Source organism: Salinivibrio sp. VGrn1, from assembly GCF_009377995.1.
Lineage (GTDB): Bacteria > Pseudomonadota > Gammaproteobacteria > Enterobacterales > Vibrionaceae > Salinivibrio > Salinivibrio siamensis.
Map to the genome: position 1 here is coordinate 286,880 of NZ_SATA01000001.1, position 57,671 is coordinate 344,550.

41 protein-coding genes (2 of these 41 running past the window's edge) are annotated in these 57,671 nt (G+C 49.8%); 18 read left to right on the forward strand and 23 right to left on the reverse strand.

Features of this window, described 5'->3' with window-relative positions:
- Window positions 1-291, forward strand: the 3' portion of a protein-coding gene (fabA, locus tag EHW56_RS01330) for a bifunctional 3-hydroxydecanoyl-ACP dehydratase/trans-2-decenoyl-ACP isomerase (protein WP_046073221.1). The gene continues 225 nt to the left of window position 1, outside the view; only the last 291 of its 516 coding nucleotides appear in the window; the start codon falls outside the window, past its left edge; the stop codon is at window positions 289-291.
- Between the two features lie 231 nt (window positions 292-522).
- Here fabA and rmf read toward each other — a convergent pair whose 3' ends face one another.
- The 9 genes from rmf to pepN all read right to left on the reverse strand — a co-directional run bounded on the left by rmf (window position 523) and on the right by pepN (window position 15,558).
- The gene (rmf, locus tag EHW56_RS01335; RefSeq protein WP_077458712.1) at window positions 523-693 is read right to left on the reverse strand and encodes a ribosome modulation factor; all 171 of its coding nucleotides are present in this window, start codon (window positions 691-693) and stop codon (window positions 523-525) included.
- Window positions 694-883: 190 nt separating this feature from the next.
- The gene (locus EHW56_RS01340; RefSeq protein WP_152795158.1) at window positions 884-2,794 is read right to left on the reverse strand and encodes an ABC transporter ATP-binding protein; all 1,911 of its coding nucleotides are present in this window, start codon (window positions 2,792-2,794) and stop codon (window positions 884-886) included.
- Complete coding sequence (locus tag EHW56_RS01345) at window positions 2,781-3,035, reverse strand: glutaredoxin family protein (RefSeq protein WP_077606192.1); 255 nt, start codon at window positions 3,033-3,035, stop codon at window positions 2,781-2,783. The genes EHW56_RS01340 and EHW56_RS01345 overlap by 14 nt, the downstream gene beginning before the upstream one ends.
- Window positions 3,032-5,161 (reverse strand): bifunctional 23S rRNA (guanine(2069)-N(7))-methyltransferase RlmK/23S rRNA (guanine(2445)-N(2))-methyltransferase RlmL, encoded by a 2,130-nt coding sequence (gene rlmKL / locus EHW56_RS01350; protein ID WP_152795156.1) that lies wholly within the window; start codon window positions 5,159-5,161, stop codon window positions 3,032-3,034. The genes EHW56_RS01345 and rlmKL overlap by 4 nt, the downstream gene beginning before the upstream one ends.
- Before the next feature lie 647 nt (window positions 5,162-5,808).
- Window positions 5,809-6,363, reverse strand: coding sequence for a cell division protein ZapC (locus tag EHW56_RS01355; RefSeq protein ID WP_046073217.1), 555 nt, complete (start codon window positions 6,361-6,363; stop codon window positions 5,809-5,811).
- 139 nt (window positions 6,364-6,502) lie between these two features.
- Window positions 6,503-7,516 (reverse strand): quinone-dependent dihydroorotate dehydrogenase, encoded by a 1,014-nt coding sequence (gene pyrD, locus EHW56_RS01360; protein ID WP_046073216.1) that lies wholly within the window; start codon window positions 7,514-7,516, stop codon window positions 6,503-6,505.
- 65 nt (window positions 7,517-7,581) lie between these two features.
- Complete coding sequence (locus EHW56_RS01365; protein ID WP_152798964.1) at window positions 7,582-12,402, reverse strand: NAD-glutamate dehydrogenase; 4,821 nt, start codon at window positions 12,400-12,402, stop codon at window positions 7,582-7,584.
- A gap of 203 nt (window positions 12,403-12,605) precedes the next feature.
- The gene (locus EHW56_RS01370; RefSeq protein WP_046073214.1) at window positions 12,606-12,824 is read right to left on the reverse strand and encodes a DUF2835 domain-containing protein; all 219 of its coding nucleotides are present in this window, start codon (window positions 12,822-12,824) and stop codon (window positions 12,606-12,608) included.
- Between the two features lie 124 nt (window positions 12,825-12,948).
- On the reverse strand, window positions 12,949-15,558 hold the full coding sequence (pepN, locus tag EHW56_RS01375; RefSeq protein ID WP_152798966.1) for an aminopeptidase N: 2,610 nt from the start codon (window positions 15,556-15,558) through the stop codon (window positions 12,949-12,951).
- A 278-nt stretch (window positions 15,559-15,836) separates the two neighbouring features.
- On the opposite strand from pepN, the gene pncB reads away from it, so the two are divergent.
- Entirely contained in the window at window positions 15,837-17,009 is a 1,173-nt protein-coding gene (gene pncB, locus EHW56_RS01380) for a nicotinate phosphoribosyltransferase (RefSeq protein ID WP_077577805.1), read from the forward strand.
- 97 nt (window positions 17,010-17,106) lie between these two features.
- Here pncB and EHW56_RS01385 read toward each other — a convergent pair whose 3' ends face one another.
- The 4 genes from EHW56_RS01385 to EHW56_RS01400 form a co-directional block, all read right to left on the reverse strand.
- On the reverse strand, window positions 17,107-17,757 hold the full coding sequence (locus EHW56_RS01385; protein WP_046073211.1) for a hypothetical protein: 651 nt from the start codon (window positions 17,755-17,757) through the stop codon (window positions 17,107-17,109).
- A 202-nt stretch (window positions 17,758-17,959) separates the two neighbouring features.
- Window positions 17,960-19,969 (reverse strand): carboxy terminal-processing peptidase, encoded by a 2,010-nt coding sequence (gene prc, locus EHW56_RS01390; protein ID WP_152795147.1) that lies wholly within the window; start codon window positions 19,967-19,969, stop codon window positions 17,960-17,962.
- A 17-nt stretch (window positions 19,970-19,986) separates the two neighbouring features.
- On the reverse strand, window positions 19,987-20,643 hold the full coding sequence (gene proQ / locus EHW56_RS01395; protein WP_046073209.1) for an RNA chaperone ProQ: 657 nt from the start codon (window positions 20,641-20,643) through the stop codon (window positions 19,987-19,989).
- A gap of 114 nt (window positions 20,644-20,757) precedes the next feature.
- Complete coding sequence (locus tag EHW56_RS01400; RefSeq protein WP_046073208.1) at window positions 20,758-21,216, reverse strand: GAF domain-containing protein; 459 nt, start codon at window positions 21,214-21,216, stop codon at window positions 20,758-20,760.
- Window positions 21,217-21,292: 76 nt separating this feature from the next.
- On the opposite strand from EHW56_RS01400, the gene EHW56_RS01405 reads away from it, so the two are divergent.
- The 3 genes from EHW56_RS01405 to EHW56_RS01415 are packed head-to-tail and all read left to right on the forward strand — an operon-like array spanning window position 21,293 to window position 26,948.
- The gene (locus EHW56_RS01405; RefSeq protein ID WP_152798968.1) at window positions 21,293-23,092 is read left to right on the forward strand and encodes an ABC transporter ATP-binding protein; all 1,800 of its coding nucleotides are present in this window, start codon (window positions 21,293-21,295) and stop codon (window positions 23,090-23,092) included.
- Window positions 23,093-23,095: 3 nt separating this feature from the next.
- Window positions 23,096-24,349 carry a paraquat-inducible protein A gene (locus EHW56_RS01410; protein ID WP_152798969.1) on the forward strand — a complete coding sequence of 418 codons (1,254 nt, stop codon included), beginning with the start codon at window positions 23,096-23,098 and terminating at the stop codon, window positions 24,347-24,349.
- Complete coding sequence (locus EHW56_RS01415; protein WP_152798972.1) at window positions 24,312-26,948, forward strand: PqiB family protein; 2,637 nt, start codon at window positions 24,312-24,314, stop codon at window positions 26,946-26,948. Before EHW56_RS01410 ends, EHW56_RS01415 begins: the two co-directional genes overlap by 38 nt.
- Window positions 26,949-27,189: 241 nt before the next feature.
- Here EHW56_RS01415 and EHW56_RS01420 read toward each other — a convergent pair whose 3' ends face one another.
- Both EHW56_RS01420 and EHW56_RS01425 read right to left on the reverse strand, forming a co-directional pair.
- A complete protein-coding gene (locus EHW56_RS01420; RefSeq protein WP_152798975.1) occupies window positions 27,190-28,023 on the reverse strand; it encodes a S1 RNA-binding domain-containing protein in 834 nt (277 codons plus the stop codon).
- Between the two features lie 109 nt (window positions 28,024-28,132).
- Window positions 28,133-28,762 (reverse strand): TetR/AcrR family transcriptional regulator, encoded by a 630-nt coding sequence (locus EHW56_RS01425; protein WP_152798978.1) that lies wholly within the window; start codon window positions 28,760-28,762, stop codon window positions 28,133-28,135.
- A 177-nt stretch (window positions 28,763-28,939) separates the two neighbouring features.
- Between EHW56_RS01425 and EHW56_RS01430 the strand changes: the two genes are divergently transcribed.
- The 5 genes from EHW56_RS01430 to EHW56_RS01450 all read left to right on the forward strand — a co-directional run bounded on the left by EHW56_RS01430 (window position 28,940) and on the right by EHW56_RS01450 (window position 36,514).
- Window positions 28,940-30,070, forward strand: coding sequence for an efflux RND transporter periplasmic adaptor subunit (locus EHW56_RS01430; RefSeq protein ID WP_172969943.1), 1,131 nt, complete (start codon window positions 28,940-28,942; stop codon window positions 30,068-30,070).
- 10 nt (window positions 30,071-30,080) lie between these two features.
- A complete protein-coding gene (locus tag EHW56_RS01435) occupies window positions 30,081-33,173 on the forward strand; it encodes an efflux RND transporter permease subunit (protein WP_152798984.1) in 3,093 nt (1,030 codons plus the stop codon).
- Between the two features lie 95 nt (window positions 33,174-33,268).
- Window positions 33,269-34,738 carry a YdiU family protein gene (locus tag EHW56_RS01440; RefSeq protein WP_152795137.1) on the forward strand — a complete coding sequence of 490 codons (1,470 nt, stop codon included), beginning with the start codon at window positions 33,269-33,271 and terminating at the stop codon, window positions 34,736-34,738.
- A 185-nt stretch (window positions 34,739-34,923) separates the two neighbouring features.
- Window positions 34,924-35,979 (forward strand): 3-deoxy-7-phosphoheptulonate synthase, encoded by a 1,056-nt coding sequence (locus EHW56_RS01445; RefSeq protein WP_152798987.1) that lies wholly within the window; start codon window positions 34,924-34,926, stop codon window positions 35,977-35,979.
- A gap of 52 nt (window positions 35,980-36,031) precedes the next feature.
- Window positions 36,032-36,514 (forward strand): YajQ family cyclic di-GMP-binding protein, encoded by a 483-nt coding sequence (locus tag EHW56_RS01450; RefSeq protein WP_046073201.1) that lies wholly within the window; start codon window positions 36,032-36,034, stop codon window positions 36,512-36,514.
- 115 nt (window positions 36,515-36,629) lie between these two features.
- Here EHW56_RS01450 and EHW56_RS01455 read toward each other — a convergent pair whose 3' ends face one another.
- Window positions 36,630-37,367, reverse strand: coding sequence for an ABC transporter substrate-binding protein (locus tag EHW56_RS01455; protein ID WP_077577797.1), 738 nt, complete (start codon window positions 37,365-37,367; stop codon window positions 36,630-36,632).
- Window positions 37,368-37,847: 480 nt separating this feature from the next.
- Here EHW56_RS01455 and EHW56_RS01460 point away from each other — a divergent pair, with 480 nt between their 5' ends.
- The 4 genes from EHW56_RS01460 to EHW56_RS01475 all read left to right on the forward strand — a co-directional run bounded on the left by EHW56_RS01460 (window position 37,848) and on the right by EHW56_RS01475 (window position 43,136).
- Window positions 37,848-39,539: an NAD-dependent malic enzyme gene (locus EHW56_RS01460; protein WP_152798990.1), complete on the forward strand. Its 1,692-nt coding sequence runs from the start codon at window positions 37,848-37,850 to the stop codon at window positions 39,537-39,539.
- Window positions 39,540-39,658: 119 nt separating this feature from the next.
- On the forward strand, window positions 39,659-40,330 hold the full coding sequence (locus tag EHW56_RS01465; RefSeq protein WP_077606177.1) for a vancomycin high temperature exclusion protein: 672 nt from the start codon (window positions 39,659-39,661) through the stop codon (window positions 40,328-40,330).
- A 229-nt stretch (window positions 40,331-40,559) separates the two neighbouring features.
- Window positions 40,560-41,930: a DASS family sodium-coupled anion symporter gene (locus tag EHW56_RS01470; protein ID WP_152798993.1), complete on the forward strand. Its 1,371-nt coding sequence runs from the start codon at window positions 40,560-40,562 to the stop codon at window positions 41,928-41,930.
- A gap of 117 nt (window positions 41,931-42,047) precedes the next feature.
- On the forward strand, window positions 42,048-43,136 hold the full coding sequence (locus EHW56_RS01475; protein ID WP_172969973.1) for a ketoacyl-ACP synthase III: 1,089 nt from the start codon (window positions 42,048-42,050) through the stop codon (window positions 43,134-43,136).
- Between the two features lie 45 nt (window positions 43,137-43,181).
- Here EHW56_RS01475 and nagK read toward each other — a convergent pair whose 3' ends face one another.
- From nagK to EHW56_RS01490, 3 genes are all read right to left on the reverse strand, one after another.
- Window positions 43,182-44,084 (reverse strand): N-acetylglucosamine kinase, encoded by a 903-nt coding sequence (nagK, locus tag EHW56_RS01480; protein WP_046073198.1) that lies wholly within the window; start codon window positions 44,082-44,084, stop codon window positions 43,182-43,184.
- A 107-nt stretch (window positions 44,085-44,191) separates the two neighbouring features.
- On the reverse strand, window positions 44,192-44,941 hold the full coding sequence (locus tag EHW56_RS01485) for a tRNA-uridine aminocarboxypropyltransferase (protein ID WP_152798996.1): 750 nt from the start codon (window positions 44,939-44,941) through the stop codon (window positions 44,192-44,194).
- 127 nt (window positions 44,942-45,068) lie between these two features.
- The gene (locus EHW56_RS01490; protein ID WP_046073196.1) at window positions 45,069-45,413 is read right to left on the reverse strand and encodes a DUF3802 family protein; all 345 of its coding nucleotides are present in this window, start codon (window positions 45,411-45,413) and stop codon (window positions 45,069-45,071) included.
- Window positions 45,414-45,762: 349 nt separating this feature from the next.
- On the opposite strand from EHW56_RS01490, the gene EHW56_RS01495 reads away from it, so the two are divergent.
- From EHW56_RS01495 to EHW56_RS01505, 3 genes are all read left to right on the forward strand, one after another.
- Window positions 45,763-48,906, forward strand: a complete 3,144-nt coding sequence (locus tag EHW56_RS01495; protein ID WP_172969944.1) for an ATP-binding protein — start codon at window positions 45,763-45,765, stop codon at window positions 48,904-48,906.
- A gap of 128 nt (window positions 48,907-49,034) precedes the next feature.
- Complete coding sequence (locus tag EHW56_RS01500; RefSeq protein WP_077458734.1) at window positions 49,035-49,721, forward strand: DUF3334 family protein; 687 nt, start codon at window positions 49,035-49,037, stop codon at window positions 49,719-49,721.
- A gap of 403 nt (window positions 49,722-50,124) precedes the next feature.
- Complete coding sequence (locus EHW56_RS01505; protein ID WP_046073194.1) at window positions 50,125-51,573, forward strand: glyceraldehyde-3-phosphate dehydrogenase; 1,449 nt, start codon at window positions 50,125-50,127, stop codon at window positions 51,571-51,573.
- 69 nt (window positions 51,574-51,642) lie between these two features.
- On the opposite strand, the gene fruA is transcribed toward EHW56_RS01505, so the two are convergent.
- From fruA to fruB, 3 genes are read right to left on the reverse strand one after another with little or no spacing between them, the layout of a single operon-like run.
- Complete coding sequence (gene fruA, locus EHW56_RS01510; protein WP_152799002.1) at window positions 51,643-53,370, reverse strand: PTS fructose transporter subunit IIBC; 1,728 nt, start codon at window positions 53,368-53,370, stop codon at window positions 51,643-51,645.
- A 30-nt stretch (window positions 53,371-53,400) separates the two neighbouring features.
- The gene (gene pfkB / locus EHW56_RS01515; protein WP_152799005.1) at window positions 53,401-54,354 is read right to left on the reverse strand and encodes a 1-phosphofructokinase; all 954 of its coding nucleotides are present in this window, start codon (window positions 54,352-54,354) and stop codon (window positions 53,401-53,403) included.
- Window positions 54,351-55,520: a fused PTS fructose transporter subunit IIA/HPr protein gene (gene fruB / locus EHW56_RS01520; protein ID WP_152795119.1), complete on the reverse strand. Its 1,170-nt coding sequence runs from the start codon at window positions 55,518-55,520 to the stop codon at window positions 54,351-54,353. Before fruB ends, pfkB begins: the two co-directional genes overlap by 4 nt.
- A 428-nt stretch (window positions 55,521-55,948) precedes the next feature.
- On the opposite strand from fruB, the gene cra reads away from it, so the two are divergent.
- Window positions 55,949-56,962 (forward strand): catabolite repressor/activator, encoded by a 1,014-nt coding sequence (cra, locus tag EHW56_RS01525; protein ID WP_046073190.1) that lies wholly within the window; start codon window positions 55,949-55,951, stop codon window positions 56,960-56,962.
- Here cra and EHW56_RS01530 read toward each other — a convergent pair.
- On the reverse strand, window positions 56,959-57,671 hold the 3' portion of the coding sequence (locus tag EHW56_RS01530) for a lipocalin-like domain-containing protein (RefSeq protein ID WP_152795117.1). Its footprint extends 376 nt past the window's final position; the window shows 713 of its 1,089 coding nt (coding positions 377-1,089); its start codon lies beyond the right edge, outside the window — the gene reads right to left on this strand; it ends in the stop codon at window positions 56,959-56,961. The genes cra and EHW56_RS01530 overlap by 4 nt on opposite strands.

The following is a 57,671-nucleotide window of genomic DNA, read 5'->3' on the forward strand; positions in this document are numbered from 1 at the left end:
GTGATGCCAGGTTGCCTTGGCTTAGATGCTATGTGGCAGCTAGTTGGCTTTTTCCTCGGCTGGGTTGGCGGCGAAGGCAAAGGCCGTGCCCTGGGTGTTGGTGAAGTGAAGTTTACCGGACAAGTATTGCCAACGGCTAAGCGTGTTCGTTATGAAATTCACATGAAACGCGTGATTAACCGTAAACTCGTTATGGGTGTCGGTGATGGCCGCGTCTACGTTGATGATAAAGAGATTTACGTCGCTAAAGATCTGAAAGTGGGTCTTTTCCAAGACACATCCGCGTTCTAATCCTCTCTGTCGAGCCGGTGAGATGACCATCGCCGGCTTCTATTACCCCTCCCTTCCTACTTATCAAGTACTTCTCCGCTTTTGGACAACTAAGAAGGAAATTGTTAGTGATTGGATAAATTGATTGCTGTACTTATGTCTATTTAGTGGCAAATAGACAAAGTTATAGTGCATTACGATGTATTTAAAAAGGCCTTACCAAAACGATAAGGCCGTAAATATAAAAAGAGGTTACTTCATCATTTCCGATTTACTGGTTCTGCCTTCGCGCCATCCGCCAAGCCAGCTACTTCTCGCATCCGTTTGTTGGTAAGGACATAGTTCAGACGATCGACCGTTTATCCCAGCTTGAAAGCCCTTTGACTGTGCGCGTTCCAAACGATCTCGCTTCTGTCTTTTCATAGGGTCGCCCTCTTTATTCCATTTTGTTCAATGCTGCTTGCCATTTGCAAGGATACTTCCGTCTATGACGTTTTTATGAAGCATCCTCTACAGCTTCGATCATGATTATTTTTTAAGCAAGCACTATCGAGCAACGACTAAACAAAATGTGAGTCATATCCCTCTATATGTGACAACGTCACTAACACAATTATTGCATAGCCTCTAATTCTTCCCAGCGTTCAAAGGCTTGCTCTAAAGCTTGTTCAGCCTCAGCTAATCGAGTCAGTTTAGGTTGAGTAATGTCCTGACTTTTCGAGAAAAAATCAGGATCGTTCATTTCTGATTGTAACGCTTCAATCTCTTCTTCTAACGCCTCAAGCCGCGCCGGCAGGGCTTCTAGCTCACGTTGCAGTTTATAAGATAGCTTGCGTGGCTTACTCTTAGGTTTTGCCGTCTTTTGTTCCGTATCACCCTCACCACTCATTGAATGGTTACGGCTATTGGGTGTGATGGCTTTGAGATACTGCTCACGCTGTTGTTGGGCATCGTGATACCCCCCAACAAATTTATTAATGGTGCCGTCGCCTTCAAATATCCAGCTGTGCGTCACTGTGTTGTCGACAAACTGACGGTCGTGGCTGACCAATAACAAGGTTCCCTGGAACTGTGAAAGTAAGTCTTCCAACAACTCGAGCGTTTCGATATCAAGATCGTTGGTCGGCTCGTCAAGTACCAGTAAGTTGGCAGGCTTGAGGAAAAGCTTGGCCAGCAATAGGCGGTTTTTCTCTCCTCCTGATAGCGCTTTCACCGGGGTTTGCGCACGGCGTGGATGAAACAAGAAGTCTTGCAAATAACCCATGACATGACGTTTTCGGCCACCTACTTCAACTTCTGTTTTGCCCCCTGCCAGGTTGTCGATCACCGTTTTTTCTGGATCCAGTTTCTCACGATATTGGTCAAAATAGGCCACGTCGAGCTTGGTCCCCACGTGCAAGTGCCCGCTGTCTGGGGTAAGTTTTTCAAGCATCAGCTTCAACAGCGTACTCTTACCGCATCCGTTGGGGCCAATTAGTGCAATGCGATCGCCGCGCATCACCGTAAAGCTAAATGGCTTAATCAGTGGCTGATCTTGATAGGTAAAGGCAACGTTTTCGGCTTCAAACACAATTTTCCCCGAGCGGTTGGCGTCATCGAGCTGCAGGTTTGCGTTACCCTGTAACTCAACACGACTCGCACGCTCTTGCCGTAACGCTTTCAATGCGCGTACACGTCCTTCATTGCGGGTGCGACGCGCTTTGATACCTTGACGAATCCAGGCCTCTTCTTGGGCAAGTTTTTTATCAAACTCGGCATTTTGCTCGGCTTCTACACGCAGAGCTTCTTCTTTACCGTCCAGATAGGTTTGATAATCACCTGGCCATGAGGTCAACTTGCCGCGGTCAAGATCCACGATACGCGTGGCCATTGCCCCGATAAACGAACGGTCATGCGAGATAAAGACGATCGCGCCTTTAAAGTCTTTCAAGAACTGCTCCAACCACAGAATCGTCGAAACATCCAGATGGTTAGTTGGCTCATCAAGAAGCAACACATCCGGCTCGCAGACAAGTGCGCGCGCTAAGGCGGCTTTGCGTTGCCAGCCACCCGATAGGGCTTTAAGCGCGGTGTTACCTTCCAGTCCTAATGCCCCTAATACCACCATTATTTGATTGTCAAAGCGCCAAGCGTCAGCATGGTCCAGTGCTTCTTGCACTTTGGCCAACTCGGCTATGTTGCGATCGCTAGGATCTGTTTCGATCTTCGCGATCAGTTGGTGATACTGCTTTAGCTTGTCCCCTGCCTCAGCGAGACCTTCGGCCACATAGTCAAACACAGTGCCTTGACTATCTCGTGGTGGATCTTGCTCAAGCCGAGAGACTTTAAGTTCAGATTGGCTTTGAATACTGCCATCATCGAGCTGTACCTGACCATCAAGGACTTTCATCAGCGTCGACTTGCCCGCACCATTGCGTCCAACAAGACACACGCGCTCACCTGGCTGAAGAATAAAGTCTGTTTTGTCCAGTAATGGGTTGTCGCCATACGCCAACTGGGCGGAGGTTATTTTAATCAATGCCATGTTGCGTTAACCAAGCTTGTAATTGTGTGTGATCAAACGGCCATCCTAATTCAGCCCTCACCTTTCCAGACTGATCGCGGATTGCAATCACAGGGATTGTGACGCCGTAACGCTCAAAGAGCGCATCGTCAAAGGCAATGTCTTGACTGTTGAGTGGCGTTTGATAACCGAGAGATTGATAGAGTGCCCACGCTTGTTCACAAAGGTGGCACCCTTCCGTGCTAAACAATACGAGTGTCATGCTGATACTGCCTGATGACGGATTATCCAGCAATTATGGATATGTGGGTTGCGGGCAAAATCTTCAGGAATCGAACGCTTGCTAATATTCTCCGCACGTAAGCCGGCCGCGGCTAACCCCTCACTATCCATCTTAAAGTGCCGTTTGTTGTTGGAAAAAATAATTTCCCCATCGGGACGCAAACGGTCCTTCAGTGCTAAAAGCACATCAAGGTGATCACGTTGAACATCAAAAGTACTCTGCATTCTTTTCGAGTTGGAGAATGTCGGCGGATCGATAAAGATCAAATCAAATTGCTGGTTAGACTGGCGAATCCATTGTAGACAGTCTGCCTGCTCAAAACGGTGCTGACGCCCGACAATGCCATTGAGCGCCATATTGCGTTCAGCCCACGCTATATAGGTTTTTGACATGTCGACAGTCGTTGTAGACCGTGCACCACCTGCCGCAGCATGAACGGACGCGCTGCCCGTGTAGGCAAAGAGATTAAGGAAATCTTTCCCTTGTGCTTTCTCACCAATTAGACGACGGGTATAGCGATGGTCGAGAAATAACCCTGTATCCAGGTAATCATAGAGATTAACTTCAAGCGCCACGCCATATTCATCGACCGTCATCGTTCTAGATGCGCCGGCGAGTTTTTGATATTGGTTATTGCCCTTTTGCTTTTCGCGCGTTTTTAGCACCACTTTATTGGCATCCACACCGGTCACCGCGATGGCTGCGCGCACCATATCCAGCAAGCGACGACGTGCTTTTTCTGGCTCAATGGTTTTCGGTGCCGCATATTCTTGGATGACCAAAAAGTCGCGATACCGATCAATCGCGGCTTTATAGTCCGGTAAGTCAGCATCATAGAGTCGATAACACTCTAGCCCTTGTTTCTTTGCCCATTTATCCAGTTTGGTCATGTTCTTGCGCAAGCGATTAGCAAAATCTGGGGCGACGTCCGCCTTTGCCGCCTCACTCTCCGATTTTTCACCACGCGCGGTGACCGCATAGGTTTTCATCACACAATCTAACGCACCATTGCGTAGATTAAATTTGTCATCCGCACGCATCCGCAAGCAACTAAGCAACTCTTCCGAACCTGAATACAAAGAAACCGTGTTCCCCGCAAATGCCTCTTTAAGGTGATCACCGAGCTGCGTGTAGAGGGCTATCAAGCCAGGCGTGGTTCCCAAGCGCTCCCCATACGGCGGATTAGAAAGAATATGTCCCCCTGAGAATCCCTCAGGCGGCGTCACTTGCGTGGCATCACCCGTTTCAAAGTCAATCAATTCACCAACGCCAGCACGTCGTGCATTCGCACGTGCTGTCTCAATGATACGGGCATCGTTATCAGTGCCATAAAAACGTGTCTGGCACTGACTTACACCTCGTTTCGCCTTGACACTCGCTTCAGCTTTGATCGCTTTAAAGGCTTCATCATCAAAGCCCAACAATGATTCAAAGCCCCAACGCTTGCGCTTTAATCCAGGCGCAATTTTCGCTGCCATCATCGCCGCTTCTATCAGCAAGGTGCCCGAGCCACACATGATGTCCATCAAAGGCTGATCGGGCTTCCAGCCACTCCTTGCCACCAAAGCCGCGGCATGGGTTTCTCGTAATGGTGCCGCGCCAGCCTGGGTGCGATAGCCACGCTGATGTAGGCCGCTCCCCACCATATCAATCCCAAGCAGGCCTTGATCTTTCGATAACCGCATATGGATACGTAAATCAGGCTGCTCGCGGTCGACGCTTGGACGGGGCAAATTCGACTTTTCAAATTTGTCTACAATCGCATCTTTGACTTTCAACGCCCCGTACTGGCTGTTACGTATCTCGCGATTGGTACCATTAAAGTCCACCGCAATCCGCTGACTGGCGTGAAAATAATCTGGCCAGTTAATGGCCGTTGCACCGAGGTAGAGATCCATATCATCGCGCACCGCAAACTCGCCCAGCACCAAGACGAACCGTGACGCAATCCGACTCCATAAACAGCATTGATACAGTGTTGAATCGTCGGCTTTAAATTTAACCCCTGCATGGACTTGTTTGAGGCTAGATACGCCAAGTTGTTCAAGCTCTTGAGCTAGCATGTGCTCGAGACCTCGAGCGGTTATTGCGAGATAGTGTTTCATTCAGTCTCTACACCCTTTGGGCGTCGTTGTCATCATGGCGGCGATTATACATCAATCTTACGCCTATCGTTGACCCAAGCGGCGACAATCTCATTGAGTGATGAATAAATCGCCGGATTGTTGTTTCCACTAAGAAACAGATATCTAGGCACCCTTGTTTCCAGTGGGAATCAATCACCCTAACTTGATGCGCATACCTGTTTCCCTCAGGAAACCACTTTGCTTTGTCACTCATCTCACCTCGCCAAATCCGTTTTGAGCTGAACGCGTGTAAGCATTTACTGTGACTATTACGCACATTATGTCTGATACTATTAAAACGAAAATGGCTTATCTTTCCCTTTGGGAATGAATCGCAAATTGCGTAAACTGGACTATACCAGGATGGATTTATTCAAGCATTTTAACGGCAAAAATAGGAAGAAAGGCGTCATTCATTGGCCTTATAAGGGTGAAAACATCCCCAAATCAATGAAAAAATGCGCAGGCATGTGCACACTTTTCGCTCACAAAATGAACTGATATCACATTTTTTATGCACATTTGTTTGGTATAAGAAACGTCAAGATACAGCTATAGCGCTGTAGTCTGTACAAGAAACAAGAAAAGTGAGGGAAGAAAGGAGGCGTGGGCTGAGTGAAAACCACTCAGCCCACTAACGCAAAGCGACCTTTTTGGCTATTTGTTTGAAGTATTGGTTGCGATAGCCGGTCGTTCATTACTTTAATCGCACCACAAAACGCCATTGTTTTATTCGCGCTCAGTTCAAAATCAGCCTCACGTGCGAGCATGCAGAGCGAGGCAGAACCGGCGTTCTCTATGATAATAAACGGCGCCCTATCCCCTGTTTGGCTGGTGAGCTCGACTATTTGCCCCCACTCAGGGGTGGCGATAGTGTCTTGTTGTGGCTCGAAAAACCAGCTTTTAGGTAAGACAGGTTTGTGGAAGCGATAGGCTGCCACTGCGTTCAAAGCGAGTTCGGCCTGACGAGGGCCGGAAAGAGAGAGGTTTGACAGGGGATCGGTCAAACGTTGAAAGAGTGATGCATCCTCAACAGAAAATGGGGATGATGAGAACGCATCGGGGATGAGATGTTTGGCGTTGACCGCCACGCGAAAAACCATGTCGTCGCCTAAATCCAGCATTAGTGAATTCGACGTATTATCGAAATACCATCTCCATGCATTGTTAGGTTTTAACATACTTCAGCTCCCGCGATGACTCACTAACTGGGTGTCTGGCGATACCAAAACTGCCATTGCCTGAAGTGTAATGGGCTGAAGCGAAAAAAAAAGGGGAAGAAAACGCCCCCTTTTATACCTTAAGACTTTATTTCCTAACTTAAATATGACGCACGATTTGTTTTATGAGCCCAGGGCCTTGGTAAATCAACCCAGAGTAGACTTGCACCAAATCCGCCCCTGCCTCCAACTTTTCACGCGCCGCCGTGACTGAGTCAATTCCCCCCACACCGATGATGGGCATCGCCCCATCGAGCGCACGATGTAGTTGACGAATAACCTCGGTGCTTTTTAGTTGAACAGGACGGCCACTTAGCCCACCCGCTTCACGATAATGAGGCATACCATCTACCAATGAGCGCTCAAGCGTGGTGTTGGTCGCAATCACACCATCGATCTGGTGACGAATCAGTGCTTGCGCCACTTGTTGAATTTCTTCTTCACTCAAATCTGGGGCAATCTTAACCGTCAGAGGCACGTATTTATCGTGAGTGTCTGCCAACTGTGCCTGTTCGGCTTTCAGTGTGCTCAGGAGTTCGTCGAACATCTCGCCATATTGCAACGTCCGTAATCCTGGCGTATTGGGCGACGAGATATTAACCGCGATATAGTCGGCATATGGGTACACTTTTCGCATACAGACGACATAGTCATCGGTGCCCTGCTCGATGGGTGTATCTTTGTTCTTGCCAATATTAATACCCAACACACCATCGAAGTTTTTCGCACGCTTGACGTTTTCTACCAACGCATCAACCCCCAGGTTATTGAACCCCATACGGTTGATGATCCCCTCGGCGGCTTTAATACGAAAAAGTCGAGGTTTGTCGTTTCCCGGTTGTGGCCGGGGTGTCACTGTCCCCACTTCCACAAAACCAAAACCCATCGCACCAAAGGCTTCTATGCACTCGCCGTTTTTGTCCAATCCTGCCGCTAGACCAACGGGATTATTAAAGTTGAGTCCCATTACGGTAACTGGACGAGGAGGAAGCTGTTGGGAATAGAGAAAACGAAGCGGGGTGTGATGGAATCGAGAAAGGGTGTTGATGGTTAGATCATGTGCTTTTTCTGGATCTAACTGAAAGATAGCCGGTCTGGCGAGGCGGTAAAGCATTATCCCTCCTAATAAAAAAGCCCCGTATAAACGGGGCTAGATTATTGCGTTATTGGCGCTTTAATTCAATTTAAATTTAACAGCGACAATTCGCGTAACGCGACGGAGAACTTGGCAAACTCATGTACTGAGCCCACTTTGAACTCATCAACAATGCTCTGCCAACGCCCGAGAATGACTACGTGCTCATCCATCCACTGGGCTAATCCCGTCTCAGCATCTTGATCGGTTGCCATTTCGGACACGATACGGGCGGTGAGTAATCGTTGCTGCCAATCCAGATCTTCGCGGAAAGACGCACGCGCCAACGCTTGCCAGTGGTTATCCACCGGTTGGTTGTTGATTTGTTTCAAGAACCAGTGCAGTGACAAGCTATCCCCTAGCACATAGTACAAGCGTGCCACCAGCTCGAACGGTTTATTCAGCTGCTCTGACACCTGTGCTAAGTCCAATCCAGAGAACACGCTGGTTAGACGACAGACTCTATTCGCCAGTGCATCCGGCACCCCAGCTTGTCGTAGCGTCTCCGCTTGTTGATCATGCTCTTTGATTTCACTCTCAACCAGATAGTCATCCAAGTGCTCGACCAAGTTTTGCAGCGCCGGACGATAAAAGGCCACTTGTGCCTCGATACTTTCCCCTTTGCGTTTGTTACGTAGCATCCATCGGGTTGCTCGGCGTAGCATCCGGCGACAACGGAACAAGATATCGTATTGCACCTTGGCGCTGACCTGATTATCTAGCGCTCGCACATCGTCAAACAGTTGTTCAAAACCAAACACATCACGGGCAATCGCATACGATTTGGCAATATCACTGACACTTGCTCCCGTTTCATCTTGCATACGCGTAATGAAATTGAAGCCCATGTCGTTCGACATCTGGTTCGCCAAGGCGGTAGCAATGATCTCGCCTCTCAATGGATGGGATTCCATTTCTTTGCGATAGTGACGCTGTAACTCTTTCGGGAAATAACTGGGGAGTAGCTGGCCAAAGTGTGCATCTTGCGTCACTTCATCAACCACCAGTTGCTCTTTGAGCACCATCTTCCCGTACGCCACCAGCACAGCAATTTCTGGGCGAGTTAGGCCCGTGCCACGTAAGTTACGCTCAGACAAGGTCTCATCATCCGGCAAATATTCAAGTGCACGATCCAGCTTGCCCTCTTTTTCAAGATAATGAATAAAGCGGATCTGCTCTTTTAATAACGCCGCTTGCTGATTGTGGGTTACGGAAATTGACTCGCTCTGACTGTACGCATCTTCAAGCACGATATCAGACACTTCATCTTCCATCCGCTCCAAAAGCTCGTTGCGTTTTTTCATGGTCAAGTCACCGGCAGCGACCAGCCCATTGAGCAAGATCTTGATATTAACTTCGTTATCTGAGCAATCTACCCCGCCGACATTGTCAATGAAGTCGGTATTGACGCGGCCACCTTTGAGCGCATACTCAATACGCCCCAGTTGTGTCATCCCTAAGTTACCGCCTTCACCGATAATGCGCGCACCGACTTCATTGCCGTTAACACGTAACCCATCATTGGCGCGATCGCCAACAGAGGTATGGGTTTCATCGGACGATTTAACATAGGTGCCAATCCCACCATTCCATAGCAGATCGACTTTGGCTTTTAAGATCTGTTTGATCAGATCGTTCGGCGCCATGGATTGCTTGCGTGTACCAAGCAGTTTTTGTATTTCTGGCGTTAAGTTAATCGACTTCGCTCGACGAGAGAATATCCCCCCGCCTTTGGAAATCAACTCGCTGTCATAATCTTCCCAGCTTGAGCGCGGCAGGTTGAAAAGGCGTTGGCGCTCTTTCCAGCTTTTCGCGGCATCAGGTTCAGGGTCAATGAAGATATGCATGTGGTTAAAGGCTGCCACTAAGCGAATATGTTTAGAGAGCAACATGCCATTACCAAACACGTCGCCTCCCATATCGCCAATCCCCACACAGGTAAAGTCTGTGGTTTGACAATTGATATCCACTTCGCGGAAATGACGCTTCACCGATTCCCAAGCACCCGCTGCGGTGATCCCCATTTTTTTGTGGTCATAACCGTTGGAGCCACCAGACGCGAAAGCATCGCCCAGCCAGAAGTTATATTGCGCTGAGACACTGTTAGCAAGGTCGGAGAAGGTCGCGGTACCTTTATCTGCAGCTACCACGAGATAGGCATCATCTTCGTCATGACGCACAACGTGTTGCGGCGGTGTCAGGGTGCCTTCAACGATATTATCGGTAATATCGAGCAACCCTTGGATGAAGATCCGATAGCAGCGCTTCCCTTCTGCAAAAATTGCATCTCGGCCCGAGAGCTGGTGCTGTCGCTTGCATACAAACCCACCTTTGGCTCCGACGGGCACAATCACCGTGTTTTTCACTTGCTGCGCTTTAACCAACCCCAGCACTTCGGTGCGGAAGTCTTCTTGCCGATCGGACCACCGTAAGCCACCACGTGCGACTTTGCCGCCGCGTAAATGCACCCCTTCTACATCCGGTGAATACACGAAGATCTCGAATGCAGGAACAGGTTTAGGCATATCCGGGATCTCAGAGGCCTCGAGTTTTAACGACAAGTAAGGCTTGTCTTGGCCATTGTCCGGATCTTTTTGGAAAAAGTTCGTTCGCGTGGTCGCCAACATGATTTCCATGTAGCGGCGAATAATACGGTCATCATCAAGACTCTCGACATTATCGAGGGCTTCTTCAATATCATTGATGATGATGTCTTGTGCCCGCTTCGTTTGTTTACCAACCGGGTCAAAACGCGTATTGAATAGTTTTACCAAGAAACTGGCAAGTTGAGAGTGTGACGCTAGCGTCTCTTCAATATAGGCCTGGCTAAATGGAAAGCCAATTTGACGCATATAACGCGCATACGCACGTAAAATCGTCACTTCGCGCCCCGACAAACCGGCATTAAGCACCAGGCGGTTGAAGCCATCGTTATCCAGACGGCCATGCCAGATATCCGCAAAGGCATGCTGAAAACGATCCCGGGCATTACCAAGATCAAACGCCGATCCAGCACTGTGCAACATCGAAAAGTCGAGGATCCAGTATACATCCCCTTGACTGGTTTCTACTTCATAAGGTGATTCACCAATCACGCGTAAGCCAAGGTTTTCTAGCATTGGCATCACATCAGACAAGTGAATAGGTTCGCCTTTTTGGAAGAGTTTCAGGCTGATCGCGTTCGATTGATGGCTTACCTCTTGGGGGCGATAAAGCAGCATATCGAGCTTGTTATCATCACTGAGTCCCTCAAGGCGCTCAATATCCGCCACCGCTGATCCAGGCAGCATGGCCTCTTTGTACGAACGTGGGAACGCCCGCAGGTAACGCTTGGCGATCGGTGTGCCTCGGTTTTCACCAAAGTTTGCGATCACAGCCTCTTGCAGACGATCGTCCCAAGACGAAGCCGCTTCTGTTAGATTGTGTTCGATCTTCTTCACATCAATATCGAAATTGTTGTTTTCTACTCGGACGATATAGTGCGTCCGCGCCAAGGGGCTTTCCGAGAAGAAAGTGGTAAATTCTACCGTCTGATCAGAGCCAAAGTACTGCTGAAGAATACGTTGGGTTTGACGACGGAACTCGGTGTTGTAGCGCTCACGGGTGATATACACCATGCACGAGAAAAACCGCCCGAATGGATCGCGACGAACAAACACGCGCAGCATGTCACGATCTTGCATTTGCACTACGCCCATCCCAACGTCGCGCATTTCTTCTTCGGTCGCCTGAAAAAGCTCATCACGGGGATAGTTTTCCAAAATATTCGCCAGTGCTTTCCACGAGTGTGATTCACGATAAAAGCCACTGTTATCAAGAATGCGACGCACTTTGTTACGCAAGACGGGAATACTGGCGGTGGATTGGTTATACGCTGAAGATGCATAAAGACCGGTGAAACGGTGCTCACCAATCACATTGCCATATTGATCAAATTTTTTGATCCCGATGTAATCCACATAAGCCGGACGATGGACACGAGATTTGGCATTGCTTTTCGTCAACACCAGTAATTCTTTTTTAAGCGCCTCGGCGCGCGCTGACTCTGGCATGTCTGATAGGCTAAGGACGGCGGGCGATTTATGCTTTTTGGCTAAGCCGAGTGCATTGCAATCTGCGCTAGCACGAAGCTCGTAATCCCCTTCCACCGCGACTAAGTCAAAACACTTATACCCCATAAAGGTAAAGTTGTTGTCGGTAATCCAGCTCAAAAACTCGATCGCTTCTTGGCGACGTTCATCATCAATGGGTAACGGTGTATCTTTCAGCTCCGATACCAGCGCAAGCATTTGCTCACGCATCGGCTTCCAGTCGTTTACCACCATCACCACATCCATCAAGGTTTCAGACAATTCCGCCTCTAATGCAGCCATCTCTGACTCATCGGACATTTTGTCGATTTCGATGTGGAACGTACTTTGGAACTGCCCGTTGTCACCGCCAATCGCAATCACGTTACCCTGATCATTTTTTTGTGATTTTATCGGGGTATTAAGCATTAGGTGGGTCGTGATCCCCAAACGGTTGAGGGCCATGCGCACCGAGTCGACCAGGAAGGGGGCATCTGGTGCTAAGATCTCGACAATGGTGTGGGTGGACTGCCAGCCATTACCACTTAGGCTCGGGTTAAAGACTTTTACAAACACTTTGTCTTGTTCGAAGGTGTTTAGATGGTGCCACAAACTCATCACAGCACCATAGAGATCTGACTCATTGCGTTCCTGCAAGTCATCATCAGAGATTTGACCCAATATCCTTTTGGCTAATGCATCGACAAGTGGTTGTTGAGTATCATCCAGTTTATCGGCAATCAGCTGATAAACCTTCTCAAGTAACACAGGTACTATAGGGTCACGCGAGGTCATTCTGGAGCTCCGTTGTCCTTTTTAGAACATTATCGTTGTGAGTATTCAGAGGTAAACATTGCGTTAACAAACGCACTGTCTAGTGTAAGGCTTGGCAGGTAAAAACGTTATAGGTAAACGGCTGGATTTACGCGAATTTCGCCAGAATGTGACTGGTGTGGCTATTTAAACAGAAGAATTGGCGAGGCATCACTCGCGCCCCACTAGGCAACCCGCATTAACGACTGGAACTTATGGTTGGCGTCGGTCACCAGTTTAAAACGCCCGCGTATACCGAGTTGCGATAGGAAAGGACGAAAACGCGAAGCCGGGATCTGAAGACGCAGACCCTGATCGGTCGTCACCACCACATTGGCCGCGGCACCACTATAGTAGTGTTGATACTCTGAGTAAGCAATGTAAACGTTAAAATAGTACTCCATCTCTTCCGCTCAACCTATCACCGTGACACCGCAAACCAATCAACCACCGAAAACAAAAAGCCGCCCAAGGTGGACGGCTTTTCACACTTGTTAACGCTTGGCTGATTTTATCCCAAATCGTTTCTTACTGCTCAAGTGTTTTTTCTACTTTTTCATAGAGATCCGCAGCTAAGTTATCCATATCTGCCAACTCTTGCAGTACCTGTCGCATTTGCTGCTGGCGATGGTGATCGTAATAGGCCAGTTTGAGCATAGGATCAATCAATCGTGATGCCACCTGTGGATTCGACTGATTCAAGGTCACCAAGATCTCTTTTAAAAAGCGGTAGCCGCTACCATCTTGGGCATGAAAACGCGCCGGATTACGATTACAAAATGCCCCGACCAAACTGCGTACACGGTTGGGGTTTTTAAGCGTAAAGGCAGGGTGCGCCATCTGTGCTTTCACCTGCTCTAAGGCAGTCTCGGAAGGGTTCGCACCTTGGAGCATGAACCATTTGTCCATCACCAGTCCATCATGCTGCCATTTATCACTGAAATCTTTCATCAGTGGTTCACGACACGGTAATTGCGCATTGTTAGCGGCATTCAATGCTGCCATGGTGTCAGTCATATTGTTCGCGGCTTGGTAATGACGCTCTACATGCGTGTTGCCGTTTTCCGTGTGCGCGAGATAGCTCAAACAGGCATTACGTAAAGCGCGTTCACCGATCGCTTTGTGGGTGATCTGATATTCAGGTTGCGCATACTGACGGTATACCGCGTCAAACTCATCAACCATATGATCGGCAAATTGTTGCTTGAACGCCGCCATGACTTGATGAATCGCATCAACGTCGACAATATCAAACCAGCCAGCCACTTCCGTCTCGGTCGGTAAATTGATCACTTCCGCAATCAATGCCGGATCCGTGTTGTCGCTGAGCAATACGCCACGAAATGCATCAATCACTGACAAGGGCACATCAATAGGCTGTTCGTTTTGTACCCGTGCGACGTTCTCCTTAATATGCTTGGCCAGTAGACTCTGACCCGCATCCCACCGCGCGAAATCATTGCGCGCATGTTGCAGTAAGAATGCCAATTCATCGTCTTGATAGTCATGCTCAAGCTTCACTGGCGCGGAGAACTCCCTTAGCAGGGAAAGCACAGGTTGCTCATCCACCCCATCGAAAATAAAGGTCTGCTCAGCATCTGTCACCGCCAGGACGTTTGAGACCGACTCACCGTGACGTTGTAACTCAATCACACTGCCGTCGCGACGATAGAGTGCAATATCCAGTGGAATATATAGCGGCAACTTCTTTTGCTGATCCGCTGTTGGCGGCGTGTGCTGCGTGACATGTAACGCCAACTGTTTGCTATCGGGGTCATAGGTCGATGATACATTCAACACCGGCGTCCCAGATTGGCTGTACCAACGGCGGAACTGAGTCAGATCGACCCCAGAGGCATCTTCCATTGCTTGAACAAAATCATCACAAGTGGCTGCTGTACCGTCATGACGTTCAAAGTAGAGTTTGACCCCTTTTTGAAACTCGGTTTCACCCAAAATGGTATGCATCATACGAATAACTTCACTGCCCTTTTCATACACCGTCAGGGTGTAAAAGTTATTCATTTCGATCACTTTTTCTGGCCGGATCGGATGAGACATAGGGCTGGCATCTTCAGCAAACTGGGGGCCACGCATAATACGCGCATTGCTGATACGGTTGACAGAGCGCGAGCCTAAGTCGGAGGAGAACTCTTGATCACGAAAAACAGTTAACCCTTCTTTCAGGCTAAGTTGGAACCAATCACGGCATGTCACTCGGTTCCCCGTCCAGTTGTGGAAGTACTCATGCCCAATGACCGCTTCGATACCGAGATAATCGGTGTCGGTGGCGGTTTCGGCGTTTGCCAATACATACTTGGAGTTAAAGATGTTTAAGCCTTTATTCTCCATGGCACCCATGTTGAAGAAGTCAACGGCGACGATCATGTAAATATCTAGATCATATTCAAGATCAAACCGCTCTTCATCCCATTTCATTGCGTTCTTCAATGAAGTCATCGCATGATCGGCACGATCTAAATTCCCTTTATCAACAAAGATTTCCAGTGCCACATCACGTCCAGAGCGGGTCACAAACGTATCACGTAACACATCAAAATCGCCGCCGACCAGTGCAAATAGGTAACTGGGTTTCGCGTACGGGTCATGCCATTCTACCCAGTGGCGGCCACCTTCCAACTCACCCGACGCAATCTTATTGCCGTTACTGAGTAAGTATGGGTATGTAGATTTATCCGCAATCACCTTGGTGGTAAAGCGAGCTAACACATCGGGACGGTCGAGATAATAAGTGATCCGGCGAAATCCTTCCGCCTCACACTGAGTACAATAAGCCCCGCCCGAAATATATAACCCCTCGAGAGCGGTATTGTTTTCAGGATCGAGCTGAGTTTGGATGGTTAAAGTAAATGCGGCTGGGACGTCTCGGACAATCAATTTGCCCGCCTCTTCACTATAGGCTGTCCAGGGGTCGCCGTTGATATCTAGGCGCACTAACGTGAGCGCGTCCCCGTCTAACACCAGATCGGTGGCGTGATCATTCAGGCGTTTCACCTGGCTAACCGCCGTGACTAGGGTGTTGTTCGGATCAAGATCAAATTCAAGGTTGATATCCGTAATGGTAAAGTCCGGCGCACGGTAATCATCACGGTATTTGGCGGTGGGTTGTTGAGACATGTCGTTTCCTTTTTATCGAGTGTACCTCAGCCAACGAACTGTATTCATTCGCCCAAGGGCGATTTTGCATGCCATACCATACCGCGGCTCGGCATTAATGACTATAGATTTAACAGTTTGTTATCAAATGTTTGCGTTTACATCCAATAAGCGCAGTATAATGTCAACGCAGCCTGCCAATCCCGACTGAAATATAATGTGACGACGGTTAAATTTTCTAAAAATTGCGGTACTATGACGCTCATTTCGTTTTGTAACCCGTAAGGCGTTCACCACGCATGCACAATCCGATCATTACATCACTCTTGGATACTGATGCTTATAAAATCAATATGCAGCAGGCCGTATTTCATCATTATCCTGATGTCCATGTTACCGCTGACTTTTACTGCCGCAGTGATGAAAACCTCTCCTACCTACGTGAACAGGTGGTGGAGCATGTCAATCATCTCGCGACGTTGCGGTTTCATGCAGACGAGCTCAGCTATCTGGACTCGCTAGGTCTATATCAAGCAGACTTTCTCGCCTTTTTGTCAGGTTTTCAATTCGATCCTGACCAAGTCACTGTCGGTGTCGAAGACGGTCAATTAGCAATTCATATCGCCGGCCCTTGGCAAGAGGTGATTCTATGGGAAGTGCCACTACTGGCGATTATTTGTGAGCTGAGAAACCGCGCTTGTTATGCTCAACTAAGTGTCGATGACGCGATTGCACGTCTTGACGATAAGTTAGCCCATCTCCCTAAAGAGGGATTTGCCGATGGGTTCCAGCTCGTTGACTTTGGCACGCGGCGTCGTTTTTCTCGTGAGGTCCATCAGGCGATAGTGACACGTCTGCACGCGGTCTATCCGCCTTTAAAAGGCACCTCTAACGTATGGTTAGCCAAACAGTTAGGGCTTGTGCCTGTCGGCACCCAAGCGCATGAGTGGTTTCAAGCCCATCAACAGCTTGCAGGTCAGCTTGCTGACTCCCAGCAGCTTGCGTTACAAATGTGGTTGCAAGAGTATCCCGATAGCCTAGGGATAGCGTTAACCGACTGTATCAACATGGATGCCTTTTTACAGGATTTTGATCGTTCGCTCTGTCACGCCTTTAGCGGATTGCGTCATGACAGTGGTGACCCGATTGCATGGGGTGAGAAGGCGATCGCGCATTATCGGTATCATGGTATTGACCCCAAAGATAAGACACTTGTCTTTTCCGATAGCCTCACGCTGGCGAAAGCCGTGCATATCTATCAATACTTTGCCGACAAAGCCACGACCTCATTCGGTATTGGCACGCAGCTAACCTGTGATCTCCCTAATGTGAAAACCCTCAATGTGGTGATCAAATTAACCAGCTGCCAAGGGAAACCTGTTGCCAAAATTTCTGATGAGCCTAACAAAGCCATTTGTAAAGATGAAGCGCACCTCTCTGCACTAAAAGCCGCGTTCAAGTTGTCAGACTAAACGCTTCCCCAATAGAAAAGGGCCAGTTTATTTATCACCGGCCCTTTTCATCAATGTTTTATTGATGCGTTTTTATGATAACACGCTCTGTCATTGCTCACCGTTGCCGTTGTAACACCGCCTCCATACCAAATACCTCATTGGTCAAGCGCAAGGTATCTGAGGCAAGTTGGTACTGGGATGAATGGCGTCCTTCTTCATAAATAAGCATCAGGTTGTCACCTTCCACCAAGTAAACGCCTCGGTGAGTAATTGAACGGCCGTTGTTGCCGCGAACTTGCATCGCAAAAAGAAAGTCTGGGCGAAGTTTTAGCGAGACACCATCCACCTCTTCACTCACATCTTCCCCTTCTATGCTGTTTGAACGCCACACCCCGGAGAGATCGTCAGGTAGCAGTTTAGTAAACACGGCTCCCTGAAGCTGCAATTGATTATGATTTAACTGGTAGGCATGCACTTGATCCGCCCCCTGCCCATCGTACAACCGCAATGCTTGATGATTCACCGCATAACTGCCTGCAGCCGTCTCGAGCTGCCCATCACGACGTAGCATATCAATACGGAACTCATAGTGAGAGTTAAACGAAAGATTAATCGCTTTATAAGGATGGCTCGCCTCTGACTCTTCCTCAGCACTAAACCAATACCATTGACCAAGCAGTAACGGGACATCAAATCGTGCTAAATCGTCACCGCGCACTGGCAAGGCCATCACTAAGGCCAGAAAAACACCCAATAAGCAACGCATACCTTCCCCCTCATTGGCAGTGATGCCTTAACGATAAGGTTAGACTGACTTATCAGTTTTATGCAGTTTTTTGAGCAAGATCTCGTTTCATGTAGGTTGAATCCGCCTAGTCGTCACCATAACGTCATAAAAAAAGCCTAGGCGAATTGCCTAGGCTTGGGGGTGTGCTAACGTGCTAAAAGACCGTATGCCGACCTGACATTTAACGGTTGGCTGAAAGAAGGTTAGCCAAATCTTTTGTGATGCTCGCGGCTTCATCTAAATATGCATCTGGCTCTTCATAGTCTTTAGGCACATCATCGAGCGTTTTGAAGGGCGGTTCACCCAACGCCTTCTGACGTACATTTAATCGCGCCAAGCGTTCTTGATCTTCTCGCTCCATTTCCTTGCGCCGTGCGTCTTCATTCAAGGAGATTGTGTTTTTATCTTTCTCTTCTTGATAGCGCGCAATGTCTTGACGGATGAAATCAAACTCTCGATCATCTTTGATCCGCGCTTTGTGCTTTTCACTTATCGTATTAAGCACCGAATCAGGCAAGGATCTAGGCTGATAATCCGCTTTCTCAATTCGATCCCATGGCAAGGCATTTTCTTCCACACTCTCACCTGTTTCATCCGGTGAAACGGGAGAAGGGAAGACAATATCTGGCACCACACCCTTATTTTGGGTACTGCCACCGCTAATCCGATAAAACTTTTGGATCGTGTACTGCACATAACCTAACGGCTTATCAAATAAATCGTAGATATGATTCAAAGAGCGGTGCTGCTGTACGGTCCCTTTACCAAAAGATTGTTCGCCAATCACCACCGCACGCTCATAATCTTGCATGGCGGCCGCGAAAATCTCCGAAGCGGAGGCACTGTAGCGATTAATCAACACCGTCATCGGGCCATCATAGAAACGTTTACCGTCCGTATCACTGTTGACTTTCACTCGCCCATAGCTGTCTCTGACTTGTACAATGGGGCCTTGGTCAATAAACAATCCACTGAGCGCGGTTGCTTCACTCAGTGCCCCCCCTCCGTTATTTCGCAAGTCCACGACGATACCGCTAATGCCCTTTTCTTTCAGACTCGCGATCTCTTTTTTGGTGTCATCGGCCAGCCCAACATAGAATCCGGGGACCGTCAGTACGCCAACTTTTTCGTCACCGCGCTCAATCACTTCAGATTTTACTGCGCGATCTTCCAAGCGAATCTTGTCACGGGTTAGCGTGACATTGTAACTTTTAGCATTCGCCCCTTCGGGTAAGATTTTCAGTTTAACTTCACTACCTTTCGGGCCTTTAATCAGCTCGACCACATCGTCCAGTCGCCAGCCAATCACATCGACAATCGCTTCGTCTTCTTGGCCCACACCAATAATTCGATCACCGGGTGACAACTGTTTGGACTTGGATGCAGGGCCACCCGCAACGAGAGAACGAATCACTGTGTATTCATTTTTTATCTGCAATACCGCCCCTATCCCTTCGAGGGATAAATTCATTTCCGACTGGAATTGCTCAGCATTGCGCGGTGATAGGTAGCTAGTATGTGGGTCAACTTCACGCGCGAAGGCGTTCATGTAGACCTGGAACACATCTTCGCTATGGCTTTGCGTTAAACGCTTTAACGCGCTGTTATAACGCTTGCCCAAGGTCTCTCGGATTTCTTCATCCTCTTTCCCCGTTAAGCGCAGGTTCAAGGCATCATTTTTTACCCGCTTATCCCAGATAGCGTCCAGTTCGGCCTCGTTAGCCGCCCATGGCAGCTCAGTACGATCCAGCACCATGCTTTCGTCAGCAGAGAAATCAAAGGGTTTATCCAACACGTGCAGCGCGTACTGATAACGCTCAAAGCGTTTTTTCAGCACACGGTTGTAAATCGCATAGGCCGCTTGTGTCTCACCTTCTTTGAGCTGATCATCTAAACGCGTTTTCCAACGAGATAGACGTTCGACATCATCTTGGGTTAAAAACACACGATTATAATCCAGTGTTTCCAAGTAACGATCAAAAATCGCCGCCGAGAAGGCATCGTCGAGCGCAAACTGCTTATAGTGGGATCGAGTGAAACGAGAAGTTACACGCTTGGAAGCGGTTTCGTGTTGGGGTTCAGCGGACAGTGAAGGTAGTTCACTGAGTTGAAAATTGGCTTCTACGGCCTGGGCAGAGGCTGCCAGCATCAAGCTGGCAGCGATAGCCGAAACGCGGCGTCGACAAAACATGCGTCGAGGAGTCTCCTTTAGGCGCTGAGGTGCTCCGCTTTTACTAACATGGTTAACCCGTTAGTCAGGCGAACACGCACCTCATCCTTATTAATTTCAACAATGGTCGCTGGCAGATTACCGTTGCCCATGTTCACATTCACGTCTTTACCTACGACAACATCGTTGGCGTTGAGTTCGCGACGTGGCTCACTCTCTTTCTTAGTCATTTTAGCGGGCTTTGGTTTACTCGTACGGCCTTTCGCTGATTGCGCAGCCGCCTTCTTGCCTTTTGGTGCAGTCTTACCCGCACTTTTCGCCTGACCTTCTGACTTTTTCGCTTGTTGCTGCTTACGACGCTCTGCCGCACGCGCTTTGCTTTCTGACAAGGTCTGCGCAGCATGGTCGATATGCTCTTGCTCAAGCTCGCCACACGCATTGCCATCAAGGTCAACACGTGACGCCCCTGGTTTCACGCTGTGCAGATAACGCCAGGAAGACGTGTACTGACGAAGCGCGGCGCGCAATTGGGTCTTGCTTACCTTGGGATCGCCTTCAAGACGTGTCGCAAGATCTTGAAAAATACCAATTTTTAATGGCTTGGCTTCGCCTTCAACAGTAAAACATTTAGGGAAACGTTCAGCAATGTAGGCAATGACTTCTTTGCTGTTCGCGAGCTTTTCAGTATTTTCCATGTTTTTTCCTGGCCTGCTGCGAGAAACCACAGCAGCGTATCTACGTGTATTTAAGTATGAAAGTGGTGCGTATTATAGATACCTGATATGAAAAAACTACCAAGATTGGCGAAATCACAAGTGTTTTTGCATTTCTTTGACCAAGGTAGCGAGTCCATGTTCATCTTCTTGGTCAAAGCGACCGATACTTGGACTATCAATATCCAGTACTGCCTGCAATTGATTATTGACCCGAACAGGCACCACAATTTCCGAGTTACTCGCCGCATCACACGCAATATGTCCTTCAAAGGCGTGCACATCTTCTACTCGCATTACGGTATCCTGACGATAGGCGGCCCCACATACCCCTTTATCATAGGGGATGCGTACACAGGCTGGTTGACCTTGAAACGGGCCAAGCACTAACTCTTCTCCCTCGTCGAGATAGAAACCCACCCAGTTAATATCTTCAAGCTGGCTATTGAGTAACGCACTTATATTGGCAAGTTTTGCAATAAGGTTGGGTTCCCCTTCGCACAACGCAACCGCTTGCTGGGTTAACAAGCGGTAAAAATCAGCTTTGTTTTCCATAAATCACTGCATCTCAAACAACAAGACCATTACAATAGAAATAATCCAAAGACTTTTCAATTGAGTATAACTATTTATGATCACCTGGCGCTGGCTTCTTGACCAAGCTCGACCCCATCGCACCCGGCTCATTTGGGCTAACGTGGTAGCCATTGCCGCCACCTTGGTCAGTGTGCCTATCCCTTTACTCATGCCGTTATTGGTCGATGAGTTGCTATTGGATAAGCCAGACTGGGGACTTGCGGTACTCAACACCCTCCTGCCTATAAGCTGGCAACAGGCGGGCGTTTACATTGCCGCTGTGCTGATCATTGTCGTTATCATGCGCATCGTCAGCCAAGGACTTAACATTCTACAAAGCCGCCAATTTACCCTGGTTGGTAAGGCAATCACCTACAAAATCCGCCAACACTTGATCGCCAAACTTGGGCGGATCAGTATGCGTGAGTACGAATTACGTGGGAGTGGCGGCCTCACCTCTCACCTTGTCACCGATGTCGAAACCATCGATAAGTTTATTGGTACCACACTAAGCAAGTTTATTATTGGTCTGTTGACGGTCACCGGCACCGCGGTCGTCTTACTTTGGATTGATTGGCGACTCGGCTTGTTCATCTTACTGATTAACCCTATTGTCGTGGCGTTAAGCCGCACCCTTGGCCAACGAGTTAAGCACCTTAAAACACAAGAGAATCAATCTTTTGAGCGCTTCCAGCAACGTCTCGTGGATACGTTAGACGGTTTGTATCAACTTCGTGCTGCCAATCGAGAACGTGAGTATTTGCGTCAGCTTGACCACAGCGCCAGTGAGATTAAAGACAGTGCTGACAAGTATGCCTGGCAGTCAGAAGCCGCGGGACGCTTATCATTTTTAATGTTCTTGATCGGCTTCGAGCTCTTTCGCGCTGTAGCAATGGGAATGGTCTTTTTCAGTGATTTGTCGATTGGTCTGATGTTCGCGGTGTTTGGTTATCTGTGGTTTATGCTCGGCCCAGTCCAAGAGCTGCTCGGGATTCAATTTGCTTGGTATAGTGCTAAAGCCGCGATGACGCGTATTAATGAGGTTTTACAACTGGCCGAAGAGCCGCGTCGACCCGCGGGCATTGACCCAAGCCGTATCGCCGCCCACACACAGGCCTCGGGCTTAACGGTCGAGATTGATAATCTGTGTTTCTCCTACGATGAGGATAAGTCGGTACTCAATGGTTTAAGCATGCATATCCCTGCCGGCCAGCGTGTGGCATTGGTTGGTGCCAGTGGCGGCGGAAAATCAACCCTTATTCAGTTGCTGTTAGGACTGTATCCGGTAGAACAAGGTGATATACGCTTTAACGGCCACTCGATTAACCATGTCGACATGGATGCTCTCCGTCATCAAATTGCCGTGGTATTGCAACAGCCAGTGCTGTTTAATGATACGTTGAGAAATAACTTATGCTTAGGCCGTCACCTTGCCGACACCGCGCTTTGGCAAGCTATCGAGCACGCCCAATTGGGGGATGTGGTGACACAACTCACCGACGGGCTAGATACACCGCTTGGACGACAAGGGATCCGTCTATCTGGCGGTCAGCGACAACGTGTGGCGATTGCACGAATGCTCCTGAGTGACCCTAAGCTGGTTATTTTGGATGAAGCCACGTCCGCCCTAGACACGGCCACTGAGCGCGCGCTACATCAAGCAATGCAAACATTTTTGGCGGGACGGACGACCCTTATCGTGGCTCACCGCCTCTCTGCGGTTAAAGAAGCCGATGTGATTTATGTGTTGGATGAAGGACAAGTGACCCAACAAGGCACGCACACAGAGTTAGTCAATGCGCCCGGGGTATATCAAACCTTGTATGGGCAAATACAACAGGCGGCGGGAAAGTAGACCATGACACAGTCACCAGACAAACCGTTTGCGGCGTCCCCACCTTTAACGAGGTGCTCGGGGTGCGATCTGGTGTTACAACCGAGCCAAACTGACTCCGATCACCTTGCTATCTGCCCACGTTGCGCGACCAAGCTCGCGCACGGACGACGGCTGTCTTTTAATGGAGAGATAGCCTTGGCACTCACGATTTTGGTGCTGTTTCTTCCCGCTCACCTTCTGCCGCTCCTTTCCATCGATTTGTTGGGAAAAACCATCACCACATCCGTGCTTACCGGCGCCAAGATTCTCTGGTCTTCATTCCCGTTTGTCGCTAGCCTCGTCGTATTCTGTGCTTCATTTGCGCCGCTTTTGTTCACCTGTGCGTTATTGGTGATGCACCTGTCTCGACGCCAACAATCCATCCGCTGGTTTCGCCCAGCGGTACGCGTGATTGCGCACAGCCGACACTGGGTGATGGCGGATGTTTTAATGGTCAGCTTAGCCATCGCCTGTTTTAAAATTCAAGACTACGCCACCTTGCACTTTTCCGTGGGGCTTGCCTGCTATGCGACGATACAAATACTACTATCGGTTTTACTGGTGCGGGTAAACACGCAAAGATACTGGGATGCCTTTACTCGCCCAGCACCACAATCCGAGCCGTCCCCTCTTATCCGGTGCAGTCACTGCGGCTTAACACAAGGGCACCAGAAAAGCGCTCACTGTCGTCGATGTCATTTACCGCTTCACCGCCGAATGGTTCGAAGCGAGCAAAAAACCTGGGTCTGCTTAATTACCGCTACCATTTTTCTGTTTCCGGCCAACCTGTTCCCAATCTCCATTTTGTTCTCCAACGGCATTCGACTTGAAGACACCATTTTTTCGGGCGTCGCGAGTCTGATTAATAATGGGATGCCAGGCATCGCTGCGATCATTTTTACTGCCAGCATCGTCGTGCCCGTAGCAAAGATACTAGGGCTAGGTTTGATATTAATAAGCTTACGGTGCACCACCGCCATCACACCACGTCAGCATATGTGGCTATACCGAGGCGTGAAATGGATTGGAAAGTGGTCGATGATGGACTTATTTGTGATTGCGTTTATGGTCGCCTTAGTCGATCGTGGTCGCATTATGGACTTTATGCCTGGACCGGGTGCCATTGCATTCGGCTTGGTCGTGGTATTAACCATGCTTGCCACTGAATTTCTTGATACGCGTTTGATATGGGATCATCATGAGCGACAAACAAGACATACCCTCACCGATCGTTAAAAGCAGCTATGGCTTGTCTCCCCTATGGATACTGCCTGTATTGGCCTTGCTGATGGCCGCTTGGCTCCTGTTTCAATCCATCAGTGAAGCGGGGCAACGGATTCAAATTGTGTTCAGCGATGCGCAAGGCTTGGAGGCTGGCCAAACCACGATCCGTTACCAAGGGTTGGAAGTGGGTAAGGTGCGAAATATTACACTCGCGGATGACTTGGACGGCATTTATGTTGACGCCAATATCTATCCAGAGGCGACGCAACTGCTCACAAGTGGCACCGAGTTTTGGCTTGTGAAACCACGCGCCTCGATCACTGGGATCAGCGGCCTCGAGACCTTGGTCTCAGGCAACTATATTGCCTTACAGCCTGGCAGTGGTGACCCTAGCCTATCCTTCGTCGCGCGTGACGAACCACCGACAGATATCGCAGAAAAAGCCGGCACAACCGTCAAGCTACACGCACCGACATTAGGCTCACTGAATGTCGGTTCGCCGATTTACTATCGGAAAATTCGTGTCGGCGAAATTTACAGTTACCGGCTTGATCAAGATTCGCAAGGGGTGACGCTCTCCGCGTTAATTGAGCCGCAATTCTCGCATTTACTCAAACAGGACTCACGCTTTTGGTCGATCAGCGGTGTAAAAGCCAATGTTGATGTGTCGGGTGTTGATGTGCAGCTCGAGAGTGTGGCGAGCTTGATTGCCGGTGGCATTGCATTCGACTCCCCGAAAGCAAGCCCAACACTTGAGGACAATCGCCCTTTTCAGCTTTACCAAAGCCTTTCGCACGCCGCACGCGGTCAATCGATACAAATAGCGCTCCCTGAACAACATGGGCTGCCCGGCGCGGGGACGAAGATCACCTATCAAGGATTAGAAGTAGGTGAAATTACCCACATAGACGTCGCGGCACAGCAAAAACGCCCAGTCGCGACCGCACACATTGACCCCAGCATGACCTGGCTGCTCAACCAAGACACCTACTTTCAGATAGAGCAGCCCCAAATTGGTTTTGATGGACTAAAGAACCTGGGTAATTTAGTCCTCGGCAACTACTTGACGGTCCAACCTGGTTCGGCAGATGCTGATCCCGCGATGCCTGACAATGTGTTTACCGCCCGAACCTGGCACCAACAGCAAAAGCAACTGACCGGTGCCCTCACATTAACCTTAACCGCAGACGATGCATACGGCTTAACCTCCCACACCAAAGTATTGCATCGCGGCATTCAAGTGGGCTTTATCGACCGTGTCGCGCTCAATGAAAGTGACAATGTCACTTTAAAGCTATTGATTTATCCAGAATACCGCCACTTAGTGAAACAACAATCGCAGTTTTTTATTCTCGGTGGGATCACGGGCGAGCTCAGTGGTGACGGTCTCAATGTGGTCGTGCCAGCGATGGAACAAATCGCCGACCCGGCTTTAAGCTTTACCAGCGAAGGGGCGAAAGGCGTCAATGAGACGTATCCACTTTACACCTCCCCTATTCAAGCGAAGCACGCCAAGCAAGATGCACGCGGTGAAACACGCTTTACCTTAGTGGCGAGTCGTATGCCTGGTGTGAGTGAAGGCAGTCCCGTGATGTACCGCAATTTTGTGGTCGGCCAAGTGGAAGGATATCAGCTTAACGGCAACACTGTCTCCATCGCCATTGCGGTGAGTAATCGCTATAAGCATCTGATTAATCCACAAACCGTATTTTGGAATCAATCTGGGCTGGATATCAAAGCCAACCTCAGCGGCGTCGAAATTAATACAGGCTCGTTGCGTTCACTGGTTAACGGCGGTATCGCCTTCGGCACCATGCCTGGTATTAGTAATAAACGAAACGGAGATTGGAAGCTTTACCCCTCAAAGCAAGAAGCCGCTCAATACGGTGTAGATATTAGGCTAAGGGTTGACCAGGCTAACGGGGTAAAAGTGGGCAGCGCGATCCGTTATCAAGGAGTCGATGTTGGCGAAGTGATCACCCTAAGCCCCGACTTCGACCACGAAAACGTGACCATTCAGGCTCGTCTCTACCCTGAATACAAAAATGCGCTTGCGCGCACCGGCAGCTATTTCTGGCTCACTCAACCCGTCCTCAGCCTGACCAAAACAGAGAACTTGGACTCACTATTTGGCACCTATATCTCGGTGGTCCCCGGCGAGGGTGACTTCACCCAACAGTTCACCCTCCATGACTCGCCCAAGTACCCAAAAGGGCTGACACTCATCCTGGAGAGCGACGCTCGCCACTCTATCGCCCCTGGCACACCGGTATTACATCGCGATATCGAAGTGGGTATCGTCTCTAGCGTTAGATTAGGCGAGCTGTCTGACCGAGTCATCTTCGAACTACAAATCGCGCCTCAATATGCACACCTGGTTCGTGAAAACACGGTCTTTTGGAACGAGTCCGGGGTCGATGTCTCCATTGGGCTAACGGGTGCAGATCTCAAAAGCGGCACGATTGATAGTTTGCTGAAAGGCGGTATTGCTTTCTCAACCCCGGACGATCAACCTTTGCAGCCAGTGGCCAATGATCATCGTCACTTCTTGCTGCACAGTGAGAGTAAAAAAGTATGGCAAGAATGGCGAACGGCTATTCCAACACCATAAGCTGCTTGTACTAAGCGACCCTCGATATGCTCGCTAAAAAATCAGGGACCTCAACGCGCTCGCTAGGTCCCTGATAATACTTATCCTTTAACAAAATTGTGTCACAAACTGGCATGTCGCTATTGATAGACTACACTATAGGAATCACAACCTAAATATTGGCATATGGCTCCTTGAGCCTTTTCCCTGAACCCGGAACAGGACGTTCCGGGTCTTTTTTTATCGGGAATTTGTGACACCGTCACTTGTTCAGGTAAATGCCGTCCTGTTCAATACGAATTTTACGTTGCTTATAAAGCCCACCCAGTGTTTTCTTAAAGGTCGCCTTGCTGGTACGAAAGAGAGAAAAAATAGCGTCAGGTGAGCTTTTATCATTAAGTGGTAAAAAGCCCCCTTTGCTCTCTAGCATCTTAATCACTTTGTCACTGAGATCGTCAACCCGCGCTTTACCATGTTTTTGTAATGCCAGATCAACTTTGCCATCCTCACGAACGGTTTTTACATAGGCACTAAGTTTTTTGCCGATAAACAGCTTACCGAACGCTTCAGCGCGATAGATAAGCCCCCAATGCTGGTTATTCACCACGCACTTAAAGCCAAGGTCGGTGATGTCAGTAATGATCACCGAGACCTTATCGCCGACTTTTACCTGAGGCGGCTCCTCACTGATAAACTTATTGAACTTGCGGCTAGCAACAATACGCCCGGATGCCTTGTCGGTATAAACCCGCACCACATAGGGTTTTCCCTCCTCCATGCGCGTACGTTGCTCGCTAAAGGGCACCAACAAATCTTTGCTTAACCCCCAGTCGACAAACGCCCCGACCGTATTGACGCCAACACAGCGCAATGATGCAAACTCACCCACTTGCGCATAGGGCGTTTCAGTCGTGGCAATAATCTCATCTTCGGAGTCAAAGTAGATGAACACATTGAGCGTATCACCAACACGGGTATTCTCAGGGACGTAACGGGTCGGCAGCAAAATATTGCCAAAGTCATCGCCATCAAGGAACACGCCAAAGTCTGCCTGTTTCACCACTGATAGTTTGTTGTCTTGCCCTAGTTTAATCATCGTCTCAGCGCTGTAGAAAATAATGCCCGTGAGTATACGCAATTTGCGTTTAACTTGCGTCTCTTATTGGCCTAGTCGATGGAAAAATCGTCAAACGCCTGAGTGAGCTTTAGGTTGCGGATACACCCTCGAGAAAGACCGACAGCTGTTGGTTGATCAACGTATGAATATCCAACGGACTAAAGTCAGCAAAAAGAATTTGCCAGACAGCGGAGACGATCGGCGCGCCTGCCAAGAGTTGAGGACAAAGCTCCCCTGTACCCGATTTAAACTCACCTTTTTCCTCACCCTCTTTTAGGCACTGCTGAAAAGCACGCATCCCTGGGGCAACAATGCTGTGGTAGTAAAATGATCGAATGGCTGGGTTATTTGGTCCCTCAGAAATAAGCAGCCTTAAAATAACCTGAAAGTCATGACCAGATAATAGCTGACCAAAGGCGTTGACTTGCTGACGCAGTCGCTCTGAGGCACAGTCTGTCTCGCCCGCCGCAACATGCTTTACCTGCTCGAGTGCGGGCTCTATCACATGCCGTACCACACCATGAAAAAGCTGCTCCTTGTTTTTGAAATATAGATATACCGTACCTTTCGCGACACCGGCTTGCTTGGCAATATCATCAATGCGTGCTCGCTCAAACCCATGTTGATCAAACGCGGCTAGCGCAGCGTTAATAATATCTTGCTGCCGTCTCACCTGAGATCTGGACAACGCCTTAGAGGCTGTTGAATCCTGCTCCATATCATCACCTTACCCAAGCTATCAAACCTAAACAGTACCAGTGACTGACTAGTCATTGCAAAAATGACCACCTGGTCATTGTAAAAATGACCAATGAGTCATATTATGACTATCGAGTCATTTGATGGCCAGGTCGTCAAAGACATTATTGAGGCAAGTCGTAGAGGGAGAAACGCGATGACTATAATCACTAAACAAACCATACAATTCGCGTTATATAGCGGGTTGGTGCTCATCGTCATCGGCTTACTCAGCGCTTGCAATCCCAAGCAAGCGCCAGCCACACCTCCCCCTCGTACTGTCAAGGTGATACAAATAAAAGCAGCGCATGATGGGCAGCATCAATATGCCAGTGGACGTATTCAGGCGGCTGAACAAGCAAACCTTTCCTTCGAAATCAGCGGTAAAATCCGCACTCTGGAACTTGCGTTAGGTGAGCGAGTAAAAAAAGGTCAGCGACTTGCCAGACTTGATGCGCAAGCGCTTGAGCTCAATGTGGAGGTGGAAAAGTCAAACCTTAAAACGGCCCAAATAGAGCGCAATGATGCCTCCCGCCAGTATCAACGGCTAGCAGCACTGTTCGCCCAAAAGCTCACCTCCGCCTCGGCCGTCGATGAAGCAGAAGCTAGGCTAGAGCGCGCCACCGCACAGTTATCCCGTCACCAAGCGAGCCTGGCTAAAGCACAACGTCAGCTCGCTAAAGCCTCTCTCTATGCCCCTTTTTCTGGCCTTATCACCAAACAACTGGTTGAACAGTCAGAAGTGGTCATGGCTGGGCAGCCGATAGCGGCAATGGCCAACCCTCAATCACAGATAGAAGTTAAAACCTGGGTACCCAGCCGTATTCATGATCACCTCTCAATGGGCGATACAGCGACTGTCTCTTTGTCACTGATAGAACAAAGCGTCCGCGCCAACGTTACGCAGATCGGCATGGAGGCCAATCAACTGGGGTTATTTCCTGTCATTGCTCAGTTGATCGAACCACCGGCATCCTTCCATCCAGGCATGTCAGTCTCGCTGCAATGGGATCTGCCAAGTCTCCATTCTCGCCCTGTCGTGCCATTAACGGCCATCGAGCTGCTTGATAAAAACCATGCCCGTGTTTTCGTTGTTGAGCACCCCGACGCCAATAAAACACGTCTTAAAGCACGCATCATTAAAGTGGGAGCGCTTAGGGAGACTGAAGTAGAAGTCCTGTCAGGATTAGCTGTCGATGAGTGGGTCGTCGCCAAAGGCGTCAATCTTCTCCGCGAGCACCAAGAAGTCTATACCGCCGGTGCTCACCTAGCCCGTTATAATCACTAGGTCTTCGCGCATGAATATCTCTCAACTAGCTTTTCAGTATCGCCCCGTTATCTTCTTTGTCAGCCTTGTTTTAATGGTATTTGGCGCAGTCAGTTACTTTTCCCTTCCTGCCAGAGAGGACCCTAAAATTCACATTCGCGAGGCGATTGTTACCACGAGTGCACCAGGCCTGACCGCCAACCGTATCGAATCACTCGTCACGCAGCCTTTGGAAGAAGCCGTGCTATCTATTGCTGGGGTTGACGAAATACGCTCTATTTCCTCTGATGGGCAGTCCATCATCTATGTGAAAGCCTACGACAGGCTCACAAAGCTTGACCAAATCTGGGATGAGCTCGAAGAGGAGGTACACAAAGCATCGTCTCAGCTACCTAAAGAGGCCGCTAAACCAAGCGTCAACGACAGTTTTGGCGATGTCGCCGTGATTACTCTCGCATTGACAGGCAACGACTTTTCACTTGCCGAACTGGATGACTTCGCTGCCCATTCACGACAACAATTACTCACGATACCTGGTACACAGAAAATCGACATTATTGGTCGAGTGCCGCAGCGAGTATTCGTGGAACTATCACTCTCTCAGATGGAAACATTGGGGCTTTCCCCTTCTGTCATTGCAAAGGCAATCGCCAGTCAAAACACCTTGAGCCCAAGTGGCCGCATCCACATCGAAGATACCACACTGGCGATTTCATCAAGTGGTGAGTTTGCGTCCATCCAAGACATCCGTAACGTATTGATCCCAATCGGCAATGACGCGGGGTCGATAGCACTCGGTAATATTGCAGATATTTCTCGAGGATATGTCGACCCTGCGCCGAGGCGTGCTTACTTTAATGGTAAGCCAGCGATTGTGCTGTCAATGATGATGCAACCTGAACAAAGCGTGTTGAATTATGCTCGACAAGCAGACAAGGTAATTGCAGACGTCAAGCAGAGCCTTCCTGTTGGGGTGAACCTCGATCGGATTACCTGGCAAGCCGATCAAGTGGAAAACGCGGTATATGGCGTGTCCGCAAACGTCATTCAAACGCTCGCTATCGTGCTCGGCGTGGTTATTCTGTTTCTCGGTGTCAAAACCGGATTGATTGTCGGCGCCATTGTCCCCGCCGTCATGCTAACCACGCTCGCCATCATGTACTTTCTCGATATGACACTCGAACGGATGAGTTTAGCTACACTAGTGATCGCACTCGGCTTACTTGTCGATAACGGTGTCGTCATCGCCGAAAACTTTAAGCGCACGCTTGCAGAAACCCAAGATAGAGCCCTCGCATTAAAAGAAACAGGTAGTGAACTCGCACTGCCGCTACTTTCCTCGTCTTTAACGACTATCTTGGTATTTTTACCCCTCATGATGGCCGAGCACCCCTCGGGTGAGTACACACGCAACATATCCTTGGTAATTGCGATTTCTTTGACCGTATCGTGGCTACTGGCGATGACAGTGACACCGACGCTTTGCTACTTGTTTTTACCACCCCCTAGTTTGTCACCCAGCGACGCCCCTCGCCCTTCTTTGTCACTTTTTAACCGAATAGAGGGCTATTATGCGGTGTTGCTCAAAGCGGTGTTACGCCACCGTCTTGTCTTCGTCATTGTCATGTTCGCCTTACTGCCCGCTGGCGGTTACCTCATCAAAAGTACTCCCGCCAAATTTTTCCCTGACAGTGATCGCGCTCAAGTGCTTATCTACGTCAATTTACCTGCGGGGAGTTCATCACAAACCACATCCGCCCGTATCACGGAGATGATGGCGATGATTCAAGATAAAACACGTTACCCTAGACTTGGCGATCTTGCCGCGTATGTCGGCTTTGGTGGCCCACGATTTGTTCTCTCTCTCGCGCCGTTAGACCCAGCACCCAATGTCGGTTTTATCGTGGTCAATGCCAGGAACAAACAAGCGGTTAATGAAGCTATTCCACGGCTAAGAGAGAGCTTTCGACAACGCTTTGACGACGTGGAAACACGGGTATCAGGTATGTTCCTCGGCCCCTCAGACCCTAATGTGATTCAAATTCAGGTCAAAGGGCCAGACAAAGCCTACCTCGTTGAACAAGCGAAAAAACTTGAACACACCTTGGAAGACATTCCTCATACCATTGATATCTGGAGCAATTGGTATAATCCCGTCAATCGAGTGCAAGTCAATATTGAACAGCATTTGGCGCGCCAAGCAGGGGTTACACCGACAGATGTGAGTGAGTCACTGGCACGCTTTTATAATGGTCAAACATTGTCAGCATTCCGTGATAACAATGATGTGTTTCCGATTCTACTTCGCGTGATGGAGCCTGAACGGCGCAATCCGGCTCGGCTAAAAGATGTCCCCATTTGGTCCAGCGGTGCTGATACTCCGATCCCCCTTGCACAAGTTGCCACCATTGACATGGTGTCAGATTTTAGCATGATCCACCGTGAAGATCTGGAGCCAACCATTACGGTTGAAGCACGTAACCTAACGATGTCCCCCGAGGATATGGCACCAATACTTCAACCCCAGCTCGACGCCCTGCGCGCCCAGCTGGCTCCAGGTCATCACATTGAATTTGATGGCATTGTCAAAGATGCCAAAGTAGGCCGAGCCGCAATATTCGCTGGCTTCCCCCTCTGTATTGCCCTGTGTCTTCTTCTGCTTGTCGCACAATTCAATGGATATAGGAGGCCTATCATTATCTTATTAACCATTCCATTGGTTATTATCGGGGTGGGTATAGGTCTCACCATCATGAAGGCGTCATTCAGTTTTATGGTTATTCTTAGCCTATTGGCATTGGCCGGCATTATTGTCAACAATGCGATTGTGATGATCGAGCGGATAGACATTGAGCGAGGGCTGAGAAATACGTCAGATCGTGATGCCATTATCATTGCCTGCTCGCGGCGCCTTCGGCCGATCACCATCACCACAGTGACCACCATCGTGGGCTTGATGCCGCTCATTATTAGCAAAGACGTGCTTTTTTATGGCTTGTCGGTGAGTATTGCTTTCGGGTTAATCGTCGGCACCATACTGACGTTGGTAATGACACCCGTGCTTTATAGTTGGTTGTTTCGTATTGATACATCTGGTGACGAATCGGAGGGCGAAAACACATGAGGCGTTATAGCAGAACATGATATATCCCTACATTTTATCCCTTGTTAGCGGCTGCCAGGCTGTTAGGCTTAAATGATTAACCTAAAGGGGGATGCATGGCAGTATTTGATGGTGAACATATTCGGTTTAGCTTTAGCCAATTAGGAAACGCATTGGGTAAAGCAGTGACCCCTACGCCTTTGGACAACGGCCGGCTTCTAACATACAACGCCGCGCTAGCTGATGAACTCGGCTTAACGACGGCAGACATTCACAGTGAACGCTTTCGTGCAATTCTGTCTGCGGAGACGCCGCTTGCGGGCCGCAAACCCTTTGCAATGAAATACACAGGGCACCAATTCGGCCAATACAACCCTGAGCTCGGTGATGGTCGTGGGGTGTTATTGGGAGAGTGGCGTGATGATAATGGCACACTCTGGGACTGGCATTTAAAAGGGGCGGGAAAAACCCCCTATAGCCGCCACGGCGACGGGCGAGCGGTGTTACGATCCACCCTCCGTGAGTATCTCGCGAGCGCAGCCATGAAGGGACTCAACATCCCTACCACGCAGGCATTAGCCATGGCCACCAGCGATACCCCGGTGATGCGCGAGCGCATCGAGACGGCAGCAACCTTACTTCGGGTCTCGGAAAGCCACGTGCGTTTCGGCCATTTTGAGTACTTGTTTTACAGCCAACAGCACGATGCACTGGGTACGCTGGCCGACTATGTCATTGCACGCCATTTTCCTGAGCTTGCCGAGGCCGAGAAACCTTATGCCGCATTGCTACAAGAAATTGTCGAGCGCACAGCAGAAATGATTGCCAAGTGGCAAGCGGTTGGTTTTAACCATGGTGTCATGAATACCGACAATATGTCGATTTTAGGCCAGACCTTCGATTATGGCCCCTATGCTTTTTTGGATGATTTCAACCCGAGCAATATTTGTAACCACACTGATTACACGGGGCGATATGCCTTTAATCAGCAGCCTGCTATCGCGCTATGGAACCTCTCTGCGCTTGGCTACGCCTTTACCCCACTGCTTGAAAGTGACGTGATTAACGACATTCTAGGCGGTTATGAACACCATCTCCAGGTAGCTTACAGCAAAGCCATGCGCGACAAACTAGGGTTGTCCGATGCACAGCAAGGGGACAGTGATTTGTTCAACGCGCTTTTTTCATTGCTCGAATCTCAACAAGTCGACTACACCCTTTTCTTTCGCAGGCTCAGTGACATCAAGCAAGAGGCGCTATTAAGTGCAAAGACACTCAGCCAGTTTAACGACCTCGTATCAGATGCCGATGCCTTAACGGCTTGGTTAAGCGAATACCACCAACGGGTGGCAGATCATGACGACAACACTCGCCTCGCTGGCATGCAGGCAACCAATCCTAAGTTTATTTTACGTAATTATTTGGCCCAGCAGGCGATAGAGGCGGCAGAACAAGGTGACATGCAGCCAACTCACAATTTGATGACAGTACTGGCTTCCCCGTTTGCGTCACATTCCGCGCTTGACTCCCTCGCTCGGCGTCCAGCCGATGAAGAGAAAGATATGACCCTTAGCTGCTCCTCGTAACCTAAACGTGCGCCTGAGTCATGTGCCACTGAGGCGCTCATCATCACTTCACTAAAATACGCCTCGGTGATCACCGCTCTGACAAGAAAAATCCAACAGATGTCACATTGATGCTTTCATAGGCGGCGTTTTTTGCTATCTTACTGGCTTCGCAACAGAATAAGATGTGAGGAAGGCTGTCCTCTATGCCACTGAAAACCGATGAGCTTCGAACACGTGTGGTTGATACCATGCCTACGCCTGCAGAGGTGGAAGCTGCCCACCCCATCAACGACAATGTTGCTCACCATATTACCGCCGCACGACAGGCGATCAGTCGTATTCTCAATGGCGACGATACGAGGCTGCTAGCGATTGTTGGTCCCTGCTCTGTTCATGATCCCGACGCGGCCCGTGATTACGCAGCCAAGCTTAAACCGCTCGCCGATAAGTACAGCGACCAATTATTGGTGGTGATGCGCACGTATTTTGAAAAGCCACGTACGGTTGTCGGTTGGAAAGGCCTTATCAATGACCCGCACCTTGACGGAAGCGGTGATATTCGTGCAGGCCTGTTTACGGCGCGTGAGCTCCTACTCGATATCAACAAAATGGGACTGCCGACCGCTACCGAGTTTCTCGACATGATCACGGGTCAGTATATCGCTGACTTGATCAGCTGGGGAGCGATTGGCGCCCGCACGACAGAATCACAAATTCATCGTGAAATGGCCTCTGCACTCTCCAGCCCTGTTGGCTTTAAAAATGGCACAGACGGCAATATCCGTATTGCCGTCGATGCCATTCGCGCGAGTAGAGAGTCCCACCTTTTCTGCTCACCCGACAAAAATGGCAGCATGACCATTTATCGAACCGCAGGCAACCCAGATGGGCATGTCATTTTACGCGGCGGTTATCAGCCGAACTATTACGCCGACGATGTGAAAGCCGCCGCGCAAACGCTAAGCGATTTCAAATTGCCTGGTAAGCTTGTGGTAGACTTCAGCCACGGTAATTGCCAAAAGCAGCATCGCCGCCAGCTTGATGTATGCGCGAATGTTGCTGATCAGATCCGCCATGGCGAGCAAGCGATTGCCGGTATCATGGCTGAGAGCTTCTTACAAGAAGGCAATCAAACCATGGGTGACGAGCAATCACGCGTTTATGGCCAGTCGATCACTGACCCCTGTCTGGGATGGGCCGATACCGAGCGCTTGCTCGAGCAACTCGCTGATGCCGTCGCGGCGCGCAACACCCCATAATGACTGACGATTTATCGGCGTGACTGGCTCACGCCCCAATTAGGAAAAGACTATGCCTTCATTTGATATTGTCTCTGAAATTGACAACGTTGAGCTAAAAAACGCAGTGGACAACGCCAACCGAGAGCTTGCAACTCGCTTTGATTTTCGTGGTGTTGAGGCCAGCTTCGAACTCGATAAAGAAACCGTGAAAGTAACGGCTGAAGCGGATTTTCAGGTTAACCAAATGATGGACATGTTGCGCAGTAATCTCGCCAAGCGTGGTGTTGATGCACGCGCAATGGATATCCAAGACATGGTTCACTCTGGCAAAACCTTTTATCAGCAGGTGAAATTTAAAAACGGTATTGAAACGCCTGTCGCGAAGAAGATCACCAAAGCGATTAAAGATGCCAAGATGAAAGTGCAAACCCAGATTCAGGGCGAGCAAGTACGTGTCACCGGAAAGAAACGGGATGATTTGCAGGCAGTGATTCAATTAATCAAGGAAAGTGACTTTGAGCAGCCTTTCCAATTTGAAAACTTTCGCGACTAACCCCGAGCACTTGTTATCGATAGCATAAAAAACGGGCCTGTTAGACTTAGGCCCGTTTTATTCGGCAGCGCGTGTCAGTCGCTAAGCGCTTTTTCGTGACAACACTCGCATCATACTACTTGTACTTGCTTTTGATTTCCTCAAGCGTGCCATCAGCGGTCGCTTGATCAATGCCCGCTTGTAGCTTTTCAACATAGCTATCTGGCGTGTTGTTACTAAAGCTATAGTAGAGCTGAGACTCATCCAAGACATGAACTACTTCAAACTGGCTGGTGTCAATATTGTTTTGGCTCATAATGAAGGCACTGACGTTTTCCTCGTACGCCCACATATCAACTCGGCCCGCCGCCAATTGTTTGGCGAGTAAATCCGCTTTTGGCGAGAGGCGTAGCGCGCCTTCATCGACACCCATTGAGCGTAACAAGTGCTCACCGACGTCATCGCGTACAACGCCGACTTTATAGTTGGCAAAGTCACTCGCATTGTCGATAGTGATCCCTTTGCTTTTAGGGGCCCAGACAACAATTTTTGTGTCTGTAATCGGCCCTACCCATTTAAACTTATCTTCCCGTTCATCCGTCCGTGTGGTTGAAAACAATACGGTATTGGGCTCAGACAGTGCCGTGGCATAGCCACGTGCCCATGGCTGAATCTTCACTTGATCTCGGCTTACCGGATCACCTGCTGCTTCTGTTGCAGCTTCGAGAAAATCAACCGCAATTCCCTTTAACTCACCGCGCTCTTCATAGTTAAACGGCGGATACACCTCAGTGATATAATCAAGATCGCCTAAGTTTGCAGCGACTGTGGTGGTTGAGAAAACCAGCAAGCTGGCGGCAATGAGTGACTTCATTGGACTACCTCTTTTAACCTTCCATTAAATGTGCTCAGCCAACATTATTATTATTAGCTCATACCAAATTGGGGAAGCTGAATAGGATAAGGCGTGGCCTTGTCACTATTCGCTCACCACCTCTAGTGTAGTCAGCTTCCATGTCCCGTGCGCAGTTTTGCCGGAGGTTGTGATCTAACTTCCGTTTTTTCTATGTACAAACGTTTGAATAATCAGACAAAAATGAGCCGTTCAGCGCTGATAACAAATTTAAACGCTCTCTCATATCCCTCTGCCGATCCCGCACAATCAAGTAAAAAAGTTGAATTAGGTCACCATTCATGCCTAAACTTTGTCCCCAATTACAGCGTAATTATGGGCTATCGCAGACCAACGCCTTTAAAGCGTTTCGCAAGGGATCATTTTTGCCACGAAGGCACCAGATAACGCCCAATACTCATCATCGACCTAATTAAAAGACAACATCGAGTCTGATCATTCATGAATAACCAAAAACGTCCTCTCTATATTCCCTATGCGGGACCAGCCTTGCTAGAAACGCCATTGTTGAATAAAGGAAGCGCATTCAGCGTCGAAGAGCGTAAGTTTTTTAACCTCGAGGGCTTATTGCCTGACGCCATCGAAACGATTGAAGAACAAACTGAGCGTGCCTACCAACAGTATCAGCGCTTCGAGAACGATATCGACAAGCATATTTATCTACGCAACATCCAAGATACCAACGAAACGCTTTTTTACCGGTTAGTTTCCAACCATATTACCGAAATGATGCCCATCATCTATACTCCGACGGTAGGCGCAGCCTGTGAGAACTTCTCCAATATCTATCGCCGAGGCCGCGGGCTTTTCATTTCTTACCCTAACCGCGATCGCATTGATGATGTACTTAATAACGCCTCTCGTCATAACGTCAAAGTGATTGTTGTCACCGATGGGGAGCGTATTCTCGGACTCGGCGATCAGGGGATTGGCGGCATGGGCATCCCGATTGGTAAGCTATCGCTTTACACAGCTTGTGGCGGGATCAGTCCAGCCTACACACTCCCTATTGTGTTGGATGTCGGTACCAATAACCCACAACGCCTTTCTGATCCCATGTATATGGGCTGGCGTCACACCCGCATCAGCGGACAAGAATACGATGCCTTTATTGAAGAGTTTATCCAAGCGGTTCAACGCCGCTGGCCAGATGCCTTGATTCAATTTGAAGACTTTGCACAAAAAAATGCTATGCCGATCCTAGAGCGATATAAGGATAGAGTCTGCTGCTTTAATGACGATATTCAAGGTACTGCCGCGGTGACTGTTGGCTCTTTGATTGCAGCGTGTAAAGCCGCAGGTACTAAGCTCTCCGAGCAACGCATCACATTTTTGGGCGCTGGATCAGCCGGTTGTGGTATTGCCGAAGCGATCATCGCGCAAATGGTATCTGAAGGTATCTCCGATCAAGAGGCGCGCGCACGTGTCTACATGGTCGACCGTTGGGGGCTATTAATCGATGCCATGCCTAACTTACTCGACTTTCAGCAACGACTGGTGCAAAAGAGCGAGGCGCTCAACCACTGGCAGTTAGAAGACAGTAACATTTCGTTGCTCGATGTCGTGCGGAATGCGAAACCGACCGTATTGGTCGGCGTCTCTGGCGCACCTGGATTATTTACCGAGGATGTGGTGAAAGAAATGCATGCCAATTGCCCACGTCCTATCATTTTCCCTCTCTCTAACCCTACCAGCCGTGTGGAGGCGACGCCCTTTGATATTTTGCGCTGGACTGACGGCCAAGCGCTGGTTGCAACGGGGAGTCCGTTCGAACCAGTTCGTTTAGACAATGGCAAGACCTTTCCTATTGCACAGTGTAATAACAGCTATATTTTCCCAGGCATTGGGCTGGGCGTGTTAGCGGTTGCTGCATCCCGGGTGACAGATGGCATGCTGATGGCCTCATCGCGCGCTTTAGCTGAGTGCTCGCCATTAGCCAAGCGTGGCACAGGCGCCCTGCTACCGTCGTTGGAAGATATCACGCAGGTATCAAAACGCATCGCGTTTGCGGTTGCGAAAGAGGCTATTGCTGAGGGGGTTGCCTCAGAACTGTCTGACGAGGCCCTTAAAAAGCGTATTGAAGAGAGCTTCTGGTCACCACAATATCGTGCTTACAAACGGACCTCTTTTTAACGCGAGCCTAACAGAAAAAAGCGTCTATCCCGGCGCTTTTTTTGCTATTATTCCATCTACTTGCCCGCACACGTGACCCCGAGTGCGGCTTAATTCGCGCAAAGGTAATAAAACGCACCATGGCTCTCCAGCGCCTTTTTCGTCGGGCGATTTTCACATTGATTGGTTTTACTGTGGTCACCGCTATCGTGATGGCCGCCAGTGATATCGCGATCACGCTTAATGCCAAAGGCCGTGTTTATCAACAAGCTGAGACGCTACCCGCTCGGCAAGTCGGCTTGGTTCTGGGAACCAGTAAGTATATTGGTAAAACACCCAATCCCTATTATACCTACCGGATTGAAGCCGCGGAGTCGTTATATCATGCGGGTAAGATTCAGCACCTTTTACTCAGTGGCGACAACGCGCACCGCTCGTATAATGAGCCCTGGACGATGAAGCGAGATTTACGTCAAGCAGGGATCCCGGAAGAGACGATTCACCTTGACTATGCGGGTTTTCGAACGCTGGACTCCGTTGTCCGCGCGAAAACCGTTTTCAGTTTGGCGCGCTACACCGTGATCAGCCAACAGTTTCATTGCGAGCGTGCGTTATTTCTCGCCGATGTAAACAATATTGATGCTATTTGTTACGCTGTACCGAGTCCGCAAGGCTGGGCAGGCGTCAAAATTCGCGCACGTGAAGTATTAGCAAGAACCAAAGCGGTACTTGATAGCTTTATTCTCAACGTCAAACCCAAGTTTACCGGCCCAAAAGAGCCAATCAGTGGCGTCTCAACGTCGAACGACTAACCCCAATATCGACCAGTGCCGACCCAATCACAATTTTCACATTACTTTAATCATTTGTTTAAAAACCTGCCTGCAATCGATTAACACGCGGACTATTTAGGCGTATATTAGCCGTCGCTTGGAGGCCCACTGTCGCCCAAATGGCAGTAACCCTACCCCTATCAAGCACCTAAAAACTCAAAGCAAAACATTATAAAAAAACTCAATAACGTTTAAAAAAGGACGCCCTATGGATGTGCAAACCCTTTCCTCCCGTGCGTCGGGGCTGGATAGAAAAGCGTGGATCTTGTTTGCTGACATTGCCCTGTTTTTCATCTTGTATAACACCCTGCCGTTTGAAACAGATGTCACAACCGGCCTAAGCTTACTGATATTCATTGCCGTGTTATGGCTTACTGAAGCGATTCATGTCAGCATCACCGCGATCCTGGTGCCCATTATGGCCGTCGCGCTTGGCGTGTTTGAAACACCCGCGGCGATGTCAAATTTTGCTAATCCCATCATTTTTCTCTTTCTCGGTGGCTTTGCCTTGGCAGCCGCGCTGCAGGCCCAAGGCCTCGATCAAGCCATCGCCAATAAAGTGCTCACGATTGCGCAGGGCAAAATGTCAGTGGCCGTGATGATGCTGTTTGGGGTCACCGCCGCCCTTTCCATGTGGATCAGTAACACCGCGACCACCGCCATGATGTTGCCATTGGTGTTAGGCATTTTACACAAGGTGAACAATCAAAAAGATCATGGCACTTATGTGTTTGTGCTCTTGGGTATTGCCTATTGCGCGAGCATCGGCGGCATAGCAACCATTGTCGGTAGTCCCCCTAATGCGATTGCAGCGGCTGAAGCTGGGCTTAGCTTCGCAGATTGGATGAAACTAGGCCTGCCTGTCACTCTGATATTGCTCCCCGTCGCGGTTATCGTCTTGTATGCACTGACCAAGCCGAACCTTAACCACCGTTTTGAAGCGGATCAGCGTGACTTCACCTGGAGCACACCTCGCGTGATCACGCTTGTGATTTTCGCACTGACCGTCAGCGCTTGGATTTTCAGTAAACCATTGAATGCCATGCTCGGTGGCCTGAGCAAATTTGACACCATTGTGGCGTTATCTGCGATTGTCTTGCTGGGGGCGACGCGGGTTGTAAAATGGAAAGAAGTCGAAAAAACCGCTGACTGGGGCGTGCTGTTACTCTTCGGCGGCGGAATTTGCTTGAGCAATGTTCTCAAAGCAACCGGTACGAGTTTGTTTCTCGCCAACCACCTGAGCAATGCACTGACAGGATCTGGGCTATTTTTCACCATGCTAGGCGTGGTGGCATTCGTGATCTTCTTGACTGAGTTTGCGAGCAATACCGCCAGCGCCGCATTATTGGTACCAGTTTTTGCCACCATCGCCGAAGCATTGGGCGTGTCGCCAGTCGCACTTTCTGCGCTGATCGCGATTGCCGCGTCGTGTGCCTTTATGCTGCCCGTTGCCACGCCACCAAACGCCATTGTGTTTGGCTCAGGGCATATAGAGCAACGTGATATGATGCGTGTCGGCTTATATCTCAACATCGTTTGTATTGCGGTCTTGGCGATTTTCACTCGCCTATTCTGGTAATCACTCTCCCACTACCTGGTGTTTGCACCAGGTAGTGTTTTTCACGCCTTATCAACCATCAAAATTGTTTCATCCGAGTTTCAGGTTTACACTAGCGCCACGCTAAACAACCCGTAAATAACTATGGCATTTGCAGAAATTACAGGCTGGGGGAAGTGCCTTCCGCCCGCGGTGTTGAGCAATGACGATCTCAGCACAATTTTAGAGACCAATGATGAATGGATTCGCTCACGCACAGGTATTGAAGCGCGCCGAGTGAGTCATGTAGAAACCTCAGAGCTCGCCACCGTTGCCGCCCAACGCGCATTAGCGGCGGCAGGCATTGAGGCAAGCCAGCTTGATCTGTTGATTGTAGCGACCTGCTCACCAGACACGCTGATCCCCAATATTGCCTCCAAAGTGCAAGGCAACTTAGGTGCACTTCGTGCCGCTGCATTTGATATGAATGCCGCTTGTACCGGGTTTTTATACGGATTAGAAACCGCAACCAAGATGCTCCAAGCTGGCCACTATCAGCATGCACTCATTATCGGCGCAGAGCATTTAACCTGGTATTTGGATTGGAGCAAACGCGATACCGCCGTGCTATTTGGTGATGGTGCCGGCGCGGTCGTGGTGAGCAAAAGCGAACAGGAAGTGGGGCTACTTGACGCGCAACTTGGTTGTGATCCAGCAGGCCGTGATGTACTCGCGATCCCTGCCTTTGGCACCGCAATGGATCGCTTCGACCCGGACAATGGCTATTTTGCGTTTGATTTTATCGGCCGTGATATTTTTAAACGCGCGGTTAAAGGCATGGGATCAGCGGCGAATCAGGTGTTAACACGGAATCAGCTTAATGCTGACGGTATTGATCTGGTCGTACCACACCAAGCCAACAAACGGATTATCGAAACCTTATGTGAGCACGCTGGCATCGAGTTAGATAAGGCGTTTATTAATATCCAGCGCTATGGCAATACCTCAGCAGCCACGATCCCCATCGCTTTGTGCGAAGCAGTTGAGCAAGGGGCGGTCAAGCCACATAGCCAGCTACTCACCGCGGCATTTGGCGCTGGCCTGACTTGGGGCGCAGGCTTAATCCGTTGGGGCGAGCGTACAACGCCAATCGCTGAGTCTGACGCAGCGTTACCGCCAACCGATAAAACGGCACTTGAATTACTCGACAACGCCATTCGCCATTGTCAGCATAAAAAACCAGAATAAAATGTCTCACCACAAAGCCGACTTGCGTCGGCTTTGTTATTGGCATCAGGTTAGGTGTAGGAAGGCAGCGCCACGCACCCCTCCCGCATCACCGTGCTGCGCTTTGACAATATCAGGGGCGTTAGCCGCAGACAGTAGGTGTGCCGGTAAGCGTTCAGGAATAGCTTGATACAGCTCATCAAAGTTAGATAGACCGCCACCAAGCACGACCATGTCTGGATCAAACGCGGTTAATACGCCTCCCAGAGCCATGGCTAACACATCAAAGAAGCAGTCAACAAATGCCACCGCATCCGGTTCACCTTGGCGATACTGTTCGATGATTTCGATCGCTGACAACGGCTGATAAAAGTGAGCATAAAGCTGTTCAAACCCACGCCCAGATAAATAATTGTCCAAGCAACCTTTATTCCCACAACCACACGCAAACATCGGCGGGTTATCACCCAACCTTAGCCAGGCATCAATCGGCATGCGCATATGCCCGACTTCACCCGCCATTTGGTTTTTGCCATTAATGACTTTGCCATTGATCACCAAACCACCACCAAAGCCTGTGCCCAAGATTAGCCCTAACACGGTTTTCGCCGATTGCGCTTGCGCATCCCATGCTTCTGACAACGCAAAACAATTGGCGTCATTGCTAATACGCACTTCGCGCCCGACGCGTGCTTGTAGATCAGCCCGTAACGACTGTCCATTCGCCGCGGGCACATTGACGGTCAGCACCGTTCCATCTTCTGCTTGAGAGCCTGGAATACCAATACCAATGGTTCCTTTTTGCCCTAACTCCGCATCATACTTTTCCACCAACCGCACCAATGTGTCGATTAATGCGGGGTAATCTTGCGTAGGTGTTGGGTGACGCTCGGTCGCAACACGATTGAGTTGTTTATCGAAGGCGCCAAATTCAATTTTTGTGCCGCCCACATCAAAGCCGTAATACATGGCTAAGCCACCTTAAATTGTCGTTATTTAACCAGATTATTCAGCAAACCAAGGCAAAAGTCCGTGATTAGCCCCAAGTTTCGTTGTTTTCCAACCAGACTTTTCACTCAGGTGTCGGCATCATTCACAAGGGGTCGGTCATCAAGAAAGCGCGTCAACGCATTGTCTTCCGCAAGGTGTTTTTGTCGTTTGCCTGCGAGGTATCGCTCACGAAAGACATCGAACCATTGGTTTAAGTAATCTGCCGCCTTGTGCTCTTGATTGACAGCAAGCACTTCCGCAGCCACTTCTGCTGTCGCCAGTTGGTTTTCACCGTGAGCATCGCGCACGCGATACCGAGATAATGCCTGAGGTTCAATACTTAAAACCGGAAAGTGATCAAGCCAAGGGCTTTTACGAAAGATTTTTTTCGCCTCCCGCCAAGTGCCGTCAATGATGATAAATAACGGCCGCTTCGCGCTGTCATGGATACGTGCTGGCGCCGTCATACGCGTCGGGGATGTGTACTGAGCAGGAAAGACAACATAGGGTTGAAACGCTGAGCGGGATAACAACGCCAACATATCAGGATCAGGTTGCGTACGTGACCAGATAAACGCGTAGGTATCCGCGACGCAGTCAGCAATCAAACGCCCTGTATTACTGGGTTTTAGCACCTCATCATCGTACATGAGTAACATGAACGCGGCATGGGTCTGGCACGCTGCTCGGTACTCACACACACAGAAATGACGAACTAACATGCATGATGGGCAGCGGTCTACACCGGCGCCACGTGCGAGATAAGGACGCGTTGCACGGGCCAAACGGGCGGAATAAAGCGCATGAATAGCGTGACGCGGGGCGGATTGGCACATGGTAAAATCTGAGGTTGTAAATGGACCGCCTAGTATACCGAACTGAGGTTTGCTGTCAGTATCGCGCGGCCAAGATCACAAAAGCAGAGGAAGACAGGCATTAAACGGTAACCGCCAGGGCTTGTCACTAGCGCAGCTCGACCATGGCACCATCAAAAAGGTTTTTTACCAAGGCAACGTACTCTTCGAGAAAGCCTACCTGCTCTGCGGTCACTGGTTGCTCCCACCGACCCGCCAGCACTTCTTCCATATCTTCAACCACACGGTCAGCCTCTCGTAATATGGTGAAGCGCAATGCAGACGAAAGCCCAGGATTTTGCTCGCAAATGGTCATAATATTAGAGGCGACCAGATCGTGCACAATATCGGCAATGGTGTCATCGCCAATGGCTTCACCCGGTTTTTCAAACACAGAGAGATTAAACGCAAAATGTTCGATCAGTGCTTGATACCCGTCTGAGTCTACTACCATGATTACTTGTCCTTAGACTATTCAACTATCGCTATTGTACCGTGCCCGTCGGCTATTTGCGCCTATTGAAGGCGAAATTAGAAAGCGAGTCACGCTTCGCAGTGCTTAGCGCACTGTATACTATAAACTGATCATCGTTCTATGACATGGTGTCTGCTCACATCGTCCTCTTCCCTTTCAGTCTGGCTCGAATAAAGGGGCCGAGTGGCAACGTCAAATCATACAAACGACTGACGCCAGTCTCCTTGCAGTATAGTCCGGCTTCACTGTGATGAAAGCAAACAACACAACGCGCAATTTAACACGGATCACGCCCAAATCAATCGTTGACAAGGATGTAGGAATCGTCATGAAGGTAAATCACCCTCGCCCATTTGGTAAGAGTATCGTCAGCAAGATTGGGTTGATCATGACCTTCATCACCTTGATGGTGCTGGGCCTGTCAGTCTCGAGCTACATCATGCAGGAGCGCGTCAACCGCGATGTTGGCCGCGCTACTCATCAAGAAATCCCGAGTGCAATTATCACCATGCGCATGCAGCGTGCCGCCAGTGATATGAATGCCAGCATGCTCAAATATGTCATGGGCCGTCATGAATCGCTCGCGGTTTTTCTAGAAAGTCAGCAAGATTTTGAACAATTACTGGCTCGCCTACGTGAGGTAAAACCCGACGCAGAGCAGCGACTTTCATTGATCAGCCAGCTTTATGAGCGCTTTCAACGTATCGCTCATCAAAAAGTCTTAACAGAGTTTGATCCGGTCGCTGAGCAATGGGCACGTAAACAGGTAATGCGACTATCCATTGATGTGGTGCGACCGATTGATAACTTGATTGCCGAATTAAAGGCCTCACAATCGCTCACACAGCCCGATAACCTGGCCGTGTTGCAATACCTTGATGAGCTGGTCGATGAAAATGGCGATATGCTGACTGAGCTTAACCAATATCTAGATGGGCGAGAAAGTAGCCGACAACGCTTTATGGAAGATATGGCAACATTCGAGCGCTATCTTTCCTTGGCGCAGTTCGAGCTCAACGACCCTGCCTCACTGAAAAAACTGTCCAACATCCGCCACCATTTCACCAGTTTAAAGCGCAGTGGTATCGCCATTTTTAATAACTATCAGCCCAGTGCCAAAGTCGGCGCCATGACCGCAGTGCGAACCTTGAGTGATCAAGAATACCAAGCGCTTGAGGATGCGCTCTCAACGTTCGCACAACAGACAGGAAAAGTGGTTACCCGCTCAATGGTTGATTTGCGTTCAATACTCCACTCAAATCAACTCAACCTTGGCTATTTACTGATTTTTATCTTGTTCGTCAGTGGCGCGATGTACTTTTATATTTACCGCACATTCACTCAGCCGATTGCCAAACTCGCCGATTCCATGCAGCGCCTGGTGGCTGGCGATATGACCCCACCGGCCAGTAATTTTCAAGATCGGACGGATGAAGTCGGTAAGATTGCCCATGGTCTGGTGATATTTCGTGCGCATATCATTTCTCGTAATCAGGCTCGAGAGCAATTAATGGCCGAAAAAGAGCGCGCAGAAAGTGCCTCTCGCGCCAAAGCGCAATTTCTCGCCACCATGAGTCATGAAATCCGCACGCCAATGAATGGCGTGATTGGGATGCTCGATATGCTCCGTCGCTCGTCGTTAACGCCCTCTCAGCAAAGCCTGATTAGCACGGTGCGCGAATCCGCTCTTTCTTTGCTCTCCATCATTAATGACATACTCGACTTTTCACGCACCGAGGCCGGAAAGCTGCAATTTGAACGTGTCACCTTTTCTTTGTCCGATACCGTAGAGCAAGTGATGAACACCGTCAGCCATCATGCCAATAAGCGAAAGGTGACACTGTCACTATTCATTAACCCTCACCTCCCCGATCAACTGGTGGGCGATCCCAACCGATTAAAACAGGTACTGTTTAATCTGGTTGGTAATGCGATTAAGTTCTCTGGTGGCCATCACCGTCAGCCTGGTTTTGTAACAGTTAATATTGATGCGATAGATAACCCACAGGCGCAAAAAGCACAGCTGGTGTTTACCATCACCGATAACGGGATCGGCATTGCACCAGATAAACTCGACACTATCTTCCAGCCATTCAGCCAAGCGGAGTCGTCTACCACCCGAGAGTTTGGAGGCTCAGGGCTCGGCTTAGCCATTTGTAAGAATATTATCGATCTCCTCGGCGGTGAGATTGACATTGAGAGTGAGCAGGGAAACGGCACACGATTTACCGTGCGTATCGATTATACGATAAACCCATTGGCAGAACCTGCAGAGCGACCGATTAGTCGCGAGCATGCGCAACAATTATCGGTTGCAGTGGATATTCCTCAAGACGCACTCAATCACGCGGTGTGCCGCTATCTGGAGCACTTGCATATCGCTTATCACCATGATTCATCGCCGTCGAAGGTAGACAAGCAACTGGCCACACACCGGTTATTGATTACCACTCACGCCGAGCCAAGCACATTAATCGCTGAACGCGCGGTCGATCATGTGATTGCGCTCAAACATACCTTATCGCTGGCAACCCACCCTGATAAACGCATCGTAGAGCTGTTTGCCTCACCATTAACCTATCGTCGTCTGGTCCACGGTCTACGTGTATGCCTTGGGCTTGAAAGTCCCGATATCAGTATGTTGGCGGAATCTGACGCTATGTTGCCTCTTCCCAACGAGGCAGAAGCCAAAGCACGCGATCCCGAACGCACTCGCGGGTGTATTTTAGTCGCAGAGGATAACCCCACGAACCAACAGGTACTCACCCAGCAACTCCATTATCTTGGCTATGAGGTGGTGATGGCGGATGATGGTGACCAGGCACTCACAGCGTATCAACACCATCAGGTGGATCTTGTCCTGACCGACTGCCATATGCCCAACAAGGATGGCTATGCGCTCACCGCCGCTTTACGCGAGATCCAAGGTGCATCGGGTTGGGTGCCTATTATCGCCATTACCGCCAATGCGCTCAGTGGTGAAGAAACACGGTGTTTTGAAGCAGGCATGGACGATTACATTACCAAGCCCATTGAGCTGGATCCGCTTGACGAACGCTTAACCTATTGGATTAACCGTCCACACGCGACGACGCGACCTACTCCACCCCCTGTGACAGCCAGCGCTGACGCGCCATCTATACTCGATCCAACGGTGGTTGAGCGTTTATATGGCGGACAGCAACACGCCTATCAAGACATTGTGAATGTTTTCCTCAAACGTAGCGTCCCTGGCCTACGCGCCCTCGCGCAATCGCAACCGCCTTTTGAACACTGGCAAGCATTAAAAGAGGCGGCACACAAACAGAAATCTGCCGCAGGCAGCATTGGTGCGACAGCGCTTCACCAAGCCTGTCTTGAGGCCGAACAAGCCGCTAACAATCAGCAAACAGAAGCACTTGTTCAGGCATTAACCCGTATCAACACGGTACTTGATCATTTGCTGGCGGTATTACCGCGTGATCCTCAATGACCCAATATACGCGGTCACAGACAGATGAATGTGATCCCTTATCCGGATATCCGGAAAATCGGTGTACAAATCGCGCAATCCAGTGCCACACTGACAGTAAGTTTTATCAACCATGACGGTAGTGAATAATGAGAAAAACCAAAGTAGTCACCTCCGAGGACATTCTGCTCAAACTGTGTCAGTCCGCCACGGCAGTATTAACCAAAGCGACTGACTCTCCCGTACACCATGCTGCTATGGTACAAAAGATTGCCAAAACCAGCCTCAAGCCTGACCTCGGCTGTTTTGTGCTGTTTGATGGTGGCTTCTCTGGCCTTGTTGTGATCAACTTCTCCTCCGCCGCGGCGTTAGAAATTTACCGCAATTACATGCAGCATATGGGGATCCCCGAAGAAGAGTTAGCCAGCTTACACACCGCGGATGAAGTGGGCGATGTGCTCGGTGAGCTCATGAACCAGATTATTGGCGATTTCACCGGTAAGATTAAGCGTTCAATCCAAACCTCTATCACCCAAAACCAGCCGAAGATGATGGCGGTTAACAAAAATCTTACGGTGTCAGTCGATAGCAACATCGACAAGCCACAGGCGCGCCGCGTGAGCTTTACCACTGAGCACAACAATATCTTCTATCTTGAGCTTGCCATGGAGCGTACCGAATTTATTCAGCTTCAGGACTTTGAAGAAGGGGAAGAGGTTGATCCTGATTCCATTCTGGAAGCAGAAACGGTTCGCCAATTAGAAGAAAAGTCTAACGACAAAAGCGACAAAAAAGACAGCGGTAGTAATGACTTACTTGACGAACTAGGGATTTAACCCCTCCCCCCTCTTACTGTCGCTAAGACATAAACACAAGTTGCTATCGATTTGTAACGCTTCGCTGCAAAGACGCGTGTAACTTGTGTTTTTTCTTCTTTGCTTACTTTTTTCTTGACGATTATTAAGTTAATTCAACGGACACAGCACTTCACAGTTATAAGTGACCAATTAGATTTGTTTCATATGGGTTACAACCTTGATCACATTTGATAGATATTGTGGTCGTCGTTTCCCCACCTCTCGCCCTCATAAGTCTTTATCTCTGCCCACTTTTTTTTAGTAGGTGAATAATTCCGCATCATTTAGACTGCGCGGCAAAATCAAAAGGCTGGCGACGATCAGCCAAATACCCTACTGGGCGCCCTGCCCACCCACTATCATTCGTGAAAAAGGTCGATTCATGAGTCCAGAAAGCTACCTACTCGATTGGCAAACCAGTCAAACTCACTCTGAAACCATGTATCCGCTGCTTAGCCAGCTTTACCGCCAAAAAGGCGTTGAAATTCAACTGTTCGGTCGTCAACTGATCAACGCTAGCACCATTGATATCATTAAGGCACACCGCGTTGCGCGCCGCTATACGGGGGGCACCTTATCGCCCAGCCAAACGTTGCCGTTGATCGAAGTGATGGCTGAATTAGATCTTGCTCCCAGTAAAATCGATATCGGTCAGCTCGCATGGACCTACTGGCAACAGCATGACAGTGAGAACGGCATTCCTGATTTTCTGCATCACCAATTGGGGCATTTATTGGGAACGGGTAACCGAGTCGACCCTAAAGACGTAGTACTTTATGGCTTTGGTCGTATCGGTCGCTTACTCGCGCGCTTACTGATTGAAAAAAGCGGTCCCGGCTATCCCTTACGTTTACGCGCTATCGTGGTGCGTGGCGGAAAAGAAGGCGACCTGGAAAAGCGCGCCAGCCTGCTGCGTCGCGATTCTGTCCACGGCCCATTCAATGGCAGCATTACCGTTGATGAATCGCGCAATGCGTTGATCGCCAATGGTAATTTTATCCAAGTCATTTATGCCAATAACCCAACAGAAGTCGATTACACCCAATTCGGTATTCATGATGCACTGGTGGTCGATAACACAGGCATGTGGCGTGATGAACAAGGCTTACGTCAACACCTTGACAGCAAAGGCGCCAAGAAAGTGCTACTCACCGCGCCGGGCAAAGGCGAGCTTAAAAACGTCGTATTCGGTGTTAATCATGACGTGATTAACGAAGATGATCGAATTATTTCTGCCGCTAGCTGTACCACCAATGCAATCACACCCGTGCTCAAAGCCATGCACGATAAATTTGGTATTGATGGCGGACACATTGAGACAGTTCACTCGTTTACCAATGATCAAAACCTCATTGATAATTATCACAAGGGCGATCGCCGTGGTCGTTCTGCCTCATTGAATATGGTTCTCACGTCCACCGGTGCCGCCAGCGCGGTCGCGAAAGCCTTGCCCGCGCTAAAAGGTAAGTTAACGGGGAACTCTGTACGTGTGCCCACGCCAAATGTCTCCATGGCTATCGCCAACCTGAATTTAGATAACCCAACTCACAAAGACGAAATCAACGCCTATTTGCAAGATGTGGCCTTGTACTCACCACTCTCTGGGCAAATAGACTTTACCCAGTCGACGGAGTTGGTATCAAGTGACTTGGTGGGATCGCGCTTTGCCGGCGTGGTAGACAGCCAAGCGACGATCGCCGAGGGAAACCGTTGTGTGCTATACATCTGGTATGACAACGAATTTGGCTACAGCTGCCAGGTTGTTCACTGCATGGAACAAATGATGGGAGTACGCTATCCGATGGTTCCCGAGCCAGAAGCGCTTTCTTAACCCGTTTTACCGCCATAAAAAAGGCCCTGATGGGCCTTTTTTATTACGTGTCCGCCACTCAATGTAAGGTTAAGATTGTTCAGCCGCCGTCAAGGGTGACGGTTGGCTGACGGGCTTAAGCACCGCATAAACCAAACCAGTTACCAGCGTACCTGCGGCAATGGCGGCTAAATACATCAACACCGGACTGATTGCATTCGGGATCAACAGCACAAAGAGGCCACCGTGTGGCGCCATCAGTTTTGCACCAATTAGCATAGATATCGCACCTGTCAGTGCACCACCTGCGATGCACGATGGGATCACTCGCATTGGGTCTTTGGCCGCAAATGGAATCGCCCCCTCCGAGATAAAACACAGCCCAAGCACAAACGATGCTTTACCCGCCTCTTGCTCTGCATCATTAAATTTACGCTTGGCTAAGAACGTCGATAGCCCCATCCCTAGCGCCGGCACCATACCTGCCGCCATGATCGCTGCCATCGGCATATAGGTACCACTCTCAATCAGGCCGACGCCAAAGGTATACGCCGCTTTGTTGACGGGACCGCCAAGGTCAAAGCACATCATCGCGCCCAAAACGACGCCAAGGATCACCGCATTGGTCGAGTTCATACCCTGCAAGAAGCTGGTAAGACTTTCCATGGCAACAGAGACAGGCCCGCCCACGACATAGATCATCACCAAACCGGTAAACAAACTGGCTAATAAAGGGATCACGAGAATGGGTTTAAGGGCTTCCATTGAGGCCGGCAAAGTGACTTTGTCTGCCACAAATTTAGCACTGTAACCGGCGATAAAACCTGCCAGTATCCCCCCTAAGAACCCAGCACCGGTAGACGCGGCAAGCATACCACCAATCAAGCCGGGCGCCAGACCAGGGCGATCTGCAATTGAGAAGGCAATAAACCCGGCCAATACCGGTACCATCAGCGCGAATGCACTGCCGCCACCAATTTGCATTAATGCCGCCGCAAGCGTCCCCTCTTCTTTGAACGCCTCGATGCCAAAGACGAACGAGAGCGCGATAGCCAACCCGCCGGCGACGACCAGAGGGAGCATATGTGATACGCCTGTCATCAAGTGCTTATAGACACCGGTACGTTCACCTTGGTTAGCACTGCTGTTCGATGAACTCGCTTGCGCTGTTTGATAGACCTCTGCGTTAGCAAGCGCATCATCGATCGTCTGCGACGCCTTTTTTAACGCCGTGCCCGTACTGGTTTTATATAAACGTTTACCCGCAAACCGGCTCAAGTCGACCTCAATATCCGCCGCGATAAAGACGAGATCCGCCGCTTCAATTTCCTGATCTGTTAATGTATTTTTCGCACCTACCGAGCCACGTGTCTCAATTTTTACCTGATAACCTTTCGCTTTAGCCGCTTCTTCAACCGCTTCCGCCGCCATAAAGGTATGCGCAACACCGGTAGGACACGCCGTAATACCCACAATGCTGACGGTGCTGCTCTCGCTTTGCGTCTGCGCGTGATACGGCTGTGCATGATTCGCGGCGGCATCCAATACCGCTTGGGTATCGGCCATCACCTCATTCAAGCTTGCTTGATAGACAGGCTTGCCGTTAAAGCGAGCCGACTCTTTTGGCTCCCCCACCAAAAGAACACGGTCAGCGTTTTCAATATCAGTTGTCGATACCGCCTGGGTTGGTTGTACACTGGACTGACACTCGATCTGTGCCGTCCATCCTTTTAACATCACGGCCTTTTCTAACAGCCCAGCCGCGATAACGGTATTGGCGACGCCACTTGGGCACGCCGTCACAATCACCAAATTCATACCTTTTACCCCACTCATGGATTGGTTTTATTACGCGTGCACTGACAGCTCAACAGGCGACACGCTGATTTTTTCGATTAATTGGTTCACGTCTTTACGATTGCGCACACCGACCCCCACTTGGGTGACAGCAAGCGCAGAGATAGCGACCGCGCGACACAGCGCCGCCTCTTTGCTTAGGCCTGCCTGGCATCCTGATACCAGCCCTGCCACTAAAGAATCCCCCGCCCCAACGGTACTCACCACTGATTGCGCAGGCGCCACAGCCTTAAGCCAGCCTTCCTTATCACGCCAAAGCACCCCATCGACGCCGCGAGAAATAACCACATTCGCGATCCCCTGGTTAAACAATTGCTCACCGCGCGCCAGCAACACGGCTTGCTCATTGCTAATCGGCGCGTTGAGGCATTGAGCCAGTTCAGCTTCATTAGGCTTAACCAACCAAGGGGTTGCCTCAACGGCTGCGCGTAAGGCATGCTGACTGGTATCAACAACCACTTTTTTCCCTGCATCGCGCAAGGTGGTTATCCAAGTGGTCAACTGCTCGGTCGAGACACCGGGAGGTAAACTGCCCGCAAGCACGATCCACTCATGGTGCTCAGCCAGACTAAGCAAGCGCGCCGTCAATGCCTCAATATCGGCCTGTTCAACCGCCATACCAGGAAAATTCAAATCAGTGACACGTCCCGCTTTTTCAACCAGCTTGACGTTGGTGCGGCTAACGCCCGGCACACGCAAAAAGTGATCGGCAATGCCGTGCTCGGTAAAAAGGTGGGCAAACGGGTCTTGGTTATCTGCGCCAAGAAAACCTGACGCTGCGACCGTCGCGCCCAAATCCGTTAAGACACGTGCGACATTGACGCCTTTTCCCGCCGGGTGCAGTGTATAGTTTTGCACCAAATTGACATCACCAGGCTGCAACGCACTCACTGAGCCTGTCATGTCGAGTGCGGGATTGAAGGTTACGGTCAGAATGGCACTCATGCGTTCTCTCCCAACCCATCTTTAATAGCATCACCCAGTGCCGCAATCGCTTGTTCGGCGTCGCTTCCTTGGGCGGAAAACTGTAACTGGTGCCCATGTTTCACCCCAAGCGCGATCACTTTCATCAAGCTTTTTGCGTTAACCGGCTCCGACTGGGTGGAAGCGTTGGCAACCTGTATATCAGCACTGAATTTTTTCGCCGTATTGACCAACATCGCCCCAGGACGAGCGTGCAAACCATGCGCATTCGTCACCGTATACAGGCCTGTTGGCCCCTCTGCGGTGGACGCTTCAGACGGCGCCGCTGTATGAGGTTGTACAGGGGCGGGTTCAGCAGACAACGCATCAACCAGCGCTTGTGGCGAGTAACGGCCAGATTCCGCCAGTTGTTTATCAAGCTTCCATTGCATCAAGGTATTGAGCACAGGAAGATGCGCACGGTTGTTGGCTGCGACACACCAAAGCGCACTGACCGACAGGGATTGGTGAGACAATGACGTCGCAGGCATCACCAACGACAACCCGCTCTGCAGCACACCGTCTCCCACACCGAGCAACCAATGCCCTTCACCAAGGTGCACCGGCTGGCCAGCGACGGCTTGGCTTACGCCATCGCTATCTAAACAGTGATGATTTTTGAGCAATCCCGCGCCCACGGCTTGCAAGGTGGTGATATCTGACGCTGGAAAGCCAGTTAACACCATGTCGCTGCTAAACGTGAAGGTCTGAGTATCCGCCGTTTGCCCATTGAGCAAAGCAACCAGTTGCTCTGCCGCCGACGCCGTTTTTAGTTGTTGCTCTATGCCGTCTTGTGACAGCACACGCGTCAACTGACGTAAGATACTCAAGTGTTCATCTGATTTAGCGGCGATACCAATGGCCACGTAAGCGAGGTTTCCCTCTCCCCAGTCAACACCCTGGGGAAAATGAAACACTTGTACCCCTGTTTGTTTAACTTGATCGCGGGTATCCGTTGTGCCATGCGGGATGGCAATACCGTTGCCCAGATAGGTACTGGTTTGGGCTTCTCGCGCCAGCATACCGTCTTGATAGCCCGCTTCGACTAGCCCTTTTTGGGTGAGTGCTGCGGCCATGGCTTTGATAGCCTCGTGCTTAGACGCCGCGTGTTGCTGCATATGAATATCGTGTACGTTAAGTGCCAACATGAGGTCGTTCCTCTTTTTTCAGTGCCGCGGCACGGGTTGATGTTGTCGTCGGCCACATCAGTATCACTTAGACATGGCGGACATATTGGTTGGTCGCAAGTCACCGGTCATTGGCCGTGTTCGCGTTTGACTTGCCACATTCGCTTTACCTAAAAACTGAAACGATTCAGCTTTTAAGTAAAGCGATAGACGTTGCTCCCGGCGTTTGGTCAATCTCTTCCACTTATAAGCGCCGGAAGAGATAAGCCGCATCGTCTTTACAGCATCTTGAGATCAGCCGCCAATAATTGACACAAGCTGAAACCTTTCAGCTTTAAGGCTGAATCGTTTTAGCTTATAATGCAAATAAATTATGGATCTGAAGTGCGTAAACTTTGATCGCATTCACAAAGCCATCAGTAACGATCGGCCTACTTAAGGATCGCTTTATGAAGCTTGATGAAATTGCCCGTCTTGCCGGTGTATCACGCACAACGGCAAGTTATGTGATTAATGGCAAAGCCGACCGTTATCGGATCAGTGAAAAAACGCGAGCACGCGTGATGGCGGTGGTCGAACAACACAATTATCAGCCGAACCGCGCCGCCACAGCCTTGCGTGCAGGCACCACACAAACGCTTGGTTTAGTCGTTCCTGACTTGGCGAACACCAGTTACGCCACGTTGGCAAAACTCTTTGAACGAAAAGCCCATGATCAGGGCTATCAGGTTATTATCACCGGCTCTGATGACGACCCAGAACGAGAAAAAATAGTGGCTGAGACCCTCGTCTCCAGGAAAATTGATGCGTTAATCGTCGCTTCTTGTTTGCCTGCAGATAATACCTTCTACCCCAAATTACAACAGCAAGGCACTCCCATCGTTGCCATTGACCGCGGGCTGGATGCCAACCAATTCGCGAATGTGCTAAGTGATGATGAAAAAGGCGCTTACCAGCTCACCGAGATGTTAATTGCACCAACGGATGTCTATCAAGCAGGACTGATTGGGGCCGTCCCATCGCTGGCCATCTCACAAGACAGGGAGAACGGCTTTCGTGGTGCATTAGCGGCACAAGGCGTAGATGGACAAGTGCGTTACGGCCAAGCTTTCAGCCGTGCTGAGGGACAAAGGCTCATGACAGAATGGATTGAAGCCGGTGACTTACCCGATGCTTTGCTCACCACGTCCTTCACGCTGTGTGAAGGGGTGCTGGACGCCATTAGGCAAACAGGTATCGCCCCTACTGCACTGTATTTTGCCACCTTTGGTGATAGCCGCATCCTCGATTTTCTTCCTTTCGGCGTGCAGTCTCTCCCTCAACAATTTGAAGCAATTAGCGACGCGGCGCTCAGTCTCGCGGTGTCGGCCGCGCAAGGAGACAACCATCCTGGGGTTATCACGGTTGAACGCCAACCGATTTGGCGCCCCCATCAAACACAAGCCTGGGTCGGGCTGGGTTAATAGCCTGTCGCTTCCATAAAGCCTCGGCCTGTGGCACTGCCATGCACTTCCACAGGCCCTTCCCAATAGGGAAAACTCAAGTCCATCCAGCTCTGTGGGTTAAGTGGTTGAGTGATAAGGCTAATGTCCTCACTGGGCACTTTGATCTGCCAACGAATCGGCAAGTTAGCGCCCTCCGCCATCTTGGCATGACTGACCGGCAGCATACGAATATCATCCTGGCTCAGCGTCACGACTCGGCCATCAGGAAACAGTAATGAACCAAACATAAACGGCTCGGTGCCGCGTATTTGGGTAACCATTAACGCACGGCCATCATCTAAGTTAAGCCCAAACCAATCCCATCCCGTTTGTTCGGCGGCCATCGCGCCACTCGACCACTCCTTATCAAACCAGCCTTTTCCTGTCACGGGAATGGTTTCACCCGCAATGGTTAGCACACCCTTGACGGTTAGCTGTGGCAAAGAAAAATAATACGAAGCCGACGGCTGACTGGCATGACGGACACTATATCCCTCTTCACCGTGCTTGACCTGTTGTCCATTTTCGCGCACCTCCAACGTAAAGCCTACTTGCTTACCTTGCGCAGGCCACATTGCACGCACATTGGCAGGAAAAGGTTGTTTACCGCCCTGCCATTGCCAGTCGTCTAACCAAGCCTCAAAAGGTGACAGCGTCACTCCCGCTTGATCAATCCCACCACGGGCAA

Coding starts and splice junctions, on each gene's coding strand:
- rmf (WP_077458712.1), bottom strand. CDS start 693: ATGAAAAGACAGAAGCGAGATCGTTTGGAACGCGCACAGTCAAAGGGC.
- EHW56_RS01340 (WP_152795158.1), bottom strand. CDS start 2,794: ATGGCATTGATTAAAATAACCTCCGCCCAGTTGGCGTATGGCGACAAC.
- EHW56_RS01345 (WP_077606192.1), bottom strand. CDS start 3,035: ATGACACTCGTATTGTTTAGCACGGAAGGGTGCCACCTTTGTGAACAA.
- rlmKL (WP_152795156.1), bottom strand. CDS start 5,161: ATGAAACACTATCTCGCAATAACCGCTCGAGGTCTCGAGCACATGCTA.
- EHW56_RS01355 (WP_046073217.1), bottom strand. CDS start 6,363: ATGTTAAAACCTAACAATGCATGGAGATGGTATTTCGATAATACGTCG.
- pyrD (WP_046073216.1), bottom strand. CDS start 7,516: ATGCTTTACCGCCTCGCCAGACCGGCTATCTTTCAGTTAGATCCAGAA.
- EHW56_RS01365 (WP_152798964.1), bottom strand. CDS start 12,402: ATGACCTCGCGTGACCCTATAGTACCTGTGTTACTTGAGAAGGTTTAT.
- EHW56_RS01370 (WP_046073214.1), bottom strand. CDS start 12,824: ATGGAGTACTATTTTAACGTTTACATTGCTTACTCAGAGTATCAACAC.
- pepN (WP_152798966.1), bottom strand. CDS start 15,558: ATGTCTCAACAACCCACCGCCAAATACCGTGATGATTACCGTGCGCCG.
- pncB (WP_077577805.1), top strand. CDS start 15,837: ATGCACAATCCGATCATTACATCACTCTTGGATACTGATGCTTATAAA.
- EHW56_RS01385 (WP_046073211.1), bottom strand. CDS start 17,757: ATGCGTTGCTTATTGGGTGTTTTTCTGGCCTTAGTGATGGCCTTGCCA.
- prc (WP_152795147.1), bottom strand. CDS start 19,969: ATGTTTTGTCGACGCCGCGTTTCGGCTATCGCTGCCAGCTTGATGCTG.
- proQ (WP_046073209.1), bottom strand. CDS start 20,643: ATGGAAAATACTGAAAAGCTCGCGAACAGCAAAGAAGTCATTGCCTAC.
- EHW56_RS01400 (WP_046073208.1), bottom strand. CDS start 21,216: ATGGAAAACAAAGCTGATTTTTACCGCTTGTTAACCCAGCAAGCGGTT.
- EHW56_RS01405 (WP_152798968.1), top strand. CDS start 21,293: ATGATCACCTGGCGCTGGCTTCTTGACCAAGCTCGACCCCATCGCACC.
- EHW56_RS01410 (WP_152798969.1), top strand. CDS start 23,096: ATGACACAGTCACCAGACAAACCGTTTGCGGCGTCCCCACCTTTAACG.
- EHW56_RS01415 (WP_152798972.1), top strand. CDS start 24,312: ATGAGCGACAAACAAGACATACCCTCACCGATCGTTAAAAGCAGCTAT.
- EHW56_RS01420 (WP_152798975.1), bottom strand. CDS start 28,023: ATGATTAAACTAGGGCAAGACAACAAACTATCAGTGGTGAAACAGGCA.
- EHW56_RS01425 (WP_152798978.1), bottom strand. CDS start 28,762: ATGGAGCAGGATTCAACAGCCTCTAAGGCGTTGTCCAGATCTCAGGTG.
- EHW56_RS01430 (WP_172969943.1), top strand. CDS start 28,940: ATGACTATAATCACTAAACAAACCATACAATTCGCGTTATATAGCGGG.
- EHW56_RS01435 (WP_152798984.1), top strand. CDS start 30,081: ATGAATATCTCTCAACTAGCTTTTCAGTATCGCCCCGTTATCTTCTTT.
- EHW56_RS01440 (WP_152795137.1), top strand. CDS start 33,269: ATGGCAGTATTTGATGGTGAACATATTCGGTTTAGCTTTAGCCAATTA.
- EHW56_RS01445 (WP_152798987.1), top strand. CDS start 34,924: ATGCCACTGAAAACCGATGAGCTTCGAACACGTGTGGTTGATACCATG.
- EHW56_RS01450 (WP_046073201.1), top strand. CDS start 36,032: ATGCCTTCATTTGATATTGTCTCTGAAATTGACAACGTTGAGCTAAAA.
- EHW56_RS01455 (WP_077577797.1), bottom strand. CDS start 37,367: ATGAAGTCACTCATTGCCGCCAGCTTGCTGGTTTTCTCAACCACCACA.
- EHW56_RS01460 (WP_152798990.1), top strand. CDS start 37,848: ATGAATAACCAAAAACGTCCTCTCTATATTCCCTATGCGGGACCAGCC.
- EHW56_RS01465 (WP_077606177.1), top strand. CDS start 39,659: ATGGCTCTCCAGCGCCTTTTTCGTCGGGCGATTTTCACATTGATTGGT.
- EHW56_RS01470 (WP_152798993.1), top strand. CDS start 40,560: ATGGATGTGCAAACCCTTTCCTCCCGTGCGTCGGGGCTGGATAGAAAA.
- nagK (WP_046073198.1), bottom strand. CDS start 44,084: ATGTATTACGGCTTTGATGTGGGCGGCACAAAAATTGAATTTGGCGCC.
- EHW56_RS01485 (WP_152798996.1), bottom strand. CDS start 44,941: ATGTGCCAATCCGCCCCGCGTCACGCTATTCATGCGCTTTATTCCGCC.
- EHW56_RS01490 (WP_046073196.1), bottom strand. CDS start 45,413: ATGGTAGTAGACTCAGACGGGTATCAAGCACTGATCGAACATTTTGCG.
- EHW56_RS01495 (WP_172969944.1), top strand. CDS start 45,763: ATGAAGGTAAATCACCCTCGCCCATTTGGTAAGAGTATCGTCAGCAAG.
- EHW56_RS01500 (WP_077458734.1), top strand. CDS start 49,035: ATGAGAAAAACCAAAGTAGTCACCTCCGAGGACATTCTGCTCAAACTG.
- EHW56_RS01505 (WP_046073194.1), top strand. CDS start 50,125: ATGAGTCCAGAAAGCTACCTACTCGATTGGCAAACCAGTCAAACTCAC.
- fruA (WP_152799002.1), bottom strand. CDS start 53,370: ATGAATTTGGTGATTGTGACGGCGTGCCCAAGTGGCGTCGCCAATACC.
- pfkB (WP_152799005.1), bottom strand. CDS start 54,354: ATGAGTGCCATTCTGACCGTAACCTTCAATCCCGCACTCGACATGACA.
- fruB (WP_152795119.1), bottom strand. CDS start 55,520: ATGTTGGCACTTAACGTACACGATATTCATATGCAGCAACACGCGGCG.
- cra (WP_046073190.1), top strand. CDS start 55,949: ATGAAGCTTGATGAAATTGCCCGTCTTGCCGGTGTATCACGCACAACG.